51 protein-coding genes (1 of these 51 running past the window's edge) are annotated in these 57,671 nt (G+C 37.9%); 29 read left to right on the forward strand and 22 right to left on the reverse strand.

Going from position 1 to position 57,671, the window contains the following annotated elements; genetic code table 11:
• Positions 1-142: 142 nt before the first annotated feature.
• From AC1Z3T_RS12085 to AC1Z3T_RS12095, 3 genes are all read right to left on the reverse strand, one after another.
• Complete coding sequence (locus tag AC1Z3T_RS12085; RefSeq protein ID WP_042089945.1) at positions 143-2,371, reverse strand: phosphocholine-specific phospholipase C; 2,229 nt, start codon at positions 2,369-2,371, stop codon at positions 143-145.
• 35 nt (positions 2,372-2,406) lie between these two features.
• The gene (locus AC1Z3T_RS12090) at positions 2,407-2,553 is read right to left on the reverse strand and encodes a hypothetical protein (protein WP_167387352.1); all 147 of its coding nucleotides are present in this window, start codon (positions 2,551-2,553) and stop codon (positions 2,407-2,409) included.
• Between the two features lie 597 nt (positions 2,554-3,150).
• The gene (locus tag AC1Z3T_RS12095) at positions 3,151-3,609 is read right to left on the reverse strand and encodes a hypothetical protein (RefSeq protein WP_004831270.1); all 459 of its coding nucleotides are present in this window, start codon (positions 3,607-3,609) and stop codon (positions 3,151-3,153) included.
• 624 nt (positions 3,610-4,233) lie between these two features.
• Between AC1Z3T_RS12095 and AC1Z3T_RS12100 the strand changes: the two genes are divergently transcribed.
• Both AC1Z3T_RS12100 and AC1Z3T_RS12105 read left to right on the forward strand, forming a co-directional pair.
• Entirely contained in the window at positions 4,234-4,686 is a 453-nt protein-coding gene (locus AC1Z3T_RS12100; protein WP_100884969.1) for a hypothetical protein, read from the forward strand.
• A gap of 28 nt (positions 4,687-4,714) precedes the next feature.
• Entirely contained in the window at positions 4,715-5,248 is a 534-nt protein-coding gene (locus tag AC1Z3T_RS12105) for a hypothetical protein (RefSeq protein ID WP_004831267.1), read from the forward strand.
• Positions 5,249-5,520: 272 nt separating this feature from the next.
• Here the strand turns inward: AC1Z3T_RS12105 and AC1Z3T_RS12110 are convergent, their stop codons facing one another.
• Together AC1Z3T_RS12110 and AC1Z3T_RS12115 are read right to left on the reverse strand one after the other, a co-directional pair.
• A complete protein-coding gene (locus AC1Z3T_RS12110) occupies positions 5,521-5,913 on the reverse strand; it encodes a hypothetical protein (protein WP_100884970.1) in 393 nt (130 codons plus the stop codon).
• On the reverse strand, positions 5,894-7,246 hold the full coding sequence (locus AC1Z3T_RS12115) for an MFS transporter (RefSeq protein WP_100884971.1): 1,353 nt from the start codon (positions 7,244-7,246) through the stop codon (positions 5,894-5,896). Before AC1Z3T_RS12115 ends, AC1Z3T_RS12110 begins: the two co-directional genes overlap by 20 nt.
• Positions 7,247-7,346: 100 nt before the next feature.
• Here AC1Z3T_RS12115 and AC1Z3T_RS12120 point away from each other — a divergent pair, with 100 nt between their 5' ends.
• On the forward strand, positions 7,347-8,240 hold the full coding sequence (locus tag AC1Z3T_RS12120) for a LysR family transcriptional regulator (protein ID WP_100884972.1): 894 nt from the start codon (positions 7,347-7,349) through the stop codon (positions 8,238-8,240).
• A 174-nt stretch (positions 8,241-8,414) separates the two neighbouring features.
• On the opposite strand, the gene AC1Z3T_RS12125 is transcribed toward AC1Z3T_RS12120, so the two are convergent.
• Positions 8,415-9,644, reverse strand: coding sequence for an MFS transporter (locus tag AC1Z3T_RS12125; protein ID WP_100884973.1), 1,230 nt, complete (start codon positions 9,642-9,644; stop codon positions 8,415-8,417).
• A gap of 147 nt (positions 9,645-9,791) precedes the next feature.
• On the opposite strand from AC1Z3T_RS12125, the gene AC1Z3T_RS12130 reads away from it, so the two are divergent.
• The 5 genes from AC1Z3T_RS12130 to AC1Z3T_RS12150 all read left to right on the forward strand — a co-directional run bounded on the left by AC1Z3T_RS12130 (position 9,792) and on the right by AC1Z3T_RS12150 (position 17,507).
• Positions 9,792-10,577, forward strand: coding sequence for an AraC family transcriptional regulator (locus AC1Z3T_RS12130; protein WP_100884974.1), 786 nt, complete (start codon positions 9,792-9,794; stop codon positions 10,575-10,577).
• 573 nt (positions 10,578-11,150) lie between these two features.
• A complete protein-coding gene (locus AC1Z3T_RS12135; RefSeq protein WP_100884975.1) occupies positions 11,151-12,335 on the forward strand; it encodes an efflux RND transporter periplasmic adaptor subunit in 1,185 nt (394 codons plus the stop codon).
• Complete coding sequence (locus AC1Z3T_RS12140; RefSeq protein ID WP_100884976.1) at positions 12,335-15,505, forward strand: efflux RND transporter permease subunit; 3,171 nt, start codon at positions 12,335-12,337, stop codon at positions 15,503-15,505. Before AC1Z3T_RS12135 ends, AC1Z3T_RS12140 begins: the two co-directional genes overlap by 1 nt.
• Positions 15,505-16,965: an efflux transporter outer membrane subunit gene (locus tag AC1Z3T_RS12145; protein WP_100884977.1), complete on the forward strand. Its 1,461-nt coding sequence runs from the start codon at positions 15,505-15,507 to the stop codon at positions 16,963-16,965. The genes AC1Z3T_RS12140 and AC1Z3T_RS12145 overlap by 1 nt, the downstream gene beginning before the upstream one ends.
• Before the next feature lie 161 nt (positions 16,966-17,126).
• Complete coding sequence (locus AC1Z3T_RS12150; RefSeq protein WP_005029715.1) at positions 17,127-17,507, forward strand: hypothetical protein; 381 nt, start codon at positions 17,127-17,129, stop codon at positions 17,505-17,507.
• 104 nt (positions 17,508-17,611) lie between these two features.
• Here AC1Z3T_RS12150 and AC1Z3T_RS12155 read toward each other — a convergent pair whose 3' ends face one another.
• Complete coding sequence (locus AC1Z3T_RS12155) at positions 17,612-18,847, reverse strand: pyridoxal phosphate-dependent aminotransferase (RefSeq protein WP_005029711.1); 1,236 nt, start codon at positions 18,845-18,847, stop codon at positions 17,612-17,614.
• Between the two features lie 221 nt (positions 18,848-19,068).
• Between AC1Z3T_RS12155 and AC1Z3T_RS12160 the strand changes: the two genes are divergently transcribed.
• Complete coding sequence (locus AC1Z3T_RS12160) at positions 19,069-19,248, forward strand: hypothetical protein (RefSeq protein WP_004831256.1); 180 nt, start codon at positions 19,069-19,071, stop codon at positions 19,246-19,248.
• A 425-nt stretch (positions 19,249-19,673) separates the two neighbouring features.
• Here the strand turns inward: AC1Z3T_RS12160 and AC1Z3T_RS12165 are convergent, their stop codons facing one another.
• From AC1Z3T_RS12165 to AC1Z3T_RS12175, 3 genes are all read right to left on the reverse strand, one after another.
• Positions 19,674-21,131, reverse strand: coding sequence for a sensor domain-containing diguanylate cyclase (locus AC1Z3T_RS12165; protein WP_004831255.1), 1,458 nt, complete (start codon positions 21,129-21,131; stop codon positions 19,674-19,676).
• A gap of 173 nt (positions 21,132-21,304) precedes the next feature.
• Complete coding sequence (locus AC1Z3T_RS12170) at positions 21,305-22,735, reverse strand: sensor domain-containing diguanylate cyclase (RefSeq protein WP_100884978.1); 1,431 nt, start codon at positions 22,733-22,735, stop codon at positions 21,305-21,307.
• 112 nt (positions 22,736-22,847) lie between these two features.
• Complete coding sequence (locus AC1Z3T_RS12175; RefSeq protein ID WP_009587228.1) at positions 22,848-23,627, reverse strand: A1S_2505 family phage non-structural protein; 780 nt, start codon at positions 23,625-23,627, stop codon at positions 22,848-22,850.
• A gap of 177 nt (positions 23,628-23,804) precedes the next feature.
• On the opposite strand from AC1Z3T_RS12175, the gene uvrB reads away from it, so the two are divergent.
• From uvrB to AC1Z3T_RS12220, 9 genes are all read left to right on the forward strand, one after another.
• Positions 23,805-25,826, forward strand: coding sequence for an excinuclease ABC subunit UvrB (gene uvrB, locus AC1Z3T_RS12180; RefSeq protein WP_004831252.1), 2,022 nt, complete (start codon positions 23,805-23,807; stop codon positions 25,824-25,826).
• A gap of 139 nt (positions 25,827-25,965) precedes the next feature.
• Complete coding sequence (locus AC1Z3T_RS12185) at positions 25,966-26,556, forward strand: lipocalin family protein (RefSeq protein ID WP_004831251.1); 591 nt, start codon at positions 25,966-25,968, stop codon at positions 26,554-26,556.
• 144 nt (positions 26,557-26,700) lie between these two features.
• Entirely contained in the window at positions 26,701-27,630 is a 930-nt protein-coding gene (gene rarD / locus AC1Z3T_RS12190) for an EamA family transporter RarD (RefSeq protein ID WP_004831250.1), read from the forward strand.
• 114 nt (positions 27,631-27,744) lie between these two features.
• The gene (locus AC1Z3T_RS12195; protein ID WP_227544008.1) at positions 27,745-29,448 is read left to right on the forward strand and encodes a hypothetical protein; all 1,704 of its coding nucleotides are present in this window, start codon (positions 27,745-27,747) and stop codon (positions 29,446-29,448) included.
• A gap of 352 nt (positions 29,449-29,800) precedes the next feature.
• The gene (locus AC1Z3T_RS12200; RefSeq protein ID WP_005029703.1) at positions 29,801-31,258 is read left to right on the forward strand and encodes a glyceraldehyde-3-phosphate dehydrogenase; all 1,458 of its coding nucleotides are present in this window, start codon (positions 29,801-29,803) and stop codon (positions 31,256-31,258) included.
• A gap of 114 nt (positions 31,259-31,372) precedes the next feature.
• A complete protein-coding gene (locus tag AC1Z3T_RS12205; protein WP_058967778.1) occupies positions 31,373-31,858 on the forward strand; it encodes a hypothetical protein in 486 nt (161 codons plus the stop codon).
• A 42-nt stretch (positions 31,859-31,900) separates the two neighbouring features.
• Complete coding sequence (locus AC1Z3T_RS12210; protein WP_100884980.1) at positions 31,901-32,365, forward strand: hypothetical protein; 465 nt, start codon at positions 31,901-31,903, stop codon at positions 32,363-32,365.
• A 479-nt stretch (positions 32,366-32,844) separates the two neighbouring features.
• Positions 32,845-33,561, forward strand: coding sequence for an MFS transporter (locus AC1Z3T_RS12215; protein WP_373866493.1), 717 nt, complete (start codon positions 32,845-32,847; stop codon positions 33,559-33,561).
• A 13-nt stretch (positions 33,562-33,574) separates the two neighbouring features.
• Positions 33,575-34,255, forward strand: a complete 681-nt coding sequence (locus tag AC1Z3T_RS12220) for a hypothetical protein (RefSeq protein WP_004831241.1) — start codon at positions 33,575-33,577, stop codon at positions 34,253-34,255.
• A gap of 92 nt (positions 34,256-34,347) precedes the next feature.
• Here AC1Z3T_RS12220 and AC1Z3T_RS12225 read toward each other — a convergent pair whose 3' ends face one another.
• Complete coding sequence (locus tag AC1Z3T_RS12225; protein ID WP_100884981.1) at positions 34,348-35,199, reverse strand: SDR family oxidoreductase; 852 nt, start codon at positions 35,197-35,199, stop codon at positions 34,348-34,350.
• Between the two features lie 126 nt (positions 35,200-35,325).
• On the opposite strand from AC1Z3T_RS12225, the gene AC1Z3T_RS12230 reads away from it, so the two are divergent.
• Positions 35,326-35,703 carry a winged helix-turn-helix transcriptional regulator gene (locus AC1Z3T_RS12230; RefSeq protein WP_004831239.1) on the forward strand — a complete coding sequence of 126 codons (378 nt, stop codon included), beginning with the start codon at positions 35,326-35,328 and terminating at the stop codon, positions 35,701-35,703.
• Positions 35,704-35,764: 61 nt separating this feature from the next.
• Here the strand turns inward: AC1Z3T_RS12230 and AC1Z3T_RS12235 are convergent, their stop codons facing one another.
• The 5 genes from AC1Z3T_RS12235 to AC1Z3T_RS12255 form a co-directional block, all read right to left on the reverse strand.
• The gene (locus AC1Z3T_RS12235) at positions 35,765-36,394 is read right to left on the reverse strand and encodes a DUF2238 domain-containing protein (RefSeq protein ID WP_100884982.1); all 630 of its coding nucleotides are present in this window, start codon (positions 36,392-36,394) and stop codon (positions 35,765-35,767) included.
• Between the two features lie 102 nt (positions 36,395-36,496).
• The gene (gene purB / locus AC1Z3T_RS12240; RefSeq protein WP_100884983.1) at positions 36,497-37,885 is read right to left on the reverse strand and encodes an adenylosuccinate lyase; all 1,389 of its coding nucleotides are present in this window, start codon (positions 37,883-37,885) and stop codon (positions 36,497-36,499) included.
• A 120-nt stretch (positions 37,886-38,005) separates the two neighbouring features.
• Positions 38,006-38,737, reverse strand: coding sequence for a high frequency lysogenization protein HflD (gene hflD, locus AC1Z3T_RS12245; protein ID WP_004831235.1), 732 nt, complete (start codon positions 38,735-38,737; stop codon positions 38,006-38,008).
• Between the two features lie 27 nt (positions 38,738-38,764).
• Positions 38,765-39,904, reverse strand: a complete 1,140-nt coding sequence (gene mnmA, locus AC1Z3T_RS12250) for a tRNA 2-thiouridine(34) synthase MnmA (protein WP_100886282.1) — start codon at positions 39,902-39,904, stop codon at positions 38,765-38,767.
• A 4-nt stretch (positions 39,905-39,908) separates the two neighbouring features.
• Positions 39,909-40,394, reverse strand: a complete 486-nt coding sequence (locus tag AC1Z3T_RS12255) for an NUDIX hydrolase (RefSeq protein WP_009587264.1) — start codon at positions 40,392-40,394, stop codon at positions 39,909-39,911.
• A 466-nt stretch (positions 40,395-40,860) separates the two neighbouring features.
• On the opposite strand from AC1Z3T_RS12255, the gene AC1Z3T_RS12260 reads away from it, so the two are divergent.
• The 4 genes from AC1Z3T_RS12260 to AC1Z3T_RS12275 all read left to right on the forward strand — a co-directional run bounded on the left by AC1Z3T_RS12260 (position 40,861) and on the right by AC1Z3T_RS12275 (position 43,665).
• Complete coding sequence (locus AC1Z3T_RS12260; protein ID WP_100884984.1) at positions 40,861-41,616, forward strand: hypothetical protein; 756 nt, start codon at positions 40,861-40,863, stop codon at positions 41,614-41,616.
• 12 nt (positions 41,617-41,628) lie between these two features.
• Complete coding sequence (locus tag AC1Z3T_RS12265; RefSeq protein ID WP_004831230.1) at positions 41,629-42,675, forward strand: linear amide C-N hydrolase; 1,047 nt, start codon at positions 41,629-41,631, stop codon at positions 42,673-42,675.
• A gap of 12 nt (positions 42,676-42,687) precedes the next feature.
• The gene (locus AC1Z3T_RS12270) at positions 42,688-43,170 is read left to right on the forward strand and encodes a hypothetical protein (RefSeq protein ID WP_004831228.1); all 483 of its coding nucleotides are present in this window, start codon (positions 42,688-42,690) and stop codon (positions 43,168-43,170) included.
• 354 nt (positions 43,171-43,524) lie between these two features.
• Entirely contained in the window at positions 43,525-43,665 is a 141-nt protein-coding gene (locus AC1Z3T_RS12275; protein ID WP_227565982.1) for a hypothetical protein, read from the forward strand.
• Between the two features lie 278 nt (positions 43,666-43,943).
• Here AC1Z3T_RS12275 and AC1Z3T_RS12280 read toward each other — a convergent pair whose 3' ends face one another.
• From AC1Z3T_RS12280 to AC1Z3T_RS12295, 4 genes are all read right to left on the reverse strand, one after another.
• Positions 43,944-44,492 carry a gamma carbonic anhydrase family protein gene (locus tag AC1Z3T_RS12280; protein ID WP_100884985.1) on the reverse strand — a complete coding sequence of 183 codons (549 nt, stop codon included), beginning with the start codon at positions 44,490-44,492 and terminating at the stop codon, positions 43,944-43,946.
• A gap of 134 nt (positions 44,493-44,626) precedes the next feature.
• Positions 44,627-45,775 carry a D-alanyl-D-alanine carboxypeptidase PBP5/6 gene (gene dacC / locus AC1Z3T_RS12285; protein WP_004831225.1) on the reverse strand — a complete coding sequence of 383 codons (1,149 nt, stop codon included), beginning with the start codon at positions 45,773-45,775 and terminating at the stop codon, positions 44,627-44,629.
• 140 nt (positions 45,776-45,915) lie between these two features.
• Positions 45,916-46,311 carry an MCR_0457 family protein gene (locus AC1Z3T_RS12290; RefSeq protein ID WP_004831224.1) on the reverse strand — a complete coding sequence of 132 codons (396 nt, stop codon included), beginning with the start codon at positions 46,309-46,311 and terminating at the stop codon, positions 45,916-45,918.
• 174 nt (positions 46,312-46,485) lie between these two features.
• A complete protein-coding gene (locus AC1Z3T_RS12295; RefSeq protein WP_100884986.1) occupies positions 46,486-46,851 on the reverse strand; it encodes an MCR_0457 family protein in 366 nt (121 codons plus the stop codon).
• Between the two features lie 419 nt (positions 46,852-47,270).
• On the opposite strand from AC1Z3T_RS12295, the gene surE reads away from it, so the two are divergent.
• The 3 genes from surE to AC1Z3T_RS12310 all read left to right on the forward strand — a co-directional run bounded on the left by surE (position 47,271) and on the right by AC1Z3T_RS12310 (position 50,028).
• Positions 47,271-48,056 carry a 5'/3'-nucleotidase SurE gene (gene surE, locus AC1Z3T_RS12300; protein ID WP_004831222.1) on the forward strand — a complete coding sequence of 262 codons (786 nt, stop codon included), beginning with the start codon at positions 47,271-47,273 and terminating at the stop codon, positions 48,054-48,056.
• Positions 48,057-48,161: 105 nt separating this feature from the next.
• Positions 48,162-49,001 (forward strand): peptidoglycan DD-metalloendopeptidase family protein, encoded by an 840-nt coding sequence (locus tag AC1Z3T_RS12305; RefSeq protein WP_004831220.1) that lies wholly within the window; start codon positions 48,162-48,164, stop codon positions 48,999-49,001.
• 94 nt (positions 49,002-49,095) lie between these two features.
• Positions 49,096-50,028 (forward strand): LysR family transcriptional regulator, encoded by a 933-nt coding sequence (locus tag AC1Z3T_RS12310; protein ID WP_004831219.1) that lies wholly within the window; start codon positions 49,096-49,098, stop codon positions 50,026-50,028.
• 120 nt (positions 50,029-50,148) lie between these two features.
• Here the strand turns inward: AC1Z3T_RS12310 and AC1Z3T_RS12315 are convergent, their stop codons facing one another.
• Positions 50,149-51,360 carry an aspartate aminotransferase family protein gene (locus AC1Z3T_RS12315; protein WP_009587226.1) on the reverse strand — a complete coding sequence of 404 codons (1,212 nt, stop codon included), beginning with the start codon at positions 51,358-51,360 and terminating at the stop codon, positions 50,149-50,151.
• A 162-nt stretch (positions 51,361-51,522) separates the two neighbouring features.
• Between AC1Z3T_RS12315 and grxD the strand changes: the two genes are divergently transcribed.
• Entirely contained in the window at positions 51,523-51,867 is a 345-nt protein-coding gene (gene grxD, locus AC1Z3T_RS12320; RefSeq protein ID WP_004831217.1) for a Grx4 family monothiol glutaredoxin, read from the forward strand.
• 110 nt (positions 51,868-51,977) lie between these two features.
• On the opposite strand, the gene AC1Z3T_RS12325 is transcribed toward grxD, so the two are convergent.
• On the reverse strand, positions 51,978-54,602 hold the full coding sequence (locus AC1Z3T_RS12325) for a Lon protease family protein (protein WP_100884987.1): 2,625 nt from the start codon (positions 54,600-54,602) through the stop codon (positions 51,978-51,980).
• 181 nt (positions 54,603-54,783) lie between these two features.
• Here AC1Z3T_RS12325 and AC1Z3T_RS12330 point away from each other — a divergent pair, with 181 nt between their 5' ends.
• Both AC1Z3T_RS12330 and gloA read left to right on the forward strand, forming a co-directional pair.
• Positions 54,784-56,970: an AmpG family muropeptide MFS transporter gene (locus AC1Z3T_RS12330; protein ID WP_100884988.1), complete on the forward strand. Its 2,187-nt coding sequence runs from the start codon at positions 54,784-54,786 to the stop codon at positions 56,968-56,970.
• A 311-nt stretch (positions 56,971-57,281) separates the two neighbouring features.
• Positions 57,282-57,671: the 5' portion of a lactoylglutathione lyase gene (gene gloA / locus AC1Z3T_RS12335; RefSeq protein WP_004831214.1), read on the forward strand. 12 nt of this gene lie beyond the right edge of the window; 390 of the gene's 402 nt are visible here — the first part of the coding sequence; its start codon is at positions 57,282-57,284; its stop codon lies beyond the right edge, outside the window.

Consider the following 57,671-nt stretch of genomic DNA (forward strand, 5'->3'; position numbering starts at 1 on the left):
TAGCCGCAGGCTGATCCTGAAATTGGGTGAGAACTCAGCAAGACCTTTGAGACGAAATGCGTATAATTAACCAATCATAAGCCCCTTAATTCTAAAACTAAGGGGCTTATGCAAGGGCTGAATTCGTTAAAATGCTAAAGAATTAAACCATGGCTGGGTCGCTGACGGAATCTGCACCTGTTTCAACTCGCCCTGCAAAACGGCGATAAAACTTGGCATCTTGACTACAGGTCACAGCAAAATCATACCATTGCCAAGCATCTTTTAATTCCCAGTGTTGAGTTAAAGTTTGACCTGCTTTTACCGTGATTTTTAATGGCGAATCAGTTCGATAAACCACTGGGGTAATCACAAACTCAGTATCTTTAGCACCCGTATTGTTCAGGTCGACATAAACATTGCCATTAGCAATATCATAACAAACACGGATTTCAGGATTGATCTGCAAATCTTGATTTCGATTCAAATCACCTTTGAAATGACGGTGAAAACCATTTGGCCCCATGACCCAAAGATCATAGAGACCTTGATTGTCCTTTTTGACATTCCACACATCATCCAAAGTCTTACCTGCTTCGACGATATAGCGACGTGGAATACGGCTTAGATTTAATTTATCATACACATGAAAAACTGCACCTTGAGTTCCTGTGTTTGCAAATAAAAGTTTTACTGTTCCATCACTTTGACAACGTGCACTGGTATGTAATTCATAAGGCAAAGCTTTTGAACGACGAATACCACTGGCTTGAATTGGAAGTTGTAAATTGGTGGGGATTGGCACATTAGGTAATTTTTGTTGTGCTGATCGTAATTGATCTGCTTGTTCGCGAGTTTGTTTACCATTTAATTCAGGCAATACATCTTCATTGGGTGTTTTAAAGTTAAATGCTGTGGTCAAATCCCCACAGATCGCACGACGGTATGGGCTAATATTGGTTTCTTTGACCCCAAAACGTTTTTCTAAAAACATCAATACCGAAGTATGGTCGAAGACTTGTGAGTTAACAATGCCGCCACGGCTCCACGGAGAAATCACAAACAAAGGCACTCGAGGTCCAGGTCCATAAACGCCATTGTCTTTTTTAGGCTGACCACTACTACCGAGAGGTGCATCATGGACATAGTATTCATACTGCATATCGGTTTGGCTAAGTGTAGATTTACCTGCATAGGTATTATCTGCAAGTAATGCTGGTGCTGATGGCGATGGTACATGGTCAAAATAACCATCATTTTCATCAAAATTTATCAGAAAGACGGTCTTACTCCAAACCTCAGGAACAGCTGTTAACGCATCTAAAATTTCTTGAATAAACCATGAACCTTGTACTGGGCTTGATGGTCCAGGGTGTTCACAATATATGGATGGTGCATTGATCCATGAAACTTGGGGTAATTTTCCTGTTTTAATGTCATTTTTAAATGCATCTAAAAACTCTTCAGGTTTATTGCCAGGTAGGGTATTGGCGATCCCTTTATACAGTGGGTTTTTCGCATTATCTGTACTGGCATCATAGGCTTTATATGGTAGTTTCTGTGCTGCGGCATTGTATGGGCTATTAGGTGCACCACCACTTGAAACAGGATAACCAGAATCAATATTGGCTTTTTTAAAGGTACGGAATGCACCTAACATATTATCTCCCCATTCATCTGGCATGTTTTGATAACAAATCCAATTGACCCCAGCCTCTTCTAAGCGTTCAGCATAAGTTTTCCACGTATAACCAATATCCACATTTTTCGGATCACCATCAATCCAATCCCATTCGTTATTTACGAAGGCAGTGCTGGTCGGTACTGCGCCGTTGGTTCCAGTTAAATGAAATGAGCGATTGGCATCTGTACCCGTATGCATGGAGCAATGATAAGCATCGCAAATGGTAAAGGCATTTGCCAAGGCAAACTGATATGGAATTTCTTGTTCTTTAAAATAACCCATCGCATAATCAGTTTTGTAGGTTGGCCAGTTGGACATACGCCCATTGTCCCATGCCTTTTGACTATCCACCCAAGTGTGGTTTGTTCCCGGTGCACGTTGAGCATTATTACTTGAACCATCTAAGTGGAACGGGGTAAGTAGTGCACCATTACTTCGTTGTTGCTGCCAAACACTACGCCCATTTTGCACAGGTATAGTGATACGGTCTGCAAAGCCCCGAACGCCTTTAAGTGTTCCAAAATAATGGTCAAATGAACGATTTTCCTGCATCAGGATGACGACATGTTCAACGTCTTGAATAGTTCCGGATTTGTTGTTGGCGGGAATAGCGAGTGCTTTTTGAATACTGGCTGGAAAGGCTGATAAAGTTGCTGCCCCAAAACCTGTTTTAAGGGTATTTGCTAAAAACTGACGACGATCAATCACAATATTTCTCCTAATTCAATTTTTGTATTTATGACTTATGGTGCACAACGCATAACTGGTTTTTTGGAACCATCAGGTTGAGCCGTAGAGTGATCATCATTGGAATCGTTACAAGCAGTAAGCAGCAGTAAAATGGGGAAAATAAATAAATATGCGCGCCATTGCTTTGAGTTTTTTAACATCTGGTTCATCCATAATTAAAGATGCCCACACCATAAACAGCGCTTGTGACAACTGAGTGTCATCTTTATGACAGCTCATTGACATGAAGAAACAGACAAATAAGTGTGAAAAATTGAGTTTACAATATGACGCTAAAATGCTCGAAAAATATAATGAAATGCACAACTCAATTTAAATGTGGTAGCAGGTGATCTATGGCTATAAGTCTCACTTTATTTTTTTAATCAATCTCAAGCTATTTTTTTCATTTTCATCAAAATCTGAAACCAGATCAGGATTTTATTCAGTCTTATTTAAACGATAAATTTAGAAGTTTTTTGACATTTTTGATGCAGGTGTGGGCAGTTGATTTGAAGATATAGCAATCGATCAATCTTAGTAAAAATCACATAAATAAAAAATTATCTCAAATGATGTCTGAATAAAACTGGTTACAATCCTACGAAATGGCTGAGATTGCGTACTAGTTTGCAATATATTATTTACCCAGGCTCAACGCAGAATGTTGATAATACTTGGGTTGGGTACAAAGCTAAATTTTTAGAAAACTGTGCTTCAATGTTCTAAATGGAATGACACAATATTAAAGGTTGATTTTATTTCACGACCTGTACAGGTGCTGGTGAAAAAATAACTTCTATAGACGAGTGTCCACGTGTTTCATATACATAAGGACCAATAAAGCTTTTGTTTGGATTTTTAGCAAAACTTCGATGCCACGCTCTTAATTTATTTTCAGACAACCATTCTAACTCTAAAGCATTATTGGGATGCCCAAAGTCGATGGTATTCACTGAAAACTGGTTAATCGACTGAATAAAAGCTCTACATCTTTCGGTTTCACCTTTTTTAAGTACCGATACTTGAACTTGTGTTGCACCACCAAACATCGCATCATTTGCGCGGCATTGAAGTACCTGAACATGATAATGACCTTGAGGTGAGGGGAGGTCTTTGACAACTTTATTAACACTGCTCGATTGACATGCAGATAAAAATAGCATCAATGTAGTTATGCCAAGAACTTGTTTTATATTTATTTTATCTAATTGCATCGTATAAGCCTTTTGCATATTGATAGATGAATCTTTGTTATAATCCCAGAAAGTTTAAGCAAAATAGCATCAAATAATTTGATTTTTGCACAACAGACTAGTGTGAGTATTGCATAATATTTCAATAAATATGAAATAAAGTTTTTGATCAATAATTCTATTTTTTTAAATTATTTTTCATGTGCTTATTTTTTTAAGTATGTCACATATGTTTGGCATTATGAGAAATACCAAAATCAGATTTACAAAAAAATGATATAAATAAAAGCATACTTGCTGAAAAATAATCAGAAGTTTTAAGCTAAGTTTGAACCTTGGATAAAATATAGATATTTATTTCAACAGAAAAAGGATCAAGTATTCGCTGTATATAGAAAATTTTTTATGTAAAACACATTCAATTTTTTAAGTTATGTATTTAACAGTTTCACATAATTTTAAAGATTAGATGCTCAATAATCTCAACATGATGAGTTTTGTTCGGATTTATACATTTAGATTATTGGATTTGGGCTGAATGATTCAGAAAACATCGCATCAAAAAAATGGAACAATGCTTTAGATAATTTCATGATAGATCAGCTACTAGTGCTGAAAATAAATCACTTGTTCAAGGACAACAGGATGAAAATCAAAAAAATTTTACTGGCAGCTATTTTAAGCTTTCCGCTGATCGCACACGCAGAAGGTCTAAAGTTAAAGAATAGTACAGGTGAGTTTGATCAATACACAGGACAAATCACGGTCAGTGGCGAATATTCATATTATTTTGAAGATGAAGTTTTAGGGGATGTGGTTTGTTTTCATCCTTATGCACCTTCGGATAAATTGATTCCACGGACTTCGAACGATCAGCGTTCACGGTGGTTCTGTTTTAGCCAGTCTAGTCAAGCCATCAATGCGTTTAAAATTAATAAAAAGTCTAAACAAGGTTATGAGGGTTACACGGGGCATGCCACCGTGACTGTTGGTGATTATGCCGTATATAGGGGTGAGAGTGAGGGGTTTGATACTGCAAAACTGATCTCTGTCAAGAAAGCAGACGCACCAAAACTTGTGAAAAAGTCAGGTTATTAAACAATACAATCTAGATAAAGGATCAATGATGAAAACGATTAAATTTTTAATTGCAGGCATGTTAACTATCCCACTATTTGCTGAGGCAAAAACCTTACAGCAATGGGAACAATGTGCGGATAAGGCTGGTCGCAGTGTCAATGTGCAGGAAGTTGGCAATATTGGTTATGAAGCTGAAATCAAAAGACAGTGTGGTACACGCCCAGTCGCCACTGTCGGTATGGCGAAACCAGATGGAAAACTACCTTATGATGTGATTCAGGCAGAACCTTGGAAAAAGAAGTTTCAACAACTGACAGGCAAAGAATACAGCAAAGTCAAAACATCGTTGGTGGTATCAAGCGCAATGAAACGTGAGGGTGATTGGCTAATTGGTAGCGGTTATGATCCTAAAGGGGCAGGCGCGAGCAAAGCTGTGATCGCCGTCAATACCAAAACAGGAAAAGTTATGGCTTTGATGAGCTCTTATGATGGTGTGCAATATTTTGGTTTTGATGAAAACACAAAAAATATACCTCGCAAATTACAACAATGGATCAGTGAAGAAGTGGCGGCAGGTTAATTTGCTATTCACCATAGAAGGGTTTTAACCGATTGATTTGAGCCGATGTGAACGATTCATGATTTTAGCGGAAAAATCCTCAGAATAGTTCCACTAAAATCCTCAAAACATTTTTTAGATTGAGCCAATCTATGGGAATTTGGGTGAAGCAACAAAGCATTAGATTCGTTGTTTCACCTAAAGTCTTTAATCTATACCATGAATGTTGTTGTAGAGCTCAGTTACTCAAATCTTAGATATAAGCCTATATCGAATTAAAGATACGATTAGATTTATTGAACAAGTGTTTCGTGTAGATATTGCCAATAGCATTTTCCAGATTCAACTCTGATACAAGCAGTTGAGATTCTTAACTGCGTATGATCTGAAGTCTGCTGATGCTCCTGATATTGAATCCAATAATGGTTTTGAGCTTCAAATAAAGGAATAACATTTGAAATAGTAATTTTAAATGCGGATTTTTTACCGATATTTTCACGAAATAAAGAGCTGACTTCTGCCAAAGAAATACAATGCCCCTGAATTGTGATCATTTTAAAATTTTGATCAAAACTCGACAAAAGCTTTTTTAAGCTGTCTTGTGCATTGGGATTGGTAAATACATCTTCAATCCAAATATGTAGGTCTACAATATTTTTTAAAGCTTCATTGATTTGATGATTCATGCGGCTTTTCCTTCCAAACAAAAATTAAAGCGGTTGCGCACAAAAGTGCTGCGATGAGAAAAGTATATTGGTAATGCAATAAACCATTTGAGATGGGCAAGACACTAAAGATAGAAAGAAGAACTACAGTCCCTATGCTAAAAGCCACTTGGCGATTGATGTTCCACAGCACACTTCCTTGTAATAAATCTTGACCAGTAAAATCTTCAAGTGAACTGATTTGGGCGATATTGGCACTTAGTCCACCCCCCATACCCATCAGCAAATATGCAAAAAATAATAGAATTAAATCAGTCGCATGGCTTACCCAAAATAACAGCCCTATGCCTAAGCTATGCAGGGTGATTCCGATAACAAACAACATTTTTTTACCAAAGCGATGATAGAGAAACCCACCACTTATCATGCAGACGAGTGCACCTGTTGCATAGAGCAACATAAACAATCCTGTTTGTTTGGCATTAAAACCAAGATTAAATTGCAAATTAAAGATATTGAGTAAATTCACGCCAGTAAAAATGCCAGGTACTGCATAATAGACAATAAATGCTGTCCGTAAATTACAATTCTTTAATAATTGCAGATTGAGAATGGGAGCATGACAGTGCGCTGAATGCCGCAAATAAACAATAAGCATCAAGACTGAAATTGCGAAGCTTGTGATCGCAAAGAAAATATGATGTAGATCTGTATAGAATGAAAATGACAACAATAGACATAAAAGTCCGATATTGATGAGAATCACGCCTTTAAAATCAGGGTGTTGATCGGACTGACGTTGCTCATCTCTTACCCAGTACCAAGCTAGGCATGCGGTCAGTAATGAAAATGGGAGGTTTGAAAAAAATACCCAACGCCAAGAGAACGTATCTACAATGATTCCCCCTAGTGTTGGGGAAAACGCAGGAGCAATTAAAGCAATCGCCATAATCAGAGTTGAGATACGTTGCCGTTCATGATTAGGGAATAAACCAAATACCAATGCCTGCCCAACAGGAATTAATAAACCACCTGCTAAGCCTTGAATAAAGCGCCAGAAAATTAAACTATAAATGGATGTGCTAAAACCAATGAAGCAAATGCTGAACGAAAACAATAACATTGAAAAACAAAGTAGCTTTCGGTATCCCATTAGGCTTGAAAGCCACAAACTGATTGGCATGATCAAGACCAAACCAAGAATATAGGCATTGCTGATCCAAGCGGTTATAGATGGATTGACTGAAAAGAAAGCTGCAATACTGGGTAAAGCGATTGCTGACATAAAAATATTGATGCAATCAATAAAGAACCCAAGTAAAAATACTGTTGCTACTTTATAACGGTAAGACATAGCGACCTCCAAGATGAGGAAGCGTACGATGCTGACCTTTTATTGTCGATGCAGACGAAGTAAAATCATTGTTTAATAATCTCAAACAATGAGTGATTTCATGCAGAAGAATCTCAAACAAATTACCAGTTTTTTACAGGTGGTAGATTCAGGATCATTTACCAAGGCTGCTGAGATTTTGGGATTAAGTCGTTCTATGGTCAGTATTGATATTAAACATTTGGAACGGTCGTTAGATGCAAGTTTGTTAATCCGCAATACTCGCAATATTGCTTTAACTGAAATCGGTAAAAATTTTTATGATGATTTCAAACAAATTCAATTACAGATTAATGAAGCTTTTGAACGTAGCCAAAATTTAGCAACCAATGTAACAGGTGTTTTGAGATTTTCTTCGACCAATGAGTTTGGGCAAAAATATATTTTGCCGCTATTGGGAAAGTTTTGCCAACAGTATCCTAAGCTGCAACTGCAATATACCTTTAACTCTTCTTTGGATGATTTGGTGACTAAAAAACTTGATTTGGTTATTCGATTGGGAAACTTAAAAGATTCATCATTGAAATCTCGAAAAATTGGTCAATACCCAATTTATTTAGTTGCTACAGCTGAATTTCTAGCACATCATCCAATCAATCAGATTGCAGACTTAGCCCATGTCCCTTGGATTGGACACAGTTTATTAAACTGGCAGGATACCCAATATGTTTTACAAAACCGTGGTGGTGAACAGTACGCTTTACCCTCTGTGAGGTACCAATACGAATCTAATTCAGCTGAAGCGATTCATCAAATGGTTTTGGCTTCTATGGGCGTTGCAATTTGCCCAGCGTGGTTGGTTGAAGATGATTTGCAACAACAGCGATTGATTCGTTTATTGCCTGATTTTGATTTGCCTGTACAAAATATTCAATTGCTCTATTCAAATACCCGTTCTTTACCCACCAAGACACGTATTTTTATCGATTTTTTAATTGAACATTTGTCGCTGTGATCAGCAAAGTAAAACAATATTTTATAGCATGCCGATTGTAAGTTTGGAACTAAGTTAGCCTTAGTTTTGATAAGTATGAAAAAATGCAAAGAAGCAACTTGAGTTTTATGATGAAAGGGTAATTTTTTAGAAAAGATCAGTAAAGACATTGCTTTACTGATCATGAGATTTACTTTATTTCTGTTGTGTATTTGGCAGTAAGGCAGTCATAAATCCTAATAAAGGAAGAAATGAGCATAATTTATAGACCCAGACAATTCCATGTGTGTCTGCTAAATGACCCAGTCCCGCGGCACCCACACCACCAATTCCGAACATCAAACCAAACATTAAACCTGCAATCATGCCGACACGCCCTGGAACGGCTTCCTGTGCATATACCACCAAAGCTGAAAAAGCAGAGGACATCACCAAGCCAATAATTACGGTGAGTATCGCTGTTCCTGTTAAACCCACATAAGGAAGCATGAGCGCAAACGGGGCAACACCTAAAAATGAAACCCAGACCACAGCTTTTCTTCCGATTCGATCACCAACAGGACCTCCAACAAATGTTCCAAGTGCGACCGCACCGAGAAAAATAAACAAATACAGTTGAGAGGTTTGAATGGAAACATTAAAGCGTTCGATCAAATAAAAAGTAAAATAATTGGTAATGGCTGCAATATAAATAAATTTGGCAAACATCAAAACACAAATCACCGACATCGCTTGAATGACTTGGTGGCGGGTGAGTTTGGAGGTTTTTTGTTGACTTGCAACACCTTGTACTGGTGCTTGTTGAAGCAACCATTTAGTCACACGCAACAACACAAAGATCGCTAAAGCAGCAACCACAACAAAAAGCCCAATGGCTCCTTGACCATTGGGGATGATCACGGCTGCTGCCACTAATGGACCTAATGCTGATCCTGTGTTGCCCCCCACTTGAAACATCGATTGTGCTGTACCAAAACGACCACCTGAAGCAGTACGAGCAATACGTGAGGCTTCAGGGTGAAATGTTGATGAACCAACACCAATCAGCGCTGCTGCGATCAATAAGCTTTGAAAGTTGCTGGCGATAGCAATTAAACCGATTCCGACTAAGGTGACTCCCATACCTGCTGGCAATAAATACGGTTTTGGATGTTTGTCAGTATATAAGCCAACCCAAGGTTGTAATAATGATGCAGTAATTTGATAAACCAAAGCAATCCAGCCGATTTGCGCAAAACTGAGCGAAAACTCTGCCTTTAACATCGGGTAGCTTGCTGTAACGACGGCTTGAATAGAATCATTCAATAAATGGGCAATCGCGATAGCACCGACAACGCGCAATACAAATTTTTGTGGGTAATCATCTGACGGAATTTTTTCTTGGGAAAATGGAGTTTCGACAACGGTATTGCTATGACTTGGCATGATTTCTCCGACAAGCTCTCTATGCTTGCAGTACTCGGTAAAAGGCTTTGTTTCTGAGTGTTTTTATCCTAAACTGAAGCTTCACTGACCCACAATCATATTTGGGACATAAACTATCGAGTTCGGGTCATTTTTAAGAGAAAAATCATGCGAAATATTCGGGTGAGTGATGTTGAGGATACAGCGCGTATTGTTATGACAACAGGGAATGATTACCCAGACGGCACAATATTACCCAGTCATAGCCATAAAAGAGGGCAATGTTTATATGCAATTACAGGGGTATTAACGGTCAATACAGATCTTGGAAGTTGGGTTGTTCCTCCCCGTCGTGCATTATGGATTCCCAATGGTATACAGCACGAAGTCCATATGCGTGGCATCACCAAAACTCGCAGTGCCTATATTGTTCCAGAAGTGGCTAAGAAAGCAGGGTTGTTAGAATACTGTGCAGTCATTAATGTTTCTCCCTTACTGCATGAACTTTTATCTGCGGCAATAGATATTCCTGTGGAATATGAACTGGATGGCAGAGATGATTATTTAATGCAATTAATGATTAAAGAAATTGCGATCATGCCTGAATTACCGCTCAATGCACCTTTGCCTCAAGAAGCAAGGTTGAGCGCATTATGTTTAGAGATTTTAAAAGCACCCAGTTTAGATAAAGATCTTGATCAAATTGCAAAACAAGTCGGGATGAGTCGACGCCATTTCACTCGAATCTTTAGACTACAAACAGGAATGAGTTTTAGCCATTGGCGACAACAGGCATGTTTATTGAATGCATTAATGCGTATGGAGTTGGGTCAACCCATTACCCATGTTGCAATGGAGTTAGGCTATAGCAGCAGTAGTGCTTTTACCGCCGCATTTAAACGCTCACTAGGTCTTGCTCCCAGCTTTTATTTGCAGGGAAAAAATTCTGAGTAAATCAAAGCACGACAGCATATTCATATCGGTTGAGTTGAGACTAGATTTCCATCATTTAATATATCATCAAACCACCTGATTAATCATACATGCGCTTTGATATCAAACATTTATATGCAATGAACTTTATGCTTTTTATACAAGTTTTTAAAGACTTGGATGATTTCATTTGTTTTGCACTTTTGAATTATAGATCACCTTTTTATCCTAAGACGACATGGAAGTCGCCATGTTGAGCGGAAGGATATAAGCAAAAACAAAGCACTGCTTTGTTTGCAGCGTAAGGACGTCTCATGGTCGAAAAAACTTGATTCTTTTTAGTCATCAACCAAAACTTAATTGATAAAAACGCTATTTTGATATTTTTAAAGTTTTAATTTCGAATCAGAAAAATAATAGAGCTTAATTTTAAAATTTTGCAGCATTATTTTCTTTATTATTCATCCTTATTCAATCATTAAATATAACTAAATAATCCTATTGACTTTCCAGTAATGGGAAGCTTTAACCTGACCGCTATCGCTACAACAACGTTTTGAATACACCGTAGCATCTCAGGAAATGGGGCATAATATGAAAGCTAAAATGATCGTAGTCTCTATTGCAGTCGCTGCTGTGATCTCAGGGGGGCTCATTTATAATGCACAAAACCAACAAAGTAAAACTCAAGCACAGGCAGCAACCGCAGCACCAGCACCTACAGTTCCAGTCGCAGAAGTGATTACACATGAACTTAGACCCACTGCTGAATATACGGGGTATTTGTCTGCTCCCCAAAGCGTTGAGTTACGTTCTCGTATCGGTGGTGTAATTGAAAGGGTCAGTGTGCCAGAAGGAAGTTATGTCCAAAAAGGTCAGATACTTTTTAAAATTGATCCTGAACCTTTTCAATTGGCATTGGACATCGCTCAAGCACGATTAAAGGCGATTGATGTCCAATATAAACAAGCCATTGCAGACTTTAATCGTGCCAATCAATTGCTTGCCAGCGGCGCGGTTTCTAAAAAAATATACGATGACGCTCTAGCCACAAAAAACAACCGTCAGGCTCAAGTGCAAGAAGCACATACGGCTGTAGATGAAGCAAAACTTAACTTGTCTTATACCAATATCAAAGCACCTATATCCGGGCGTGTTGATCGCGTTTTAGTGACTGCTGGAAATTTAATCACGGGTGGCAATACCAGTAATACGACTTTGTTGACCAGCATTGTTTCCGTAAACCCTTTGTACGTATATTTTGATTTGGATGAAGCCACCTTATTAAAGTTAAAAGAGCAGAACAAACAGGGATTGCTTAATTTACCCATCGCTATGGGATTAGCCAATACCGAAAATCATCCTTATCTCGGTCAATTAAATTTTATCAGTAACCAAGTAGACCAGCGCACAGGAACAATTCGTGTCAGAGCTTCAGTAGAAAATAAACAAGGTGAATTAAGCTCTGGAATGTTTGCACGTATTCAGTTAACAACAGGTGCAAATTATCCAGCGATTTTAATAGATGATCAGGCAGTGGGTTCAGATCAGGATAAAAATTATGTCTTGATACTCGGTGCTGGAAATAAAGTTGAGTATCGACCTGTCAAATTGGGTGCAATGTTTAATGGGCTTCGCATTATCGATCAAGGTTTGAAATCTGGTGAAAAAATCATTCTCAAAGGTTTGGTTGGACCTGGAATGCAAGTAAACCCCAATATCGTTCCTATGCAAGACAATACACAACAAGCTAAAGTTGTGAATCAGGGAGAAAAATAATGAAAAATTTCCCTCACTTTTTTGTAGATAGACCAATATTTGCAATCGTCATTTCTGTATTGATGTTGATTGTCGGAACTTTGGCATTATTTAAACTTCCGCTCAGTGAATATCCTCCGGTTACGCCGCCTACAGTCCAAGTTTCAACGAGTTTTCCAGGTGCAAATCCACAAGTGATTGCAGAAACTGTTTCTTCACCATTGGAACAGGAAATTAATGGTGTTGAGAACATGCTGTATATGAATTCTCAAACCGCTACAGATGGTCGAATGGTGCTGACCGTAACATTCAAGCAAGGAACTGATCCCAATCTGGCAGAAATTCAGGTACAAAATAGGGTATCCAGAGCCTTACCTCGACTACCTCCTGAAGTACAACGAATTGGGGTAATCACACAAAAGGTTTCTCCTGATATTTTGATGGTGGTCCATCTTCAATCGAAAAATAAATATCATGACTACCTCTATGTTTCAAATTACGCAAATTTAAATGTACGTGATGAGCTTTCACGTTTGCCTGGCGTGGGAAGTGTCGTGGCTTGGGGGGGAGAATATGCAATGCGGGTTTGGATTGACCCTAAAAAAATTGCATATCGTGGTTTAACAGCAAATGATGTGGTCAAAACGATTCGGGAACAAAACGTTCAGGTGGCAGCCGGTTCTGTCGGGCAGCAACCGCATGCATCAGCAGCATTTCAGCTTACCGTGAATACCTTGGGGCGTTTGACAACACCTGAGCAGTTTGGCGAGATTATCCTAAAAACAGGTGAGAATGGTCAGGTTACTTATCTAAAAGATGTCGCACGCATTGAAATGGGTGCAGATGCATATTCTTTACGAAGCCTATTAGATGGCAAACCTGCGGTGGCTTTACAGATCTTTCAAAGCCCAGGGGCAAACGCCTTGGATGTATCCACTGCGGTTCATCGCAGTATGGAAAAAATGCAAAAGAATTTTCCACAAGGCATGGAATATAAAATTGCCTATGATCCAACAATTTTTGTCCGTGCGTCTCTAAAATCTGTAATCATCACCCTTTTAGAAGCGATTGCCTTAGTTGTAATCGTGGTCATCGTGTTCCTACAAACATGGCGTGCTTCAATCATTCCATTGGTAGCAGTCCCTGTCTCACTGGTAGGTACTTTCGCATTAATGCATTATTTTGGCTTTACATTGAACACACTCACCCTATTTGGTTTGGTGTTGTCCATCGGTATTGTGGTCGATGATGCGATTGTGGTTGTGGAAAATGTAGAACGGCATATTGTCGGGGGTGAAGCACCTAAAGAAGCTGCCCGTAAGGCAATGACGGAAGTCACGGGACCGATTTTGGCAATTACTGCAGTTTTATCAGCAGTGTTTATTCCTTCTGCATTTTTAACAGGCTTACAAGGTGAGTTTTATCGACAATTTGCCTTAACGATTGCAATTTCAACCATTTTATCTGCCATTAACTCGTTGACACTTTCTCCAGCGTTGGCAGGAATACTGCTCAAACCTCATGGTGATACAACAAAACGCGATCGTTTATCACGATTGATCGAGTTTTTATTTGGATGGTTCTTTAAACGATTTAACCGTTTCTTTGATAAAGCATCAGATGGCTATGTTTGGTCTGTACGCAAGGGTGTGCGTATGAGTGCAATTATTCTGTTTCTTTATGCAGGATTTTTAGCGCTAACTTGGCTAGGTTTCAATAAGGTTCCAAACGGTTTTGTCCCTGCGCAAGATAAATATTACTTGGTCGGGATTGCACAGCTTCCAACAGGGGCGTCACTTGATCGAACTGAAGCTGTGGTGAAAAAAATGACCCAGATTGCTTTAGATGAACCTGGTGTTGAAAGTGTCGTTGCATTCCCTGGATTATCGGTGAATGGACCTGTCAATATTCCCAATTCAGCACTCATGTTTGCCATGTTAGACCCGTTTGAACAACGACAAGATCCTTCTTTGTCTGCCAATGCCATTGCAGGCAAATTAATGGGGAAATTTAGCCAAATTCCTGATGGATTTGTCGGTATATTCCCACCACCACCTGTACCAGGTTTAGGTTCTACAGGCGGATTTAAGTTACAAATTGAAGATCGATCAGGACATGGTTTTAATGCATTGGCTCAGGTTCAAGCACAAATTATGGCAAAAGCTGCTCAAGCACCTGAATTGGTAGGCATGTTGGCAAGTTTCCAAGCAAATGCTCCACAACTTGAAGTCGATATTGATCGAGTCAAAGCCAAGTCACAAGGCGTGGCTTTAAATGAAATCTTTGAAACTTTGCAAGTCAATATGGGATCGATCTATGTCAATGATTTCAATCGCTTTGGGCGCACTTATAAAGTGATTGTACAGGCAGATGCACCATTCCGTATGCAATCTCAAGATCTTGAACAGCTTAAAGTCAGAAATAGTGCTGGTGAGATGATTCCGCTTTCAGCATTTGTCAATATTACCCGAAGCTCAGGACCAGACCGTGTGATGCACTATAACAGTTTTCGCTCTGCAGACATTAGTGGTAGTCCTGCGCCAGGTTATTCTTCAGGTCAGGCAGCAGATGCAATTGAAAAAATTGTTAAGGAAACACTTCCGCAAGGCATGACATATGAGTGGACAGATTTGACCTATCAAGAAAAAATGGCAGGCAATACAGCACTCTACATTTTCCCTCTAACCGTGATTTTAGCCTTTTTGATCTTGGCGGCTCAGTACAATAGTTGGTCTATGCCGTTTGCAGTGCTTCTAATTGCACCTATGGCGCTATTGTCTGCAATAGTAGGTGTGTGGTTGTCTGGCAGTGACAATAATATCTTTACGCAAATTGGCTTCGTTGTGTTGGTGGGATTGGCTGCAAAAAATGCGATCTTGATTGTTGAGTTTGCCCGAACCAAAGAAGAGGAGGGATTAGATCCACTCGACGCTGTTTTGGAAGCGGCACGCTTACGATTACGTCCTATTTTAATGACCTCGATTGCCTTTATCGCGGGTGTTATCCCACTTGTTTTAGCCACAGGTGCAGGTGCGGAAATGCGTCATGCAATGGGAATCGCCGTATTTTCTGGAATGCTTGGGGTCACTATATTCGGTTTATTATTTACCCCGGTGTTTTATGTCGTCATTCGGAAATTTATTTTGGCGCGTGAACAAAAGGCACGTTTAGCGAATGAGGAGAAATTGTAATGAGCAAGTTTCATATACAACAGCAATATTTACGTTATCGATTTATACCTCATCAGCAGTTGGTTGTTACTTTTTTAATCGTGCTGATTTCTGGTTGTTCTTTTGCTCCTAAATACGAACGTCCAAATGTGGATATTGCGTTGCAATATCCACAAGGAGATGCATATCCAAAAACATATACACATCCGAAGAATGCTGAGAATGTTCTAGATATCGGCTGGCGGGCTTTTTTTAAGGATCCATTATTACAGAAACTGATTGAACATGCATTGGCGAACAATCATGATCTAAAGATAGCTACGCTAAATGTTGCTGCACTTGAAGCACAATATCGTATTCGACGTGCAGACTTGTTTCCACATTTAAGCACCAGTGCTGATGCAACAGTCCAAAAGCTTCCGTCAGATATTGCCTATAATCGTCGCCTATATCAATTGGGGTTAAGCTCAGTGGCATGGGAACTTGATCTGTGGGGACGACTAAGAAATTTAAATGAACAGGCATTACAAAATTATCTAGCCTCAGACGAAACACGAACTGCGGTACACATGAGTTTAGTTTCGGCAGTTGCACGTGCATATATGACCTTACAGGCAAACCACGAACAGTTGAGTTTGACACGTGCAACAGTTCAGGCACAGCAACAATCCTATGAGCTGACCAAGGCTTTGGTTAAAAATGGTCAAGCCACACAATTTGATTTAAGTTTGGCTGAAATGTCCTTACGTGCGGCACAATTTGACCAGTCAAAAATGGTGAGATTGGTTGCACAAGATCGCAATGCTTTAATTTTATTGATGGGCACGCCTTTGTCTCAATCAATAGCGTTAGAACTTGACCAAGCTAAAGATTTATCCGACCGCAAATTGCTTTCGCAGATCTCCGCAGGCTTACCTTCTGATTTATTGATGAGACGTCCAGATATTAGAGCTGCTGAACATATGCTTTTAGGTGCCAATGCCAATATTGGCGTGGCACGTGCTGCATTTTTCCCTTCTATTCAGTTAACTGGTTCAGTCGGTATTGCGAGTTCAAGTTTAAGTGATCTTTTTGATTCAGGAACAGGTATGTGGAATTTTATTCCTAAGATTAGCTTACCTATTTTTCATGCTGGTGCGAATAGAGCCAATTTAAATCATGCTCAAGTGTTAAAAAGAATCGAAATAGTGAATTATAACAAAGCTATTCAAACTGCATTTCGCGAAGTCTCGGATCATCTTGCAGGGCAAGCCACACTGGATGAGCAAATTAAAACACAGCAGCAAAGTGTGAATGCCAGTGAGAAAGCATATCAATTGGCAAAGCTGAGATTTAAAGCAGGTCAAGATAATTACTTTGTCGTTTTAGATTTAGAGCGTACCTTATATGCTGCCCAGCAGCAGTTAATCCAAACGCGTTTGGAACAATTGAACAATGAAATCCAGCTATATAAAGCGCTTGGTGGGGGATGGATTAGATAGTAAGGAAAAGTAACGCTGCGTACTTCAGCAATTTGACTCAACATCATGATTATTCAAGAAGTATGCAGCCCGCTTTGTATGTCTCAAATGTAATTTTCATGACCATTCTTTGTATAACTTCAATCTTTAGAATGAAAATTGAATTATCACAGGAGAATTACATGAAAACTTTGATCAAATTTGTTTTTATTGGTCTATGTGGTGTTGCAAGTTCTAGTTTTGCATCACAACATCATGAGCAAAACATGAAAATTGATCACTTTGGTACAGGTAATGATGGTGATAATAGCTCAGGTCTTTTGCTGAAACAGCCGATGAAACTCGTTCCGGCATCAAAGCAACAAAGAACCAAAGAACCGCGTATTGAACATTATGGTACAGGTAACGATGGTGACAATACTTCAGGTTTATTATTGGTTGACCATGAAAAAGTTTATGCTTTATCAAATACCTATACACCACAACCTGATCAAAGACGAATTGAGCATTACGGTACAGGTAACGATGGTGATAATACGACAGGACTACTGCTTCAGGAATAATCTTTATTCGCGTTGATGGATCAACAAGGTATTAGAGCAATAGACAAAAAAATGGGTGTATCAATACACCCATTTTTACATCAAATCACAGTGATAATAGCAGACTATTGCGCTGCTTTTTCGGCTTCGATAGAAGCAATTGCAGCATCAATACCTTCAATTGAATCAGCAGCTTTTTTGATACGTGCAAGCGCATCTACTAGAACTTCATCAGCAGTTGCGTATGAAATACGCATATACCCGCCTAAACCAAAAGCATCGCCAGGTACAACAGCAACACCAGTTTCTTCAAGTAACCATGCGGAGAATTCTGTGCAAGATTTTAGCCCCTTAGCACGAATCAAAGGACGAATGTTTGCATAGGCATAGAATGCGCCGTCTGCAGGTAAACAAGTGATGCCGTGAATGTCGTTTAGACCTTGAACAACAAGATCATGACGACGTTTGAATGCTTCAATCATTGGCTCAAGAACATCTTGAGGACCATTCAATGCAGCCTCAGCAGCTACTTGTGAAATCGATGTTGGGTTAGATGTTGATTGTGATTGAATCTTCTTCATCGCACCGATTAATTTTGCTGGACCAGCAGCATAACCAATACGCCATCCAGTCATTGCATAAGCTTTAGATACACCATTCAACACGATGACACGGTCATAAAGATCAGGTGCAACTGTTGCAATATTATAGAACTCATCATCCCAACGGATTGGTTCATACATATCGTCTGATGCTACAAAAACTTCAGGGTATTTGCGTAAAACTTCAGCCAAGGCTTCAAGTTCAGCTTTAGTATAGATCATCCCAGTAGGGTTTGAAGGGCTGTTTAAAACCACCAAACGTGTTTTATCAGTAATCGCTGCTTCTAATTGAGCAGGGGTGATCTTGAAGCGCTGTTCTTCACCACACTTCACGATAACAGGAACACCCTCTGCAATAATCACCATGTCAGGATAGCTAACCCAATATGGTGCAGGGATAATCACTTCATCACCTTTATTTAACAAAGCCAGTGCCAAGTTAAAAAAAGACTGTTTACCACCACACGAAACCAAAATTTGGTTTGCTGCATAATCAAGATTATTATCACGTTTTAATTTAGCAATAATCGCTTTTTTAAGGCCTGGGGTACCATCAACAGCGGTGTATTTGGTAAAACCGTTGTTAATTGCTGTAATAGCAGCATCTTTGATGTGTTGTGGGGTGTCAAAATCTGGTTCGCCTGCGCCCAATCCGATTACATTTTTACCAGCAGCCTTTAATTCAGCAGCTTTATTGGTAACAGCAAGCGTTGGAGACGGTTTGATGGCATTTACACGATCAGAGAGACGTACGTCCACGGCATTATTCCTTCTTATAGGGATTAAAAAATAAAAAGCACATTATCATAGCCTAAATTTTAAGGTTTGGTCGTTTAATATTTATGCAAATTGACCAAATATTCACGAAAAACAAAAAATTAATGTATCAAGAGAATACAAATAAATAAGCGCAATGGAGATCACTCGCATCAAGGGCAAAATTTACGTACAATATAGCCAGTTAAAATTGAGTGAATCACATGAGCACCCAAAATACTCCCAAAAAAAAGCCATTGGTGAATTTACCTTTTCCAATGCCATCAGCTATTGAAAATGTAGATGATGTTGCCCACAATCAAGTGCGCCCAAAACCTGAGCAATATGCAGACCGTACATGGATGCCTCCACGTGGTACACGTCGTTCGATGGGTAAACGTTAAAGTTTGAATAAAAAAAGTAGGTGCATAAAGCACCTATTTTTATGTCTTATTTTTAGGGTCTGTGGACATTTCATAAATGGCTTGTGTTGTAGGTTAAAATTGAGCAGGCAAGGCATGAAATGAAGAGAATAGCGAGACTATTTTTAAGTTTCATAACGTAGCCTGAGATAATTTTAACCACAACCCTGAGCAAGAACAAAGCACTGCTTTGTTTGCAGCGCAAGGCATAGCGGGGACTAGCGTGTTTTTTGTCGCTTCGTCGTTCCCTTGCGAAACAGTGTTTCTCATCATTTAGAATGACTAAATTTCGTATTTCGCGCCTAGAATCGCCTAAAAAACACACCTAGTCGCAAACATAGACGAATTGTCCACAGACCCTAGATATATCAAGCTGGTGTTGAGGATTTAGGCTGAGCTTTCCCGTTTTATATTAAGTTTTGTTCATTGAGCATTTCAGTGACGTATTCATAATAATTTTTCTTTTTTTGATACATCAATAAATCCGCACGCTTCAACATATTATCAATACTTTCATTTTCATTGGTTGTGGCATAACCAATAGCAATGCTGATCGGCTGCGAAGAGTAGTACTGATTATCAATATTCAGTAATTCCTCTATGGTCATAATCATAGATTCAACCATTTGCTCATTGGCTGCAGGCATGAGCAGTACAAATTCATCTCCGCCAATCCGTGACGCGGTATAACTGGTATTGGCAATCGTACGACTGAGAATATTGCCCATTCGGCGTAACAAACCATCCCCAATATCATGACCGAATTGATCATTAATGGCTTTTAACCCATTCATATCGATGAAAACTGCAGAGGTCGGACGCAATATATTGCGTTCTAAACGATTAATTTCTTCTGTATAGAATGAACGGTTAAATAATTTGGTCAATACATCATGTTTACCTAGGTATTCCAAATAACTTTCGGCTTTTTTACGCGCCGTAATATCGGTGAGTGCGACTTGAACTAAACTCCAGTCTTCCTCATAACCAGGGAAAACAGTAAATTGCAACAATACATTCCGTACCGAGCCATCTAAAGCGTAATTGATCGCTTCACGTTGATGGTGAATTTTACCATTCCACAATTCAATCAACTGCTCTCGGAATGTTTGGTAAATTTCTTTGGCAAAGACTTTGTTTAAGTTTTTAAATAAGGTTTCTTTATCTGGAGCCTTAAATAAGTCCAGTGTTGCTTGATTGACATCCAGTAAAATAATATCTTCAATACATTGGTTCACAAAGTCTGTATGTACATCCAAAAAGGTTCTAAAATCATCAATACCGATTTGGCGTAACTGATCTAAACGCATTTTGACCCGACTAAAATCCTCTACCCATAATGAAGCAGGCGAATAGATAAAGCGAGATTCTGCAAGTTGTCGATTTTTTTCTTCTAGACGACGGGCATTTTGATAATCTGTAATATCTTCTGTGGTAATAAGAACTTGATTTAAACTCTCTTCTGAACCAGGCATCACCGCGCCACGTAGTTTGATGTCCAGCTTTTTCCCTGAAATCGTGTAATTTACAGTGGTGCTGGAAAACTCTGTCTGACCTTCCCAAAGTGCAACCAACTCTTTGATATGTGAATCAAACATTTCTTTTTGGAAAATAACATTTAAATTTTGACAGAGATGTTTTTGATTTTTTGCTTCAAAAAGCTGTAAAGTTTTTTGATTCACTTTAACAATTTTAATTTTATGTGCGCATTGAGTCACTTGTTCTGGATGTGCTTCTAAAAAGCTTTGAAGATTTGTAACCCCTTGATCTTTCCACTGATTAAATTGTTCTTTTATTGCACTATAATCTTCTAACCACATAGGTGTGGGGGATATATCAAAAATAGAAGAATCGGAAAATGCCATTACAAGATTCTCGTTTGCTATAAAAGTCATTTAATTGTTTTGGAATATATCCTAAAATTTAAGGATGTAAAATAATAAGCAAAAATAAAATTTAAATTATTTATTATCTCTAAAAAATAGTGATAACTGACTCACTTTGTCCATTTACTGACAATTAGTGTAAAAGTGTATTTTTAATATTTAAAATCATGCTGACGACTGACCTGATTTAAATAAAAATATTGTTTATCCTTATACATCATTTGATCGGCTTTTTTTAATAAATCCGCGATATCACCTTGCTGATTTATACTTGCATAACCAAATGCAACACGAATTGGATGGTGTGGAAACGCTAATTGATCAGCCAATAATTTTTTTTGAATTATGGTGATGAGATTATCTATATCACGTTGATTTGCTTCAGGCATTAAAATCACAAACTCATCTCCGCCTATACGAGATACTGAATAACTGGTTTTTATGGTTGATGTTTTTAAAAGTTCTGCAAATCTTTGGATTAATAAGTCTCCAATATGATGACCTTGAACATCATTGATTTTTTTTAATCCATTAATATCCAAAAAAATACAGGAAAGTGAATGAAATGCTGTGGATTGTAAACGTTGGATTTCTTCACTAAAAAATGTGCGGTTATATAATTGGGTCAATTGATCATGTTGATTGGCATAGTGTAAATAATCTTCTAGTTTTTTTCGTTCAGTTAAATCGGTAAATGCAATTTGCACGGTATCCCAATTATGTTGTGAGTCAGGGAAAATGACGAAGTGTTCTTGAACATGAATTAAATCACCATGCACCGACTGATATTCACATTCTCGTTTAATTTGATGCTGTCCATTCCATAAATATAATAGTTGTTGAGAAAAATTTTGAAGATGATCTTTAAAAATACGATGTAGGTGCAGACAAAACTGTTGTTTATTATAGGCACAAAAGAGATCAAGCAAAGCTTGATTGACACCTACAGTTTGGATGTTTTTAAAACAAAAAAATAAAAAATCAGGATTTTTTTCGATATAGCGTTTTAAATCTGTAAGGTGATTGGCTTTGAGTTGATCAAATATTGTTTTGATCTTGCTATAGTCTTTTACCCACAGTGCGGTTGGGGAATGTAAAAATAAAGATTCAGCAAAACGCCGCGCATTTTGTGATTGCGAAATATCCTCAGTGGTCAATAGCACCTGATCCCAACAATCCTTGTCATCGGACAAAATGTTGGCTCTCAACTGGATATCGATTCTTTTACCTTGACAAGTATAGTTGATGACTGGAATAGAGCAATTTTTTTGTTTGTTCCACAATGCTGAAAAAAATTCAATATGCATCATTTCAGTGTCTTGAGTATGCATTTCTGGAAATTTTTCTATAATTTCTTCTAAATTATGGGCTTCATACAAATTGAGTGTACTTTGATTGACATCAATCGTTTTAATTGCAGCTAGACAGGGGACTAAACGTTGAGGATCTTCGATTAAATAATGCTGTATATCAGATATACCTTCAGCAGCCCAGGCATCAAAAATCTTTTTGATGCCACTAAAATCCTGTAGCCACATCGCAATGGGAGACAAATTAAAAATCGTTAAATCGATTTGCTCCATTCTTATTCCATTTTATTATTTATAAATTTAGCTTAAATATAATACGGTAAAATGGCAATACCTAAATATATTGTGATGTGAAGAAAAAGTGATCCTATGCACTATACCTGACTTACTTCTTGGCATGATGTTCTGCTTTAGGCGCTGCAATCACACGTTGACCTGTCCATACATCAATAAAATCTGTTTCATTTAAATGATAAAGCTCTAACAATGCCAGAATCGCACCACCAATAATCATTGAACCTTCAGAGTTCGGTTGGAATTCAATTATTTTGCCATGCAGATTGTGAAGAATGTCTTGTATTTCAAAAATCCGATCACGTCCATTACTGTCATTTGGATACATGGGAGTGTTTAAAATAATCGTGGCTAGGCTTTTTTCTGCATCTGTTAAATCTAAATTTTTTATTGCTTGCTCAGGATCAGCACTAAAAATGACCTGATCTGTAATAAAACTATGCAACAATTTTTGCGTCAGCTTCGGTAATGTCTTTTCAACGAAAGGGCGGAATGAGACTGGAAAAATCACATTACGCGCGATTCCCTTAAACATGGGCGCGATTTCTTCAACTTTATAACCTGCAACACCACATCCCACAGACGTAATGAAATACTTCATTTTTGGATGATTCTTAGCATATATTTTAAAATCATCAATATAGTGTTGAATTTGTGAAAGTGGCATTTGTTGTAAATGTTCATTCATGGTTGGAATTGCAAAACTCTGACCCGCCCAACCACGTCCCACACCTTTGGTTGCCCCGAAAAATAAATGAGCTGTTTTTGCAGCACCACCTTGATGTGTTCCTGCCAAATTACTTCCGAAAACAAATACAGTGTCTTCAGGTAAAGTTTTGATAATGCTTTCATCATGGTAGTGATATGTCATGTTTTTCAATCCTTTAATCGGCTTAATTCCATGTTGCTATCGAAATAAAAAAGGGTCAAGGTATTTGTTGAATATTGTGTAAAAAACCCCATTAAGTTTAAGGTAAATCTTTTGCTCAAGTCGGTTTCTGTTAAACTGCACGAGCTTCTTTCTTCTTGGTTAAAAGAGTGAATTATTGTGAATGATCATCAACCTTTTGAACTTGTTACAAACTACCAGCCTGCTGGTGATCAACCTCAGGCGATCGAAAAATTAGTTGCAGGGATAAATCAAGGTTTTCATGATCAGCTTTTATTAGGTGTGACTGGTTCTGGTAAAACGTATACCATGGCAAATGTGATTGCTCAGACGCAAAGACCAACCATTATCATGGCGCACAATAAGACTCTTGCAGCCCAGCTTTACGGTGAATTTAAAGCATTTTTCCCCAACAATGCTGTCGAATATTTCGTCAGTTATTATGATTATTATCAACCTGAAGCTTATGTGCCTTCTTCTGATACTTTTATTGAAAAAGATTCAGCGATTAATGATCATATTGATCAAATGCGTCTTTCAGCAACACGTGCACTGTTAGAGCGACGGGATGCCATTATTGTGGCTTCAGTTTCAGCCATCTATGGTTTGGGTGATCCCAATGCTTATATGAGTATGTTGTTGCATATTGTACAAGGAGACAGAATCAGTCGTGATGACATTATTCGCCGTCTTGTCGAAATGCAATATACACGCAATGAGCTGGAGTTTTTACGAGGTACTTACCGTATTCGTGGCGAAATTATTGATATTTTCCCTGCCGAATCGGACCAACATGCCATCCGTGTTGAACTGTTTGACGATGAAGTCGATTCGATTCGTTGGTTTGATCCAATTACCGGGAAACTGGTACGTAAAGCCCCTCGTGTGACGATTTATCCAAAAAGCCACTATGTCACTCCAAAAGATAATCTTGAACGTGCTATTGGAACGATACGAGATGAACTTGCAGAACGTTTGGTTTTCTTTAAAGAGCATGAAAAGTTGTTAGAAGCGCAACGGATCGAACAACGTACGCGTTATGACTTGGAAATGATGCAACAACTCGGCTATACCAATGGGATTGAAAATTATTCAAGACATTTGTCTGGTCGTCCGGCAGGTGAAGCACCACCAACATTGTTTGATTATATTCCAGATGATGCCTTACTGATTATTGATGAGTCACATGTGACAGTTCCTCAAATTGGTGCGATGTACAAAGGTGACCGTTCTCGAAAAGAAAACTTGGTTAATTATGGTTTTCGCTTACCAAGCGCCTTGGATAATCGCCCAATGAAGTTTGAGGAATGGGAGCGTATTGTTCCGACGACCATTTATGTCAGTGCAACACCTGCAAAATATGAACTGGAAAAATCAGTCCAAGTTGCCGAGCAGGTGGTTCGTCCAACAGGTTTAGTCGATCCAGAAATTGAGATACGTCCAGTTTTAACCCAAGTCGATGATGTACTCTCCGAAATCAATATTCGTAAAGAGCTGAATGAGCGAGTGTTGGTGACAACACTGACCAAACGTATGGCTGAAGATTTGACCTCATATTTAAAAGAATATGGCGTAAAAGTAGCGTATTTGCATTCTGATATTGATACGGTTGAGCGAGTGAAAATTATCCATGAATTACGTACAGGTATACATGATGTGATCGTGGGGATCAACTTGCTACGTGAAGGTTTGGACATGCCAGAAGTTTCTTTGGTGGCGATTTTAGATGCGGATAAGGAAGGTTTTTTACGTTCTGAACGTTCACTGATTCAAACCATTGGGCGTGCAGCAAGACATGTCAAAGGTAAAGCGATCTTGTATGCAGATCGTGTGACTGACTCTATGCAGAAAGCCATAGATGAAACTGAACGTCGTAGAGCTAAACAAATTCAATTTAATGAAGAACATGGCATTATTCCACGCAGTGCAGTTCGTCAAGCAATCAAAGAAATCGATACCGGCGAGGTGCTCACTGACGATCAAATTGATGATGCGATTGTTGAGCAACAACATGCTTTAACTGCGGACGAACGTCATATTTTGTCTGACCCTAAACTGTTCACTAAACACATCACTAAACTTGAGAAAGAGATGTTAAAAGCATCAAAAGAGTTGCAATTTGAACAAGCAGCACGCTTACGAGACGAAATTGTGCGTTTAAAAGCGCGAATGTTAAAGTGATTTCGTTTGAGACGTGATTGCTGTATTTGACTTAGATTGTTGCTTTAATATGGACATAGGATACATAAAGCTACAATCTAAGTTTACATTTCTGATTATTTTATAATAAATAGTAAAAATCCACGATTGAGGGTATAAAGTGCAATTATTCAAAATATTACCCAAATCCTATACGCTAAAAAACATGATCATTGGGTTCAGCATTATTTCTGCTACTCTTTTTTATCCTAAAGTGTATGCGGATTATTCGACATTGGCAGCTGTTCCAAAATTAGAGCTAGGTCAGTATCTCGGGTTATGGTATGAAATTGCACGTAAACCTATGTATTTTCAAAAAGCCTGTAAGTCTGATGTCACTGCACGTTATACCGTCAATGAGTTTGGCAATGTTGCAGTAGATAATCGTTGTATTGATCAAAATGGCGAAGAATTGCGTGCGTTGGGTGAAGCTTTTATCAGTAATGAACCCTTTAACTCTAAGTTTAAAGTCAGTTTTATTCCTGAGGCAATTCGCTGGATGCCCGTGGGAAGAGGGGATTATTGGGTGCTTAAAATAGACCCAGAATATCAAATGGCTTTGGTCGGAGAGCCTAAACGTAAATATTTATGGTTATTGTCACGTGATCCACATCCTGATGAAACCAAAGTAACTGAATTTCTACGATATGCACAAACGGTTGGTTTTAATTTAAAAGATATTATTCGAACCAAGCAGAACGTTTCACAATAATTCCATAAGCTGGCAATTTGTCTGTTGATATTTGATTATTTCAAATCTTCATTTGAGAAAATATTGCAATATTCAAAATAATTTTGAAAGAAAAAAAGTTTATACTATTGAAAGATTTATTTGAGAATTTTCGAGAGGCGATAGATGTTTAAGGGCGTAGCATTGTCTATATTGGCATCTGTCACCTTTGGAGTATTGTATTTTTATACCAAATTATTAGGCGATTTAGATAGCCAACAAACATTTGGTTGGCGAATCATTGCAACCTTACCTTTTCTAACTTTATTTATGTTTTTCAGTGGTGATTTTGCCCACGTCAAAAGTATTTATCAGCGTATGATGAAGCAACCTGCGTTATTGATCTTACTGCTGATCACTTCTGCGCTGACTTGTTTCCAACTTTGGTTGTTTCTATGGGGACCGATGAATGGACGAGGATTACAAGTTTCATTGGGATACTTTCTTTTGCCTCTGGTCTTGGTTCTCGCGGGTAGTATTTTTTATAAAGAAAAGTTATCAAAATTTCAAATGGTTGCCGTGGCATTTGCTGTATTAGGGGTAGGTCATGAGTTGTGGCGTTTGGGCAGTATTGCATGGGAAACCATCAGTGTTGCTTTGGGTTATTCACTGTATTTTCTGATCCGAAAAGCAATCAAAACGGATAATCTTGGTGGGTTTTGGTGGGACATCCTGATTTGCATACCTGTTGCCATCTATTTTACTCAAATGGGAGTGAATGCTTATGGGCAGTTTATTGAAATGCCCAGTTTATTTTTGGTGGTTGCTGGGCTAGGTGCATTAAGTGCTATTGGTCTAGGGAGTTATATTTTAGCCAGTCGTTATTTGCCTATGGTGCTGTTTGGTTTACTGAGTTATTTAGAACCCGTTTTATTGGCATTGGCTTCATTGGCTTTAGGAGAGTCTATTTCAGCAGATGAATGGTTGACTTATATCCCGATTTGGTGCGCTGTAGGTGTTTTGGTTTTAGAAGGCAGTTGGCATATTTATCAACAAGGAAAGAAACGAAAAAATTTGGAATTGAATATTAAAAAATTTGATAAAAGGAAGAAGTAACAGGTATTCTTTAAATATAAAAACGATAATCCTTGAACTTAAATTAAAATAAATGTTAAATATATCTCAATATTGGTGCTTTAAACATGTTTAAAAAGAAAAGAATATTGATTGATGATGAATATAACAATGATTCCCTATCAAATACGGGCAACCCTTTTGCAACTTGAGCCGAGTACAGATTTGAACTGGGCAAAGGTGTTGTACGAAATTTTTGATGAAGCTAATATTGAAGTACGCGAAGAAATTGATCGTCAAATCTTAAAGCCTAAAGAGATACAATGGAATAGAACTGAAAATACCTTTGAATTTAAAATTACAAACTCATTGGAAACGTTAAAGCATCGTTTAGACAGTGAGCGCATGCGTTCGATTGCCAATAAATTAAGTAACTCACTCCATTGGTTAGAACAAATTACTGATTGTGTACAGATTGCAGATTACCTTGAAAATACTTTACATCAGATTGATCTAATTCCAGTCGATGACCATCTTGGCTTACAACGTGAAAAATTATTAATACGCCGAGTTTTTTTGCAAGATGTGGCGAAGCTGGTACGAAATCTCAATATTCACATTCATCCGAATGTACGTGATTTAACGGTAAATCAAATCAAATGCTTTATTATCGAAGTGTTTATCAAGCAACAATTATTAGGATATTGGTTTAAACCTTTACTGACCAAATCATCAAATTTATTTGCTCATCCCTTCTTTAAATATTTTATTGTCAGCGAACAGAAAATTCGTAAATTCGATATTGTGAATACTTCTGAATTTATTTATTTGATAGCACCAATACAACATTTTGAGCAAAACCCATATTCAATTCGTCGATTTTTGTTTGAAGAACATATTGAATATAACAATCAAATCTATTTAACAGGATTAGTGATTGATCCAAAACAGATCAGTGAAAATGCATATCGCGTGCAAACAGATCAGTTGATACAAAAAATGGTGACGATCCAACATCAAGTTCATCGAGATGTCATTGAGATTGTACAAGAGTTTGAAAGTTTTACTGAAACCAAGCTATTGCCATTTTTAATGCAACCGCTGGGAATGGTCGGTAAAAACAGTGATCTCGTGGCACAAAATCATATTAAAACCATTGAGCAAATGTTAATTGCCAATGTGTTAATGCCACTAAGAAATGCCCTAAAAAATGATTTATCACATTTAGAAGAATTTGAATATTTGTTTATGAGTGTTCATCGCATTTTATCTGAGATTTTGTCTCATTATCGCGATTTTAAAGAGCAACCCGCATTGTTTTTTAATGCGCATGTGCAGTTATTTGAATATCGTTTACTGGCATATTTGAAGCTTTTGGAAAAACGTAAGGACGAAATCTTTATTCCGATGAGTAAACAGGAATGGCAAGTCATGCATGAACGTTCACAACAACCGATAAAAAAGCTTCAAGAGATTATGTTTGATCAAGCCAAAGACTACAACGAATTACAACTCTACATCCAACAATTAAAACATGAACAGAATCAAGTAAAAGGCTCTTTGCTCAAGAAAATTGTAAAAGGTGGAAAAGTAGAAAAAGACATTCTGCAAGCTAAACATGCCACACTGCTGATTAAGAAGCAGACGTACTTAGATGTATTGAGCGTTCCAAAAGGTTTATCGAAATATAGTGTATTTATTGAATTTGAAAGCTTAACTTCTTTGAGTGAATTAGAACGGCATTATGCTTTTCCTTCAGGGGACAATGGTATTATTCGTTTCCCTTTTTTAATGAAAATTCCTGAGAATCTAGCAGATTTTGATTTTGAAGCTTTTCATGCATCCATGTATATGGATTAATTTCATACTTGAGCGCTGTTTATCCAACCATCATATCGACTGAATATAGGCTGTTGATCTGTCAATGCTCGATGAGGAAAGCAGTTAAACTGTGCTTAATCGTGTTTGAAATGAAGCAGCTGGATGTTTTTCATTCTTGTTATGAAATGCATGTAACACTATGTTAAAGATCTATAAACAAAGAAATCTAAATTATAGTTTAGATATCAATATTTAATTTTTATAAAAATATCTAACATGATAAATTATTATAAAAATCTACCATGAATTGATTTCAACTAAATGAGAATTCCATTACAATTGTGGGGTTTAAAAATCCATGTCTAGATATACATAAATAGAGGACGTATCTGTGAGCAAAGACACTATCATCGCCCTACATGCAGAGCACCAAGGTCGCTGGAAAAACCGTGAAGAAATCGCGGAACGTATGATTGCATTAATCGGTCAATTATACCGTGAAAAAAATATTGTGACTTCTGTTTACGGTCGTTCTTTAGTGAACCGTTCAGTAATTCAAATTCTTAAAGCTCACCGTCGTACGCGTATGATGGATGTTGAACTTTCAGTTGTACATACGTTTCCTATTTTAGAAGCTTTAGCAAAATTAGATAATATTGGTTCAGCAGAAGTTGATTTAGGTAAACTTGCTGTTGAATACAAAGAAAAGGGTGGCGATGTTGATGCATTTGTTGCTCAAGCTGTTCGCTCTTTAGAAGGTCGTCCGGCACAAGTTGAACCGAAAGATGTTGTGCTTTACGGTTTTGGTCGTATCGGTCGTATTTTAGCGCGTTTGATCATCAGCCAATCTGGTCTTGGTCGTGGTTTAAGCCTGAAAGCAATCGTCGTACGTAAATCATCTGATGGTGATTTAGAAAAACGTGCTTCATTGTTACGTCGTGACTCAATTCATGGTCCATTTGCAGGAACAATTTCTGTAGATGAAGAAAATGAAGCAATCATTGCCAACGGTAACTTCATTAAAGTGATCTATGCATCTAGCCCTGCTGAAGTAGATTACACTGCTTATGGTATAGATAATGCACTTGTGATTGACAACACAGGTAAATGGCGTGATATCGATGGTTTATCACAACATCTTAAATGTCCAGGCGTAGGTCGTGTGGTACTTACTGCTCCGGGTAAAGGTGATATGAAAAACGTTGTATTTGGTGTGAACCAAAATGACATTATCGATTCAGATAAAATCATTTCAGCGGCAAGCTGTACCACCAACGCAATTACACCTGTCTTGAAAGTATTAGAAGACAAATACAAAGTGATCAATGGTCATGTTGAAACAGTTCACTCATTCACTAATGACCAGAACTTGATTGATAACTACCATAAAGCAGATCGTCGTGGTCGTGCTGCAACATTAAATATGGTGATCACTGAAACTGGTGCTGCAAAAGCTGTTGCAAAAGCATTACCTCAGTTGCAAGGTAAATTAACAGGCAATTCAGTACGTGTACCTACACCAAACGTTTCGTTGGCTATTCTTAACTTAACACTTGAGAAAGAAGTAGATCGTGAAGAAGTAAACGAATATATTCGTCAAATCTCGATCAACTCAAGCCTTCAAGGTCAAATTGGCTATACAAACTCTACCGAAGTCGTATCTTCTGACTTTATTGGTTCTCGTACTGCTGGTGTATTTGATGCACAAGCGACGATTACATCAGGTAACCGTTTAACAGCTTATGTTTGGTACGATAACGAAGTGGGTTATAGCTGCCAAGTATTACGTATAGCTGAACAAATGTGTGGTGTAAGCTATCCAAAAGCACCTGCTGAAACAAATGCATAATTTGTAATATTCAGTAAAAAGGAGCTTCATCTGAAGCTCCTTTTTTTATATTCTAAATTTATCTTGGTTTAAATTTAATAAACGATTTTAACCGAAATTTAGAGCATATTAAAAATGAATAAAAATTTACCAATTTTCGCTTTGGTTTTGCTGAATTTATCAACAATAATCCATGCAACCCCGCAAACAAGCCTTGATTTAACCCCAATATTGCAAGATCGTTTTGAACAAAATTGTGAGGTTCGCCAGCAATTTGATTATTATGTTCGCGATGATGAAATTCTGCCAATATTAATGAATCAGGTGGCTAAAGATGAAGTTGATGAACAAAACGCCTATGTGAGTAGAATCCTTACTTTAAAAAATACGACTTATCGGGGACTGATTGTCACAAAAATTGAGTTTGTATGGGGGCGAGGATTGACTTTAATGGAGTATTTACATTTCGATCTCCCAAGTGCTTCAGCACAGCAACAATTTAATGAAATTAAAAAGAAAAAACAGCAAAATGCTAAAGCTGCAAATTTTGTAATGGTTGGAGAAGGCAAAAATAAGGGTATCGCGATTTGCGCTTGGGCAGATAAAAATACAGCTGAATAAAAGCGATTTCATAGTCAGTCATTTACATTAAAGGAAAATAATATGAAAAAGCTAATATTACTCAGCATGATATTGCTGTTAACTGAGGTGATTTATGCGAAGCCTTTAGAATTACGCCCCTTATTACAAGATCGCTTTGAGAAAAATTGCGCAATCCGACAGCAATATGATTTTCATAATGATGATAATGAATTGACTGAACCCTTAAAGCGTCATACTACAAAATCAAGCTATGTCGATAAAAATGTTTATGATTCAAGTGTATATCAAGTCAAAAATGTCAATTATGCTGGTATACCGATACGCAAAATGGAATTTAGTTTTGGGCGGCTAGCGCAGCAATTTAATGAATATTTATATTTTGATCTCAGTTCAGAATCGGCTAAAAAGAAATTTAAAACACTCAAATTTAAACAAAATCATCAGAAAAGTCAGGTCAGCGTTGAATATAAGAAAAATCTTGCGATTGTTCAATGTTATTGGTTGCTTGAGCTAAACTACGCATAAGAGAGGCAGATAAAAATGATTGTTTGTTTATTAAACGAACAAATTACTTCGACTTTTATACATAAAAAAGCATATTTATTCACATAAATATTTAAAATAGACCCTAGGGTCTGTGGACAATTCGTCTATGTTTGCGACTAGGTGTGTTTTTTAGGCGATTCTAGGCGCGAAATACGAAATCTAGTCATTCTAAATGATGAGAAACACTGTTTCGCAAGGGAACGACGAAGCGACAAAAAACACGCTAGTCCCCGCTGCGCCTTGCGCTGCAAACAAAGCAGTGCTTTGTTCTTGCTCAGGGTTGTGGTTAAAATTATCTCAGGCTACGTTATGAAACTTAAAAATAGTCTCGCTATTCTCTTCATTTCATGCCTTGCCTGCTCAATTTTAACCTACAACGCAAGCCATTTATGAAATGTTCACAGCCCCTAACTATTAAATAAAAAATTAAGGAATGGATTTTGCAGTTGAAGCAAATTATGGCAGGAATCGCCTTTATCTGTGTGGCTACACTTTGTGGAGTTATGCTTGCTATTTGGGTGTTTAAGTATTTTAGTATTTATATTCCTTTAGAAAATCAGGCTGTCCGTATTGATTTAAAAGAACCGCTACAAGCTAAAGTACAAATTCATGATGCCCTGAATGTTGATGTTAAAGGGAAAGTGAATGCTGAAATTCCAATCCATGAAAAATTGAATTTACCGATCACTCAGACTTTAACGCCCCATGTTTACTTTGATAATCAAGTACCAATCGAAACCAGTATTCCTGTGAATGAAGTGATTAAAATCAATCAGGATATGCCGATTGATACCAAAGTGAAAGTCACAGTTCTTGGAAAAGATATTACTTTACCTCTGAAAGGTACCATCCCGGTGAAGATGGATGTGCCCATTAACTTACAAGTTCCGTTGAATCAAAGCATACATTTAAAATTTGATGCACCTGTTAAAGTTTTACTTAAAGAAAATTTGCATATTCCATTAGACGCAACGCTTAAAACCAATATTCCGATTCAAGGTCACCTCAATGTACCGATCAAATCTGCATTGCAAGCCACAGTAGATGTTCAAAATACTTTGCCTGTGAAAATTGAGAAAGGGCAATTAAAAATACCGCTAAACAGTATAAAACTTTCACGTCAGACCGCTGGACAAGCTGAGCGTGAACATACTCAATCTGAAGCATTGAATTAGGTTGATCTGGAATATGTGGTTATTTAAATCGCTTAAAACGTTATTATTCAGTTTCCTCATTGTCGTATTATGTGTTGCAATCGGTGTCTGGTTATATTTAAACATTCAGACCTCAATGCAAGTTTCTGCTCAGCAGGCACAAATTCAATTGTCTGAATCTTTACCTACAAAAATTCATGTGGGTAACTATTTAGAAACTCATGCCAAAGGAGCTTTAGATACAACACTAGATATCAATCGCGAATTAACTTTACCTTTAAATGGCAAATATTTAGCCAATTTAAGTTTTGTGGTCACCACACCGATTGAGGTTGATTTAGACTATTCGACTCAAATCCAAATCGAAACAGTGATGCCATTAGAAACAACCACTGATTTGGTTTATCAAAATAAACTGCTACCTGAATTTCCTTTAAAACTGGACATTCCGATTAAGCTTTCTGTACCTTTCAACATCAAGCGACATTACCAAGTACCGATCAAAATCATGTTTGATGGTCCAGTCTATTTGGAATTTAATGAGCTAATTAGTTTATATGTCAAACATCAGCTAAAACCGATGCTCAATATTAATGATCCGATGACCATGCAAAAAATTGCGACATTTGATGCAACGATGTACAACACCAAAAGACAATCATTCGCAGATTTACAGATGAATATTGATCTACCTGTACGTAATATTCATCCATAGCATTGTTTTGCCACGATATTTATTTACTTCAATATCGTGGCATTGGTTGTCTCGTGTTCAGGAGGTGCGAATAGATCGCAAACGCATAGATGCTAAAAAAGTGATTTCACTTGAGATTGAATATCGGTGGTTTTGCGACCAATCAATTGTTCTAAATCTTCACGAGTACTGAACATAGCACCATGTGCAGTTTGGACATCCGCATCGACAATTACACTGACTAATTCGCTTGGTAAGCCAGCCGTAGTGAGTGCTTGTGTATAGTCCTCAGCACTGATATTTTGGTATTGAACAGATTTGCCAGACGCTTGACCAATATAAGATGCCAAGTCGGAAAGTGTAAAACTGGTTGAGCCAGCAAGTTCATAGGTTTTGTTTTCATGACCTGTTGAACTCAGTACTTTAGCTGCTGCTTCAGCATAATCGAGTCGAGACGCTGAACTAATTTTGCCGTCTTGAGCGCTGCCATAAAGTGTGCCTGTTTCTGCGGTATGTTGCACATTGGCTAAGTAATTTTCGTTATACCAGTTGTTGCGTAACAGGGTATAGCTCAAACCGCTTGCTAAAATAAGGGCTTCAGTTTCACGATGTTCTTCTGCTAAACCCAATGGGCTATGCGTTGCATTGAGTAAGCTGGTATAGGCAATATATGGGACTTTGGCAATCACTGCTGCATCAATCACAGCTTTGTGCTGCGGTGTACGGCGTCCAATTTCATTGGCTGAAATGAGTAATAGTTTATCAATGCCCTGTAATGCAGGAACCAATGTGTCTGGTTGGTCATAATCAAATTGGCGAAGTTCGATACCGATTTGTTGAAGTGCTTGTGCTTTATCTAAGTTACGGACTAAAGCCAGGATATTTTCTGCCGGGATGCGTTTCACTAAACTCTGAATGACCAATTGCCCAAGTTGACCTGTAGCACCTGTAATTGCGATTTTCATAAAGTTCACCTTTTGATTGATTTGGGTTGGATGTTTTTTAAACTTGATGCTATTATCATAGTTACTAAACTTACCAAATGTAAGTACATGCCGAAAAGTAAGCTAATTACTGTGTGGAGAGAATTCATGAGCATCTATGCTTCAAGTCATTTAATTGGTCAAGTTTTATCCAGTGAATGTCCATCTAGAGAAATATTGGAGCATTTAACCAGTAAGTGGTCTGTGTTAGTTCTGCGGTGTTTAAGTGATGGTGTGCAACGATTTAGTGAGTTGCGCAACCGTATTGAAGGTATTAGTGAAAAAATGCTGGCACAAACTTTACGGGTATTGGAACAAGATGGATTTATTTTACGTACGGTTTATCCAGAAGTTCCGCCAAAGGTTGAGTATCAATTGACGATTTTAGGTGCACAAGCCGCTGAAAAAATAAGTTATGTGATTGGTTGGATCGAGAGAAGCTTGCCAGATATTTTGGCAAATAAAGAAAATCTAAATAAATCTTAGATTAACTGATATTCACCAAACCGTTAACATTTGGTGAATATATGCAGTCTTAAAAGTGATCTTAATTTTGTTTGTTGGTTTTTAGACTTAGCAATCCTGTAATAATTGCACCGATTGTTGCTAAGAACATGTCTTTATGTGCATCCCAAACATCGCCTTGTTGCCCATTATAGTTTTCAGCTTCTTCTGGGGATAAACCAATTGCCAACCACCATTCAATCCATTCATAAAATAAGCTGGTTGCCATGACAAATTGAATCACCAGAATGAATAAAACGCTTGGTTTTAAATTTGGTAGCCAGACTTGGAAAAGGCGATAGAAAAATGGGTAGAGAAACAAGCCATAAAAAAAATGTACAAAGCGATCAAACATATTGCGTGACCATCCCATGGCTTGGTTAAGGTCAAAGTGTAAATATTGGATTGACCAATCATTATACGGTACATAGGAATAAAGATAGTGAGCAGCGATGACATGAATGATCAGAAATAAGATATAGAGTAGAAATGAGGAAAAACTCAGTCCAATTTTCTTTAAACAGAAGAATAAAGCAACCAACATCAGCACCGTACCAATTTGATGCAACATGTAGGACGGATATTCTAATGGATTGATACTTGCTAAAATAATGGCAATTGCTAGAACTGCCAGTACTAGCCAGTGTTTTGGGGTTAAAGAACGGTAGATCATTATATTGTTTTCTAAAAATTATTAATGCGCATTGTAATCAAAATGCAAAAAAATGCGAAGCTTTAGCTTCGCATTTTTATGACTAAAAAAGGATTACAAACCTTAGATTTTAGCGATGAGATCTTTAATTTGCTTCGCTTGATCAGCAGCATTACCAGTATAAGTTGCTGGGGTCATTTCAGCTAAACGCGCACGGTCAGCAGCAGGTACAGCTTCAAGCTCAGTACCATTGACAAAGTTGACCATCATATCGCGTGTCATTGCTTGACCACGCGTCAATGCTTTTAATTTTTCATAAGGTTTTTCAACTGCATAACGACGCATAACTGTTTGAATTGGTTCAGCCAATACTTCTTGAGCATGATCAAGATCTTCATTTAAACGAGCAGCATTTAATTCAAGTTTACCAATACCTTTTAAGCATGCTTCAAATGCGATTAAGCTTTGTGCTAAACCAACACCCATGTTACGCAGTACTGTAGAGTCAGTAAGGTCACGCTGCCAGCGAGAAATAGGAAGTTTTTCACCCAAATGCGCCAATACCGCATTTGCAATACCCAAGTTACCTTCAGAGTTTTCAAAATCAATCGGGTTTACTTTATGTGGCATAGTCGAAGAACCAACTTCACCTTCTTTCAAACGTTGTTTGAAGAAACCGAGTGAGATATAACCCCATACGTCACGGTTAAAGTCGATCAAAATTGTGTTGAAGCGACGTAAAGCATCAAATAATTCAGCAATATAATCGTGAGGTTCGATTTGGGTTGTATATGGGTTGAATGTTAAGCCTAATGACTCAACAAAAGTTTGAGCATGTGCAGGCCAGTTGATTTCAGGGTATGCAGAGTAATGTGCATTGTAGTTACCTACAGCACCGTTAATTTTACCAAGCAATTCAACTTGATTAAATTGTTTGATCTGACGCGCTAAACGATATGCAACATTCGCCATTTCTTTACCCAAAGTTGTTGGGCTAGCTGTTTGACCATGGGTACGCGATAACATCGGTTGTTCAGCGTGTTTCTCAGCCAAATCTACGATTGAATCAACAATTTGTTGCATTGAAGCCACTAAAACATCACGACCATTTTTTAGCATTAATGCGTGAGAAAGGTTGTTAATGTCTTCTGATGTGCATGCAAAGTGAATGAATTCGCCCGCATTTTTAAGTTCATCAATATGTGCAATTTTTTCTTTAAGGAAGTATTCAACTGCTTTTACATCATGATTGGTTGTGCGCTCGATTTCTTTAATGCGATTTGCATCTTGTTCAGAAAATTGAGCCACAATTGCATCTAAAGCATTGTTTGTTTCAGTTGAGAAAGCAGGCACTTCGGTGATTTCAGGACGGTTTGCAAGCGCTTGTAACCAACGCACTTCAACAGTCACACGAGCATGGATTAAACCAAACTCAGAGAGGTAAGGGCGCAAAGCATCACATTTACTTGCATAGCGTCCATCTAATGGAGAAAGTGCGGTTAAAGCGTTCATAAAGATTCCTTAAACTTTGGAATATAGGTCATATTTATATTTTACAAATACTCAATGTTAAAACCATCTATAAAATATCAACATGACCCTGTGTAAAACCGAAACTCGATCAATATCAAATTACACAACCTGATATTGTAATCGAGCAAGATCCTGAATATCTTGAAGAAGTTTACGTTTGCTAAAGATCATATTCCATGAACTACCACCTAATTGACGCCATAGGTGAGCCATCTGTAAACCTGTAAATAAACTTGCGCGAATACGATTGGTGTGTGCAGTATCTTTAAATGCTTCTGCATTACCCCGCACTAAAATTCTTGGATTAATTTGACCAGCAGTGTCGACATATGCTTGTGCTAAGTTGGCAATAATACTCGGGTGTAAGTAGTTATTATCGAAGAAGGACAACTGTTTTAAAATTTTTTGCTGGGATTGATGAATAATTTCAACGAATTTTGGGTTGCTATAGACTTTTTTTTCTAATGCTAACAATGACATTGCATATGACATTGGCAGTTTTGCACTGGCTAACTTGGGAATTCTGGATTTGGGTGAGGTGGAAAAGGGCTGAGTGATGCTGCTTTCTAATGCCTTTAAACCTAAAGAAATATCAGCCAATTGATTAAAAAAATCTAAGGTTTGACCAGACTGATTGTCTGAAGGGCGTATATTGAGACTGGCTTTAATCAATTGTTCAAAATAAAAATTGCCACTTTCCCCGATGCTTTGACGACCAGTCATAGCCGTCATATGGGTCAGCTGTGTTGCTTGAAACACAGCCGCTAACGCCAAAGCTCGATTTTGGCGTTGATTCAAAGTCTGAGGCTGTTGAAAGGGCAACTCAACCATGCCTAAATTCCTTTAAATAATGTTTAATCATGACTCGATAAAGTCTGGTTTTGGTGCATTGGTATGATGAATCACCCCACCACCTAAACAAACTTCATCAACATAAAAAACAACACTTTGTCCCGGTGTAACGGCACGTTGTGGTTCATCAAATTCGACACGTACACCATTTGGTGTATTGCTGTCTTTATAAATTGTACATGCTTGATCTGGTTGGCGGTATCGAGTTTTTGCCGTGCATCGGAAACCTGATTCAGAAATCTCTTGTTCTCCAGCAACCCAATCAATTGCTTCAGACCATAAAATCGTGCTTTGCATCAATGGATGTTCGTGACCTTGACCAACGACAAGACGATTGCCTTCAAGGTCCTTATGTAGAACAAACCAAGCGCCTTCTTCGGCACCTTTTAATCCACCAAGACCAATACCACCTCGTTGACCGAGCGTATAGTACATTAAGCCGTGATGATCACCAACCTCTTTTCCAGAATCTAAAACAATTTTTCCCGGTTGTGCAGGCAAATATTGTTTTAAGAAGTCATTAAAACGGCGTTCACCAATGAAACAAATACCTGTTGAATCTTTTTTCTTTGCAGTTACCAAACCAAGTTCTTCAGCAATCTTGCGGACTTGAGGCTTTTCAATCTCACCCACAGGGAATAATGTTTTATTGATTTCACGACCATGAACTGCATGCAGGAAATAAGTTTGGTCTTTATTGTTATCTACACCACGGAGTAAAGGTGCATATTGATCGCCTTTGCTATTGGTCGCTGTTTCTCCACGACGGCAATAATGTCCAGTCGCAATAAAATCAGCACCTAAGCTTACAGCGTGGTCGAGGAAGGCACGAAATTTAATTTCTTTATTGCATAAAATATCTGGATTCGGGGTACGACCAGCAGCATATTCCGCTAAAAAGTGCTCAAAAACACGATCCCAATATTCCATGGCAAAGTTGGCAGTATGTAATTTGATGCCAATTTTGTCACAGACCGCTTGTGCATCAGCAAGATCTTCCATAGCTGTGCAGTATTCCGTACCATCATCTTCTTCCCAATTTTTCATGAAAAGACCTTCAACCTGATATCCTTGTTGAAGTAAAAGCGCAGCAGAAACAGATGAATCTACACCACCAGACATACCGACGATGACACGTTGTTGCATAGGATTAGGCATCCAAGTTTGAAATTAAAGGAGAGTTTTGGTGCTCATAGATGAGCGAAAGTGGGTATTTTTGCCCAGATAATGCGTCTTGTACAGCTTTAATCACAAGAGGGCTTCTGGCACGTGCAGAATCAAGTAATTCTTCAAGGCTCATCCATTGCGGACCAATAATTCCAGTATCAAGTTGAGCATCAGGGAAGTATTCTGTGATATGGGCTAAGAAGCAGAATCTAAAATAAGTACGATCTGGAAACATGGGCGGAGTGTAGGTATAGATGCCAACTAGAGAATCAACTTCAATCGCATATCCTGTTTCTTCCATTGTTTCACGTATAGCAGCTTGAATAATGGTTTCATCGCGCTCTACATGCCCAGCAGGCTGGTTAAAAACAGTATGACTAACACCTTCTGTATGTTCTTCTACAAACAGGAATTTTCCATCTTTTTCAACAACAGTTGCGACAGTTACATGTGGAGACCAAGAGCTCATAATCAGCACCATGGGAGATAAAGCATTATTCTACAAAATTTTCAGCTTGGTGGCTATGTTCAAGGCTTTTTCTTTGAGCAATGGGGTAAAGTATATCACCCCAATTGGACGAATCTATTGATTGGTAATGTATGACTTATTTCAATATAAGCACCGAGATGAGCAGAACATTGAATGTCATCAAGAGTATTGTTTAATTTAATAAATCCACTGTAAAAATTAATTAAAAAGTTATTTTATTTTTAGGGATTTATAGTTGGTAAAAATATTTTTCATGACATTTTCACTATAAGTCATTAATTTATATTTTTATTTTAAAATATTGTCAGTGGGAATAAACTAAATTTTATTCGATTATTTATTTTTTAATACTTAATTCCCTTGATTTTTTATGTGATTAAGGTTCATATTTAAGCGCAATGCTTATTAAAACACATGATAAAAAATATCTATAAAGAGGGTATTGATGAAAACAAACAAATACTTATTTTTTCTGATCGGTTTGCTTTTAAATCAAGCAACACTCGCTGACATTTTCTCAGATACATTTCAAGGACCTGTAAAACTTAATCTTAATCTCTATGTATTTGCTGCAGATGTGGATGGGAATATCCAAAAAGGTAAAATAAAATACGATATCGATCAGCCATTTAAAGAAACAGTCAAGGCGCTTGATCAATCCTTTATGGGGCATGTGGATTTGAGTAAAGGCAACTGGGGGCTTTATGCAGATCATCAGTATGTTAAAACATCTCAGGAAAAAAGCGCAATCAATATCCCCGTCGCATTGAGCACTAAGCTCAATCAAAGTAGTTACGGGGTATATTATCAAGCCTATGTCTCAACCGAAACAACATCGCAGCAACAGGCAAAGTTTATTGTAGAACCTACACTTGGTTTACATCGAACTCAGGCAGAAGCAACACTTGGAGCGTTTAATCAAACACTGGCAGCAGATGCAAAGTGGACAGAGTTTTTTTGGGGATCACGATTTAAATACAATTTCGACTCGCCTTGGAATTTAGCAGCAGAATTCACAGTTGGCACTGAAAACACCACTGTTGCACATGCATATCTAGGTTATCGGATTCCTGTTTTTCATCGAAATTTCAATTTACGCGCAGGCTATCGTTACTTTGAACAAGATCATAAATCGAATAATTTTCACTGGGATGTTCGTCAGCAAGGTCCTGTGATAGGGATCAATCTACCAATTTTCTAAGAGGGTTTAATCATGAATAAGGCAATAAAAAAAGTGTTGTTTGCAGCAGGGCTTTTGGTCGCTGCTGAGGTGGCAACTGCATGTACTCGTGTTGTGTATCTTGGCAATAATGATGTGATGACAGCACGTTCGATGGATTGGAAAAGCGATGTTGGAACAAATCTATGGATTTTACCGAATAATGTTAAACGCACTGGAATGGCTGGACCAAAGTCAATTCAGTGGACATCGAAATATGGCAGTGTTGTGGCTACTGGGTATGATATTTCTACAACTGATGGCGTCAATGAAAAAGGGTTAGTAGCAAATTTGCTGTGGTTGGTGGAGTCGGAATATCCAGATGTAAAAAACAATAAAAAACCACCGCTCAGTATTTCACTATGGGCGCAGTATGTATTGGATAACTACGCAACAGTTAATGAAGCGATACAAGCCTTAGAAAAAGAGCCATTCATGATTGTCACAGATCAAGTGCCAGGAGAGAAACGTTTAGCAACGCTACATTTATCTATTTCTGATTCGACTGGTGACAGTGCCATTATAGAATATATTGGCGGTAAGCAAGTCATTCATCATAATCGTCAATATCAAGTCATGACGAACTCTCCTACCTTTGATCAACAGCTTGCATTGAATACTTACTGGAAACAGATTGGTGGAACCACGATGTTACCAGGGACAAATCGTGCTGCAGATCGATTTGCAAGAGCATCGTTTTATATCAATGCCATTCCTAAAAATGCCTCTCCGGAACATTCATTAGCCAGCGTATTTAGTGTGATACGTAATACCTCAGTTCCTTTTGGACTCAATACTGAAGAGGAGCCGAATATTTCGTCTACACGCTGGCGAACCGTTGTAGATCATAAACGAGGACTATATTTCTTTGAATCTGCTGTATCACCTAATGTTTTTTGGGTAGACTTAAAGGAGATTGATTTTAAAGATGGTCAAACCAGAAAGCTTGAGTTGGGTGCTGACCAAGCGAAAGTGTATGCAGGTAAGGCTAATTCTTCTTTTAAGGTCGCTCAACCATTCCAATTTCTGGGCATCCAATAGGATATAAAAAACATGATGAAGAAACTTTGGTACATTCCTTTGAGTGCATTGCTTATCGCAGGATGTGCTTCAAATCCTAATAATGCGAATTCAAATGTGGGTACTCAAGGCTTATTAATCTGTCAGCCAAGTGAAATTTGCCCGATTGTGACAGTGGCATGGAACGAAGCACATAAAGACATTCTAAAAGTTAAACTGAGTTTAAACAGCGCATACACCAAATATAATATTGAAAAAGTTGTATTTAGTGATGGGGTGAAAAGTCATTCATTCAATGTGATTGGACCTACTGAAATTGATTTTGCATTTAAAGCCAATCGTTCACGTAACAGTGTTTTAGTTCCTGTGAATATGATGGTTGATTTCAGAGGCTCAGAAAATGTCTTTATGGAAATTCATACAGATCAGGGTGTAATTAAACGTTATATCGTGAAAGATAATGTGAAAGCGCCTGTGTTTGAAGAGTTAAGTAAATACTATAAAGTGAATGAATAAGCACTTTATATTGATCAAATTGGGTTTTAATTTCACTTGATTTAGCTGAAATTAAAACCCATCTATCTGGATATTTGGAAATTTCCTCGACGTCTCACGTTAAAAATAATATTGAAAATTATGTGGTTATAAATGAGTTGCGATTTTTTTTCACATACAAATATACAAGAATTTCCAGTTTTTGGAAAAATGAAATATCTAACGTATTGGCTTGGTGAATTGGAAAGCGAGTATTTTCAGCGCAAGTAGAGCTTATAGTTAGGGCAAAAATAAGGTATTTTACACATACAAACACAAGCTATGATTGGCTTTTTAGAGAATCAACTTAGCTTAAAACAAAGCGCTTTAAGGGATATGAATGATCTTTTTAAAGATGCTGGGATTTATTTATCTGAACATCAGATTTGGGATGATTTAAATCTTGAACAAATTGAAGTCACAGATGAACAGTATGATCTTATTTCGAATAAGATTTCTATCTCTCTCATTTTTTAGTTCTCGGTGTCTAAGCGATTTTTGTCCAGCAATAGAGGTCATTGATGGGCACTTTAGCCAAGTGTTTTCAGGAACTTAAAAGAGCATTTAGAAAATAGAACTTATTTATACTCAACTTAACATTGCTGTGATCATTGTGATAACCCATCTAACTGTGAATATTATTTTCATTTTGAGATCTTTTAAATAGACGCCTAGAGCAATCATACTCACTCAATTAAATTTCAAATTTTGCTTTATTAAAAATATAAATCTTTTAATAAAGCATGGAGCTTGGTTTAGTTTTGATTCAATTCATCAATATAATTGTTCGCTACTTTCACATAATGCCTTGCAGAATAAGGTAAAAATTCTTTTTCTTTGTCTGTTAATGGGCGCACTTTTTGTACAGGACTGCCTACATATAAATAGCCGCTTTCTAAGCGTTTACGTGGTGGAACCAATGAGCCTGCACCAATCATTACGTCATCTTCGATGATCACATCATCCAGCACAATACTGTTGATTCCAACGAGAACTCGATTGCCTATTTGGCAGCCATGTAAGGTTACATGATGTCCAATAGTGACATCTTCTCCAATGATCAATGGAGAGCCATTTGGTTTTGCATCATTTTTATGGCTGACGTGTAGCATGCAATGGTCTTGCACATTGGAATTTCGACCAATTTTAATATGATTAACATCACCACGAATCACAGCAAAAGGCCATACCGAAACATTTTCAGCTAAACTGACTTCACCGATTATCACAGATAAATCATCAATGTAGCAAGTCGAGTCAATTTTAGGATGATGTTGTAAATACCTACGGATATTCTTTTTCATGTTGGCGTCCTTATCAAAGCTTAAAACTTAAAAACCGTCATCACAGTATAAAATAAAAAGGCATCCTAATCTTCGATCAGGATGCCTGTGCTTTAGTCTAATCAGTGGAGTTGAATTAGACTTTCACAAATAAATTAAAATAAGTTGCTAAAGAACATTTTGATGTGATCAATCAATCGAGAGAAGAAACCTGCTTCTTCCACTGCTTTTAATGCCACTAAAGGTTTTTCAGCAATAACTTTGCCATCCAATGTTGCCGTAAGTTTACCGACAACCTGACCTTGTTTTAATGGTGCATTCAAGTTTGGTTGAACTGTGACTTGTGTTTTGATCGCATTTGCCTGACCTTTTGGCATAGTCACATTGAAGTTTTCAGCTAAACCAATTTGTACATCATTTTCTTTACCAAAATAAACTTTAGCTTTAGCAAGAACTTGATTTGCAGGATGAACACTCACAGTTTCAAAGTTTGAATATCCCCAAGAAAGCAGTGAGCGTGTTTGATTGGCACGCTCATTCATTGATGGGGCACCAAAAATTACAGAAATCAAACGCATTGGACCACGTTTAGAAGAAGTGGTTAAACAGAAACCAGCTTCATTGGTGTGACCTGTTTTTAAACCATCCACACTTGGGTCGGTATAAAGTAAGGCATTTCGGTTACCTTGTTTGATACCATTAAAGGTAAATTCTTTTTCAGAATAAATTGGGTAGTATTTTGAGCTGTCATGAATGATATGTTTGGCTAAAACTGCCATATCTTTTGCAGTGGAGTAATGACCGTCAGCAGGCATACCTGTTGCATTGATGAAGTGAGTATTGGTCATGCCGACACGTTTAGCTTCTTGATTCATGACATAAGCAAATGAACCTTCATTGCCAGAAATGTGTTCAGCCATCGCTTTGGAAGCATCATTACCCGATTGGATAATAATACCGCGTAACATTTCTAAAACTGTTGCAGTACCATTGAGCGGAACATACATACAAGATTCAGTGCTACTTCCTCGACACCAAGCGGACTCATTCATGCGAACTTTTTCATTTTCAGTCAGTTCACCTTTGAGGAGTTTTTGCTCAATGATGTAACTGGTCATCATTTTGGTCATCGAAGCAGGCGCTAGTTTTTCATTTTCATTCTTCGAAGCAAGAATTTGACCTGTCTCATAGTCCATTAAGACGTAAGATTTATTATTTAATTCTGGCGGAGTTGTTAAGACGGTTGCTGCATAAGAAAATGAAGGTAAAAGTAATAATGCAGCAATGGCGCTTTTTGGGGTCATTCTAGGTCGTTCCAATCGTTATATGAGCACAAACAGGCTAGCATTTTAGGACAAAGCAAAGCCGACTTCTATACAGAAAGTCGGCTTATTTCTTACTTATTGTAACTATTTCATTATTTGTCTAATAAATTGCACCACGATTATGCACCATAACGACTAATGTCGTTACAAATCGCAGTATTTTCAGTATCTCCAGCTTTCTTGGCATCAGCTTTGGCTTCTTTCAAAGCACGTTGAAAATCCTTTTGTTTGGCTAAAGTTTTTAAAGCTTCTTTCGGGTTCTTGTCATTTGGCATGTAATCTTTCAATAAGTGATTGAAACCTTTATCAAATGCAGCATCAGTTTTAATCAAGCTCGGGCAAATATCAGAAAGTACATAAATTGCGGCAAGTTCTTCTTTAGAGACTTGTTGTTGTGTGACTTCAATATTCTGTTCATGCGAAGCTGCGTCTTTAGGTGCTGCAAAAGCATGAGTCATAAATAAACCACTGGCTGAAACAAGGCTTAATGTAAGCATTTTTAAAGTCATACGCATGATGGACCTAATCAATTATTTCTCTTAACAAGAGGCATAGAGTAAACGTAAAAACAGTCAAAAATATAGATAAAATGTATTGATGTTGTAGATTTATTTGAATTTTTCGCAAAAGAGTATTTTAAAAAGATGTTAAAAAAATGCTTTTAACATCTTTTATCCTCATTTTTATTTTTAATGTTTGAGTTCAAGTACATCATTACAGACAGCTTTGTGTTCGGCTTGGTCTACTTCTTTGGCATTTGCTTGTGCTTCTTTAAAAACCGATTGATATTCAGGATCTTGTTTAAGTTGATCTAAAGTCGTTGTTTTAGATAAATCTTTCAATAAAGTTTGAGTTAATGTATCAATCTTACTTTGGAATGTAGCATTATTTCCAATCAGTGACGGGCAGACTTCAGCAAGTACCTGTGTAGCTGCAATATCTTCTTTGGCTAAGAGATCAGCCTCTTGAGTGGTTAAGCCTTCTGCAAATGCAGTGTGTGTGCAAAGTGTGATGAATGCAATAGAAACTGTACGAGTAAGAGAACGTGTAATCATCTTTTTAGTCACAAATTTAATTTAAAGTTGAGTGAGTAACTATATATAATTGCTGAATAAATTTGTATTAAATTACTCAACAGTCATGACATAATTTATGTGAAATTGGGTGGTAATTGATTAACGGGTATCAAGATAACCTTTAGAAGATATATGAATAAGTTGATAACCTGAATGTGCCGAGACTTGATATTTTTAAAATGACCTGATTGAGAAATTAATTGCTTTAAGTGAGCGCGTTAAATGACTTGGTCTATAATTTCAAGATGGATTTCTTTTTAACAACAGATTTGTAGGAATGGAGACTTTAAGTCATAAGCATTGAGTGTTATACAATTTAGTGTATGTTTTAAAATGAATTGATACATTGTTAGATAAAGAAATCATGAATTCATACTGTTATTAAGAGAAGTTTTTGAGTGAATATTTTAATTGCCAATGACGATGGTGTATTTGCACCAGGTATCCAAGCTTTAGCAAAAGCATTAAGACCGCTAGGACGTGTTGTAATTGTTGCACCTGAAAGTGAACGTAGCGGTTATTCTAGTGCTTTAACCTTAGATCGACCATTACGTCCAATTCAAGTTGCTCCAGATATGTGGGCAGTCAATGGCACTCCTGCTGATTGTGTTTATTTATCAATGAATGGTTTATTTGATTTTGAATTTGATTTGGTGGTCAGCGGTATCAACAGCGGAGCGAATCTAGGAGATGATGTACTTTATTCTGGAACAGTAGGTGCTGCATTTGAGGGGCGTTTAATGACTTTACCTGCAATCGCGGTTTCATTAGCAGGCAGCAATGTTCGGGCTTATGAGCGTGCTGATGATTATGCACAAGCAGCACAGTGGGTTTATACATTTATTGCTCAAGGACTACCACAGCTACCACCGCGACATATTTTAAATATTAATATCCCAGATGTTGCTGAAATTCAGGGCGCTCAGATTACCTATCAAGGGCGACGGGTACAGTCAAAACCAATCACCAGTCAGGTTGATCCGCGTGGTCGTCAAGTGTATTGGATTGGTTTGGCAGGCGAGGCGGTTACAGACCCTAAAAAGAACTTACAGCATATCCAGTCAGATTTTTTTGCTATCGCCAATGGTTTTGTCAGTATCACACCGATTCAAATGGATGCGACCAACTATGGAATCTTGGAAACTTTACAATCGCAGCTCTCACATAGTCATTTTGATGTATGAGTGTTATAAGTTTGTGAAAAAGAACTGCGAAACAGTGAAATAAGTGTGTTTTTTGCTAATCTTAAGCAAATATTTTTAAATTTAAGATTGTAGAGAGGGAAATCAATGCTTTTGGCTCGATCAAAGCTTTATATTCAAATGCCTAAGCGATGGGTAAAAATCATTTTATCCTCAGTTGCCATTACTTCTACAATACTTGTTACTGGTTGTGCATCGAAGCCACAGATTAATAATCCAACACGTTATGCAGTTGCACCAGAGTATTATACTGTACGTTCGGGTGATACGCTTAGCGGCATCGCTATGCGTTACGGTTTGAGTTATTTAAGTGTAGCTGAAATGAATGATATTGCTGCGCCATATCGAATTTATGTTGGACAGTCATTGCGTTTGAAAAAGGGTGGGGCGAATGCTAACCGTTCAACAACTAAAGCTTTGACAAACAATGAGCCACAAATTCAACGCCAAACCATTAAGTTGCCGACGCAGCAAACGACAACATCACCGTCTGTAACAACAAAAGTACCGTCTGTCACAACAGTGCCAGCTCAAACAACAACGACAGTACAATCTACTCGTTTAAGATGGGTTAAACCGTCTACAGGACCTGTGATTGCAAGTTATAATCTTGCGAATAATATTAAGGGATTGCGTTTTGGTGGAAATCAAGGCGATCCTATCTTTGCTGCAGCAGATGGACAGGTAGTTTATGCTGCAGATGGATTGAAAGAATATGGTAACCTTGTCTTGGTGAAACATATTGATGGTTACATTACTGCATATGCACATAATAGTAAAATGTTGGTAAAAAGTGGTCAAAATGTGACCGCGGGACAGAAGATTGCAGAGATGGGATCTTCTGGTGCGACAAGCACAATGCTGGAATTCCAAGTGCGTTTGGACGGAAAACCTATCAATCCTGCAAATATTTTACCAATAAATTAAATATTTTAATGCAAAATGTAATTTTCTTCGTATAATACAATGAGTTGCTTTAAATAAAAAATGTGAAGCAGCTCATAATTTCAGAGGGAAATTTATGTTAGATCAACTTCGAGCAATGGGTGTCTTTGCTTGCGTTGTTGAAAAAAGCTCTTTTAGTGGTGCCGCGCGTGATCTTGGCATTACAACTAGTGCGGTTAGTCAGCAAATTAGATCTTTAGAACAAGAGATGGAAGTTACACTTCTACATCGTTCTACACGAAAGCTGAGTCTAACTGAAGCTGGTCAAGCTTTTTTCCACAGCTGTCAAGAAATGCTCGCTGCGGCTGAGCGTGGAAAAATCCGTATTAATGAGTTGCGAGACGATTTAGTCGGTGATTTACGCATAGCGACCACCCCGGAAATAGGTGCTACACATGTTGTGCCTGCATTATCACATTGGATGTCTGCGCATCGTGGTTTGATGGTTCATTTTGAAGCGGATAACCAATATATCGATTTAATCGAGGAACGCATAGATATTGCAATTCGTATGTCTTCTAAAATGGAAGATGCGAATAATTTAAGTTGTACGCCACTTGCGAGAGTAGATCAAATCTTAGTCGCATCGCCAAGCTACTTAAATCAGACTGTGCCCATTTCACGACCTGAAGATTTACAGAATCATGATTTGATTCCTGTGAATATTATGAAAAATTATCAACATTTTTCATTTCAGCATAGTGCAACAGGTGAAGTTGTAAATTTAGAAATGAAGCATCGTCTTCAAACAAATAACGTATTTGTTGCAAAATCATTGTGCCAACACGGACATGGCATTGCACGTATTCTTTATTTAGATGTACAAAAAGAATTGATGAACGGTACTTTGGTTGAAGTGCTTCCTGAATGGAAACTACCAACTTTCACGCTAAGTGCAGTTACTTTAAAGCGTGAACAGCAACCGATGAAAATTCACCGCTGTTTGGATGCTTTAAAACAATATTTTAGCCAGTTACCTGGTGGTAGAATTTTCCAAGAAGCTTCTTAAAAGCCCAAGTTCTAATAAGTTTGAATAAAAAAGCCGCTTTAAAGCGGCTTTTCTATATTTGAAATTTGGATTTAAGGAGATCATCAACTTAATCTCCTTAAATGATATTTAAAAACAGTCTTATCCAAGAAATTTCTGAATTGCAGGAACTAAGCGTTGTAGGAGGTCATCAGCTTGTTGGCGATTCATATTTAATGCAGGTAATAGGCGAACTACATTGCCAGAAGTCACATTGATAATTAAATGATGTTCATCACGGGCAATATTCACCAATTCACCACAGTCTTTTGGAAGTTCAATCCCAATCATCATACCGAAACCACGGACAATCACATTTTGTGCTGCAAGCTGAATGCGGAACTGATCCACCAGATAAGTACCAATTTCATTCACATTGGACATGATATTTTCTTTTTGGATTAAATCAATCACGGTATACACAATACGTGAACCTAAATGTGTACCACTATAAGTCGAACCATGATTTCCAGCAGTCAAAACACCAACCCCACGACCCTGAGTCATTACTGCACCAATCGGGAAACCATTGCCTAGACCTTTTGCCGTAGTTAAAACATCAGGAACAATATTGGTGTGTTGATAAGCAAAATATTGACCAGTACGACCATTACCAGTCTGCACTTCATCTAACATCATTAACCAATTGTGTTGGTTGCAAATAGCACGAATATCTTCAAGATAACTAAAGCCTTGTGGGGCTGTATTTACACCACCTTCGCCCTGAATCGGTTCAACCAGAATTGCCACAATATCAGGATGATTAATTGCTGCTTCTTCAATCGCTTCTACATCTCCAAAAGGTACACGAATGAAACCATCAACCAAAGGTGCAAAACCTTCTTGTACTTTCTTATTGCCTGTGGCAGAGAGTGTGGCAAGTGTACGACCATGAAATGAATGATCTGCTACAATAATTTTAGGATTAGCGATGCCTTGTAAGTGACCAAATTTGCGCGCAATTTTAATTGCACCTTCATTGGATTCAGCACCACTATTTGAGAAAAAGATTTCTTCCATACCTGAAACTTCAGCCAGCTTTTGTGCAGCTGCTGTTTGCCAAGGGACTTCATAAATATTACTGGTATGGATAAGTGTTGCAGCTTGTTCAGCGATTGCCTCAGCCAATACAGGATGTGCATGACCAAGACCACAGACAGCGATACCTGTTAATGCATCAAGATATTCAGTTCCATCCTCAGTATAAAGATAAGAACCTCGCCCTCGAACAAAGCTGATCGGTTGACGGCTGAATACAGGCATCAAATGTGAAGGTTGATCAGTTTGTACCGGAGCAAGGGTAATGTTGTTCATGACTAACTCTTATCTGTTAGGAGGGAAAAGAAAGGATTATCTAACCAAAATATGCGGAAGATTTAAAGCCTAAATGTAAATAAAATTGGAAATAATCGTCTAGACATACTCTTTATTGTGGATTTAGGTATAATGCAGGCAGATGAGTTGAGGATTTAATCAATGACTGAACAAGCGCGTGATACAGAAGCGTTAATTCGCGACCAAATTGCTAAACATGCTGTACTTCTTTATATGAAAGGTACACCACAATTCCCACAATGTGGTTTCTCTGCTCGTGCAGTAGAGGCACTTAGCCAAATTGGTCGTCCATTTGCTTATGTAAATATCTTGGAAAATCCAGATATTCGTGCAACTTTGCCACAAATTGCAAATTGGCCTACATTCCCACAATTGTGGATCAATGGTGAGTTGATTGGCGGTAGCGATATTATGCTAGAAATGTTCCAAAATGGTGAATTAAAACCATTGATTGAACAATATAGCCCAGCACCAGAAGCAAAATAAGCCACTGATGCAAAGAAAGCACCGTAAGGTGCTTTTTTATTGCCTAATGTTGCAAGATAATAGATGAAGCCCCAGTTTAGGGGCTTCATCAAGCTTAGCTTGTATAGGTTTTACTTGCGTTTATTTTGCTGAGTTACAAGGTCTGCGGCATCATCAGTTAATAATGCAGGATCAATCTCAACTTTCTTGGCTTTTTTATCCTTCTTTTTTTTCTTTTTCTTTGGTTTTTCTTCGATTTCAACACCATCCTCAAGTGCTTGCCAATATTCAAGTTGAGCCATCACAGCAGCATAGATAGAACCTTTGGTATAGCGTCCCTTTTTATCCAAACTGCCGACTGGACGAGCCATTAAAATTTCCAATGCCTGATCAATCGTGTCTATGGCATGAATATGGAATTGATTTTGATTTACTGCATCTATAACGTCTTGACGTAGCATTAAATGTTGCATATTTTGACGTGGAATAATGACGCCTTGTTTTCCAGTCAAACCTTGCAGTTTACATGCATCAAAGAAACCTTCGATTTTTGCGTTAACCCCACCGATAGGTTGTACTTGACCCAATTGGTTCATTGAACCTGTAATTGCCCAAGATTGATCAATTGGCAATTGGCAAATTGCAGAGATTAAAGCTGACAACTCAGCAACCGTAGCGCTGTCACCATCGACTTGTCCATAACTTTGCTCAAAGGCAAGTGCCGCAGAGAAGTGAAGGATTTGTTCACGTCCAAAGTGCGCTTTAAGGAAGCTGGACATGAGCAAAACGCCTTTTGCATGTAAAGAGCCGCCTAATTCAACACTACGCTCAATATCAAGAATATCACCACCACCTTGGTATACTGAAGCAGTTAAACGTGATGGTAAGCCAAATTCAACATCCGCATATTGGATCACAGATAAGGCATTGATTTGACCTAAACGATGCCCACGCGTTTCAATCAGCTGTGTGCCACGGGAAAGGTCTTGCCAATATAGTTCTCTTAAATAACCTAAGCGATACTGACGATGTTTGAGCGCTGTGTTGATGTGATGTGAGGTTACGAGCTTTTCATCCGATTGTGCAGCATGATGGTGTGACTCACGGATCAAATCTCCTAAAGTCAATGCATGTAATGACAGAGAACTTTGGTCTTCTGCTTGACGGCTAGAGTCTGTAAGTAAAGCAGCCAAAGCTGAGCGATCAAAAGGTAATAACTTGTCTTGTTGAACATAGTCTGCAATCAACTGCATGTAGGCTTGTTCATTGTCATCATTTCGTTGCAAGGTATCAGTAAAATCTGCACGAATCTTAAAGACACTGCCTAACTCAGGTTCTACTTCTAAAATTTCATAATATATTTCTGGTTCAGCGAGTAAAACCACTTTAAGGTTGAGTGGAATTGAAGCCGGTTCTATAGAAATACTTCCTGTCAAAGTCAGCATATGTTCTAAAGATGACAGTTTGAGCTGACCTGATTTTAAAGCACGTTTTAATCCTTGCCATGCATATGGCTGTTCTAAGAGTTGTTCAGCTTCCAAGATTAAGAAACCACCATTGGCTTGGTGCAATGAACCTGGACGAATCAGCGTGAAATCTGTGGTAATGGTTCCGTTTTGTGTGAGTTGCTCCACATGCCCAAGTAAATTGTAATGGGTAGGGAAGTCTTCAAAAATTACAGGTGCACCAGAGTTTGGTTTGTTGCTCACCACAACATTGGCTTGGTATCTGGAAGGGACGCGATTAAAGAGCGATGGAGAAAACTCTTCGCCTTCTTGATCTAAAATTGTCTCAACATTGTCAATAATATCAGCCGCAAAAAGCTTTAAATATTGCTCTAATCCATGCACAGTTTTGAATTTATTGAGAATCTGCTCAATACGAGGAAGCACCACTTGCTTGGCAATATCACGATTGAGTTCAGAAACTTGATCACGTGCATCATCTTCAAGATCACCTAATTGCAGACCGAGGCGTTCCAGCTTTTTATCCATATAACGCATATTGGAGTTGATTTCTGCACGTTGTTTGCTATCAAGTGCATTAATGTCTTCTTGTGACATTTCCAATACTTTGTCATCTTTGACATGAATGGGTACAAAAATATGTTCGTCGTTTCGATTGACTAGCTTTAAGTCGAGATCTTCACCTTCTTTGGTCAGTTCAACTAATGCAAGCTGTTGCTCATTGCCTGTAATCTGGCGAATACGTTCGATACGGTTATGATAGGTTTCTGCACTAAAACGACGTTCGAGCTGCTTAAGAATGGTTTGCCAAGTTTGATGTAGCAGTGTTTGGAATTTGTTGGCTTGCCCAGCTTGGAAGCGTAATGCAATAGGTTGGCGTGCGTTTTTAAAATTATAGACATATACCCAATCATCTGGCGTTTGCATCGCTTTGGCATGTTGCTGAAGCAAACGTTTAATCATGGTACGTTTGCCTAGCCCTGCTGTACCTACAGCAAAAATATTATAGCCAGAATAAGGTAGGGCAATACCTGCCTCAACAGAGGCTTTAGCACGATCTTGACCCAAAAAATTATTTAAGGGTTTGATTCTTCTGGTTGAAGAAGGAATCTTGGAGAGATCTGGGATATGCGTCAGTTGTTCAGGTTTTAGGGCTGTGAGTGTCAAGGTATTTTGAATTTCCGTTTGATCAAAAGCAGATGGAAAATGGGTTTCAGTTTTTTGTATTAGGCTTGCAGTGTGAGTATTTGAAACAGCGGTAGAGCTTAATTGATCGTGTCTTTGGGTCACAGGTGAAATCCAAAACTTATATGGGTTGAAAGCTTTAAGGTATACAGGATTGGGGGTAAAGATCAAGCATCTATAGCGGAAATATCTGTAAAAGGCGACCTTAGTTGCATAAAAGTGATTGAAACTCTAAGCATTAAAAGGTTGAATAGCATTATTTCATTTTTCAGAAAATAACAACGCAATGACAACGCAACTATCTCAGCAATCGTCTGAGCAGAATTCAACTGCGAAAAATGGATGGAAATCTGCTTTTGCTGCATTTTTAGACCGCCGCGCTGCAATCATGCTATTTCTTGGTTTTTCAGCAGGTATTCCGATTTTATTGATTTTTTCGAGTTTATCTCTATGGCTGGGAGAGGCTGGAATTGAAAAAAGTGCTGTTACTTTTTTTAGTTGGGCAGCTTTGGGCTATTCTTTTAAATTCGTTTGGGCGCCATTGATTGATGAACTGCCAGTACCTGTTTTAACGAAAAAATTGGGTCGTCGACGAGCTTGGCTGTTGATCGCACAATTACTGATTATTTGTGCAATTTGTATTATGGCATTTTCAGATCCAGCATTGGGTCAAAGTTATATTTACCAAATGGCTGTGGGTGCTGTATTGCTAGGGTTCTCCGCCGCAACCCAAGATATTGTTATTGATGCCTATCGAATCGAGTTAGCTGAAACTGAAATGCAAACTGTACTGGCATCCACCTATAACGCAGGTTACCGTTTGGGGATGATTGTTGCGGGTGCTGGTGCACTGTTTTTAGCTGCGTCATTAGGAACAGCAAAAGGCAATTATATTTATGAGGCATGGAAATACACATATTTAACGATGGCTGTTGTCATGGTTGTGGGGTTAATAACCACACTTTTGATCCGTGAACCACAGGTTGACCGTGTTGATAAGCACTATAAGAATATTGATTATTATCGCCTGGTTCTTGTATTTGTTTTAGCGGTTGCAAGCTTTGTATGTTTTTATATTTATTCAGATGACCTCATTCAATACCTGCAATCAATTTGGAAAATTGAAGATAGTTTTCTTAAATTTTTAATGGAAGCTGTACGGTTTTTGGGATCAGGTGCTGGTGCTGTATTTGTTGCATCTGTGTTGATTCGATTGGGGGTTGTCAATCAACAGATGGCTTATGAAACATGGGTGAATCCGATCGCAGACTTTTTTAAACGTTATGGTTTAAAGTTGGCATTGGTTTTATTGTTGCTCATTGGTTTTTATCGAATTTCAGACATTATTGCAGGCGTTATTTCAAACGTTTTTTATCAAGATCTCAACTTTACCAAAGAACAAATTGCTGAAGCTGTTAAAATATATGGTGTAATTTTTAGCTTACTGGGTGGTTTTCTTGGTGGATTACTTGCACAACGTATGAACATTATGAAATTAATGTTTGTTGGAGCGGTTCTGGCAAGTTCAACTAACTTGATTTTTATTGGTTTGGTGAAGTCTGGCGCGCCGATGCAAGCGGTTCAAATCCATGTTGCTGATAAAACTTTTCAAGCAACGCCTGATGAGGTGGGGTACTGGAAAGTCACAATACCAAGCCAAGATTTGGTTCAAACTAAAACATTACGTATTGATGCCGCTCTAGCAGATCAAACAGTAGCTCAGCAATATACAGTGCCTTATTTAATTGACAATGGTACTGCCCAAATCAAATTATTTCCAGTCACTAGCGATAATAACTTAACTGCTGCCGAGTCCAAGCAAAGTATTGTGATTAAAGGTCAAACAGTTGGGTTGAATCTTACTGATCTCCAAGAAGATAAACCGATTACTTTAAAACTGGATGCTAAAACTTATCCTGCTAAACTGGATAAAGATGGTTTGTTTAGTGGGACGATCGATGGAAAAGATTTACAAGCATCAGCATCTAAAACGATCATTGCAGTTGTCAATTATAAAAATCCAAAAACATCGCTTTACACAGATCAGCGCTATCAATTGACTGAGAAAAAAGCAGATATTGACGTTGATATTCAACCTGTCCCTGTGGTGAAAGCAGATACCAATACATCTGTTGAAATTAAAGGTAAGGTGATTGAGCAATATAGCTCAGGATGGTTGTATTTTGCGATTGTGGTGGATAATTTAGCTTCAGGGTTAGCAGGTGCTGCCTTTATTGCATTCCTGTCTAGTTTAACGAGTGTGTCATTCACTGCTGTTCAATATGCAATTTTTAGTTCGTTAATGACCTTAACGCCTAAAATATTAGGTGGATATTCTGGAACCATTGTGACCAATATTGGCTATCCAAAATTTTTCTTAATGACCACCTTAATTGGTATCCCAATTTTATTGTTGGTATTGTGGGTGGCAAAGTTATTAAGAGAACATCAATTAAGAGAGACGCAAGATTAAAACGATTTATTTTCATTGCTCAATTTGATGGAATGTTTTGGAAAATGACCTATTTTATCGTGAAGATAAAATAGGTTTTTTTATCGAGATTGACAAATCGAAAGTGAAAGGCAATTTATACCGTATGGAAGTTAGAATAAAGGGTCAAAGCAAAACTTCATTTGAGGCTGGACTCCGTAAAAAAGTCAGTTTGTGGTCAAACTTCATTCATCTGATATGTGCTTTAATCTTGCCAAATAGGTAAAAATTGAAATATCGAACAGTATTGCCTATATTGACAGGCAATATCTGATTTAACAGGACAATCAATCATGCGCATGCTACATACCATGTTACGCGTAGGCAATTTAGAACAGTCTTTGGCGTTCTACACTGAAGTTCTCGGTATGACATTACTTCGTAAACGTGACTATGAAGAAGGGCGTTTTACCCTTGCTTTTGTCGGTTATGGTGATGAAGAGCATAATACTGTATTGGAACTCACCCATAACTGGGACACTGCAAGCTATGAGTTAGGCAATGCTTATGGACATATTGCGATTGGTGTTGAAGATGCATATAAAGCATGTGAAGAGATTAAAGCACGTGGTGGAAATGTCGTGCGTGAGGCTGGACCAATGAAAGGAGGAGTAACTGTAATAGCCTTTGTTGAAGATCCAGATGGCTATAAAATTGAATTAATCCAACAAGATCAAAATGCA

Source organism: Acinetobacter sp. B-6, assembly GCF_056930735.1.

Excerpts from the sequence above, each read along its gene's own strand:
- AC1Z3T_RS12090 (WP_167387352.1), bottom strand. The coding sequence starts at position 2,553 with ATGTTAAAAAACTCAAAGCAATGGCGCGCATATTTATTTATTTTCCCC.
- AC1Z3T_RS12095 (WP_004831270.1), bottom strand. The coding sequence starts at position 3,609 with ATGCAATTAGATAAAATAAATATAAAACAAGTTCTTGGCATAACTACA.
- AC1Z3T_RS12100 (WP_100884969.1), top strand. The coding sequence starts at position 4,234 with ATGAAAATCAAAAAAATTTTACTGGCAGCTATTTTAAGCTTTCCGCTG.
- AC1Z3T_RS12105 (WP_004831267.1), top strand. The coding sequence starts at position 4,715 with ATGAAAACGATTAAATTTTTAATTGCAGGCATGTTAACTATCCCACTA.
- AC1Z3T_RS12110 (WP_100884970.1), bottom strand. The coding sequence starts at position 5,913 with ATGAATCATCAAATCAATGAAGCTTTAAAAAATATTGTAGACCTACAT.
- AC1Z3T_RS12115 (WP_100884971.1), bottom strand. The coding sequence starts at position 7,246 with ATGTCTTACCGTTATAAAGTAGCAACAGTATTTTTACTTGGGTTCTTT.
- AC1Z3T_RS12120 (WP_100884972.1), top strand. The coding sequence starts at position 7,347 with ATGCAGAAGAATCTCAAACAAATTACCAGTTTTTTACAGGTGGTAGAT.
- AC1Z3T_RS12125 (WP_100884973.1), bottom strand. The coding sequence starts at position 9,644 with ATGCCAAGTCATAGCAATACCGTTGTCGAAACTCCATTTTCCCAAGAA.
- AC1Z3T_RS12130 (WP_100884974.1), top strand. The coding sequence starts at position 9,792 with ATGCGAAATATTCGGGTGAGTGATGTTGAGGATACAGCGCGTATTGTT.
- AC1Z3T_RS12135 (WP_100884975.1), top strand. The coding sequence starts at position 11,151 with ATGAAAGCTAAAATGATCGTAGTCTCTATTGCAGTCGCTGCTGTGATC.
- AC1Z3T_RS12140 (WP_100884976.1), top strand. The coding sequence starts at position 12,335 with ATGAAAAATTTCCCTCACTTTTTTGTAGATAGACCAATATTTGCAATC.
- AC1Z3T_RS12145 (WP_100884977.1), top strand. The coding sequence starts at position 15,505 with ATGAGCAAGTTTCATATACAACAGCAATATTTACGTTATCGATTTATA.
- AC1Z3T_RS12150 (WP_005029715.1), top strand. The coding sequence starts at position 17,127 with ATGAAAACTTTGATCAAATTTGTTTTTATTGGTCTATGTGGTGTTGCA.
- AC1Z3T_RS12160 (WP_004831256.1), top strand. The coding sequence starts at position 19,069 with ATGAGCACCCAAAATACTCCCAAAAAAAAGCCATTGGTGAATTTACCT.
- AC1Z3T_RS12165 (WP_004831255.1), bottom strand. The coding sequence starts at position 21,131 with ATGGCATTTTCCGATTCTTCTATTTTTGATATATCCCCCACACCTATG.
- AC1Z3T_RS12170 (WP_100884978.1), bottom strand. The coding sequence starts at position 22,735 with ATGGAGCAAATCGATTTAACGATTTTTAATTTGTCTCCCATTGCGATG.
- AC1Z3T_RS12175 (WP_009587228.1), bottom strand. The coding sequence starts at position 23,627 with ATGACATATCACTACCATGATGAAAGCATTATCAAAACTTTACCTGAA.
- rarD (WP_004831250.1), top strand. The coding sequence starts at position 26,701 with ATGTTTAAGGGCGTAGCATTGTCTATATTGGCATCTGTCACCTTTGGA.
- AC1Z3T_RS12195 (WP_227544008.1), top strand. The coding sequence starts at position 27,745 with ATGATGAATATAACAATGATTCCCTATCAAATACGGGCAACCCTTTTG.
- AC1Z3T_RS12205 (WP_058967778.1), top strand. The coding sequence starts at position 31,373 with ATGAATAAAAATTTACCAATTTTCGCTTTGGTTTTGCTGAATTTATCA.
- AC1Z3T_RS12210 (WP_100884980.1), top strand. The coding sequence starts at position 31,901 with ATGAAAAAGCTAATATTACTCAGCATGATATTGCTGTTAACTGAGGTG.
- AC1Z3T_RS12215 (WP_373866493.1), top strand. The coding sequence starts at position 32,845 with ATGGCAGGAATCGCCTTTATCTGTGTGGCTACACTTTGTGGAGTTATG.
- AC1Z3T_RS12220 (WP_004831241.1), top strand. The coding sequence starts at position 33,575 with ATGTGGTTATTTAAATCGCTTAAAACGTTATTATTCAGTTTCCTCATT.
- AC1Z3T_RS12225 (WP_100884981.1), bottom strand. The coding sequence starts at position 35,199 with ATGAAAATCGCAATTACAGGTGCTACAGGTCAACTTGGGCAATTGGTC.
- AC1Z3T_RS12230 (WP_004831239.1), top strand. The coding sequence starts at position 35,326 with ATGAGCATCTATGCTTCAAGTCATTTAATTGGTCAAGTTTTATCCAGT.
- AC1Z3T_RS12235 (WP_100884982.1), bottom strand. The coding sequence starts at position 36,394 with ATGATCTACCGTTCTTTAACCCCAAAACACTGGCTAGTACTGGCAGTT.
- purB (WP_100884983.1), bottom strand. The coding sequence starts at position 37,885 with ATGAACGCTTTAACCGCACTTTCTCCATTAGATGGACGCTATGCAAGT.
- hflD (WP_004831235.1), bottom strand. The coding sequence starts at position 38,737 with ATGGTTGAGTTGCCCTTTCAACAGCCTCAGACTTTGAATCAACGCCAA.
- mnmA (WP_100886282.1), bottom strand. The coding sequence starts at position 39,904 with ATGCAACAACGTGTCATCGTCGGTATGTCTGGTGGTGTAGATTCATCT.
- AC1Z3T_RS12255 (WP_009587264.1), bottom strand. The coding sequence starts at position 40,394 with ATGAGCTCTTGGTCTCCACATGTAACTGTCGCAACTGTTGTTGAAAAA.
- AC1Z3T_RS12260 (WP_100884984.1), top strand. The coding sequence starts at position 40,861 with ATGAAAACAAACAAATACTTATTTTTTCTGATCGGTTTGCTTTTAAAT.
- AC1Z3T_RS12265 (WP_004831230.1), top strand. The coding sequence starts at position 41,629 with ATGAATAAGGCAATAAAAAAAGTGTTGTTTGCAGCAGGGCTTTTGGTC.
- AC1Z3T_RS12270 (WP_004831228.1), top strand. The coding sequence starts at position 42,688 with ATGATGAAGAAACTTTGGTACATTCCTTTGAGTGCATTGCTTATCGCA.
- AC1Z3T_RS12275 (WP_227565982.1), top strand. The coding sequence starts at position 43,525 with ATGAATGATCTTTTTAAAGATGCTGGGATTTATTTATCTGAACATCAG.
- AC1Z3T_RS12280 (WP_100884985.1), bottom strand. The coding sequence starts at position 44,492 with ATGAAAAAGAATATCCGTAGGTATTTACAACATCATCCTAAAATTGAC.
- dacC (WP_004831225.1), bottom strand. The coding sequence starts at position 45,775 with ATGACCCCAAAAAGCGCCATTGCTGCATTATTACTTTTACCTTCATTT.
- AC1Z3T_RS12290 (WP_004831224.1), bottom strand. The coding sequence starts at position 46,311 with ATGCGTATGACTTTAAAAATGCTTACATTAAGCCTTGTTTCAGCCAGT.
- AC1Z3T_RS12295 (WP_100884986.1), bottom strand. The coding sequence starts at position 46,851 with ATGATTACACGTTCTCTTACTCGTACAGTTTCTATTGCATTCATCACA.
- AC1Z3T_RS12305 (WP_004831220.1), top strand. The coding sequence starts at position 48,162 with ATGCTTTTGGCTCGATCAAAGCTTTATATTCAAATGCCTAAGCGATGG.
- AC1Z3T_RS12310 (WP_004831219.1), top strand. The coding sequence starts at position 49,096 with ATGTTAGATCAACTTCGAGCAATGGGTGTCTTTGCTTGCGTTGTTGAA.
- AC1Z3T_RS12315 (WP_009587226.1), bottom strand. The coding sequence starts at position 51,360 with ATGAACAACATTACCCTTGCTCCGGTACAAACTGATCAACCTTCACAT.
- grxD (WP_004831217.1), top strand. The coding sequence starts at position 51,523 with ATGACTGAACAAGCGCGTGATACAGAAGCGTTAATTCGCGACCAAATT.
- AC1Z3T_RS12330 (WP_100884988.1), top strand. The coding sequence starts at position 54,784 with ATGACAACGCAACTATCTCAGCAATCGTCTGAGCAGAATTCAACTGCG.